Here is a 57,671-nt window from a genome sequence, read left to right as displayed (position 1 = left end):
GACTTCTCTTCCTGTTGGTGTTGTTACGCTTGCTGAACGTTTTGGAGGGAATAATATTAGTTTAGACGATTTTGAAAACATGAAAGGTTATGTGCGAGGGTTATTAAATAATTTTTCAGATCGTCATAAATTAGGAGAATTAGCGCAAGGATCGAAGTTTCATCTTTTGGGAACTTCCGGTACGGTTACGACTTTAGCAGGGATGTATCTTAATTTAGAGCGTTATGATAGGAGGAAAGTGGATGGCATCTGGATGGATGATGCGGACATTACTCTTATGACAAAACGCTTATTGTCATGGGATATAGAAAAACGTGTCATAAATCCTTTTATTGGGCGAGAGAGAGCAGATTTAGTCTTAGCTGGTTGTGCAATTTTAGATGTTATTCGAGAAGTTTGGCCAAGTCAGCGTTTAAGAGTTGCTGATCGTGGATTAAGGGAAGGAATTTTGATAGAGCTAATGTTACGCGATGGTGTATGGTGTCGTCGTAGAAAGGGCAGAGATTTCAAGCGTTAGAGAATTAAATGTGGAGACAATGAATAACGATGAAAAAAACAACAAAAACCCCAACGGGTGGCTATGGAGGTTCAGGGTCACATGAATTATATCAGCGCGTAAAAAAGAAAGCAGGAACCATTAAAGCTTCGTCACGGCGATGGTTAGAGAGGCATTTGAATGATCCTTATGTTCATCAATCAAAAGTAGATGGTTATCGTTCGCGCGCGGCTTATAAACTCATTGAAATTAATGAGCGTTATAAGTTTCTCAAAAAAGGCCAAAAGGTTATTGATCTAGGGGCAGCTCCGGGGGGGTGGTGTCAGGTAGCTGAGCGCATAGTAGGGTCAAGTGATGAAAAGCCTAATGTCGTTGGTATTGATTATTTGCATGTTGATCCATTGCCTAGAGTGGCGATGTTAGAAATGGATTTTTTACATGCAGATGCACCGCAGAAATTAATCGAAACTTTAGGGACAAAACCGGATGTGGTTCTTTCTGATATGGCAGCACCAACAACAGGTCATCGTCAGACGGATCATTTAAGAACGATTTATTTATGTGAAGTTGCGGCTGATTTTGCTCTTTCGGTTCTCAAGTCTGGAGGACATTTTTTAGCAAAGGCTTTTCAAGGAGGAGCAGAAAACACGCTTCTCGCAATATTAAAACAGCATTTTAAAAAAGTTTATCATGTAAAACCACCCGCAAGCCGATCAGAATCAGTGGAGCTTTATCTTCTAGCGCTTGAATTTAAGGGAAAAACAAAAATACAAGAGTAGCGTCTTCTTTTAAGAAGGCTTAACTTATTTAAATGGGATGATTTTTTCTCAAAGAGTTATCAGCGATAGTGACTGTTTTTCTGTTATCAATGGTGAAAAACTGGTAAAATTAATGTATTGCCTATAGAGGTAGAAAGATTGATTCCTCAGTGAGTGCTTCCAATGAAATTTCTTGATCAAGCTAAAGTTTATATTCGTTCTGGGAATGGAGGTTCTGGAGCAGTATCATTTCGCCGTGAAAAATTCATAGAATTTGGGGGACCTGATGGAGGGAATGGAGGACGGGGTGGTGATGTTTGGGCTCTTGTTGTTGATGGGCTTAACACGCTGATTGATTATCGCTACCAACAACATTTTAAAGCAAAAACAGGAGGCCATGGCAAAGGGCGTAATATGACCGGCGAGAAGGGTGATGATATAATCCTTAAAGTTCCGGTTGGGACACAAATTTTTGAAGAAGATAATACAACGTTAATTTGTGATTTAACACAAGTTGGACAGTGCTATCGCCTTGCAAAAGGAGGGAATGGCGGTTTTGGTAATCTCCACTTTACAACATCGACAAATCGGGCGCCACGTCGTGCAAATCCAGGGCTGGCTGGAGAAGAGCGTGCAATATGGCTTCGTTTGAAGTTAATTGCTGATGCAGGGCTTGTTGGTTTACCCAATGCCGGAAAATCAACTTTTTTGGCTTCTGTAACGGCTGCAAAACCAAAAATTGCAGATTATCCTTTTACCACACTTCATCCTCATCTTGGTGTTGTACGTATTGATGGTCGTGAATTTGTTTTGGCTGATATTCCGGGGTTGATTGAAGGAGCCCATGAAGGGGTGGGAATTGGAGACCGTTTTTTAGGACATGTGGAACGTTGTCGTGTACTCCTTCATTTGATTTCTGCTCAAGAAGAAGATGTTGCAAAAGCATATCAAATTGTGCGTCATGAATTTGAGGCATATGGAAATAATCTAAGTGATAAGACTGAAATTGTCGCTTTAAGCCAGATAGATACTCTCACGATTGAAGAGCGTAAAACAAAACAGGAAGCTTTGCAAAGAGTAACAGCTCAACCTGTTATGATGTTTTCGGCGGTTAGTCGCGAAGGTTTAGAAAGTGTGCTGCGTGCTGGTGCACATATTATTGAAATGTCACGCAAAGAAGAGATGGGTGGGGATAGCAGGATTGATTGAGATGGCTGTTGGATTGCAAAAACTCACACATTATAAACGTATCGTGGTTAAGATTGGATCTGCACTTTTGGTTGATCCTCAGACGGGGTTACGGGTTGAATGGCTTAAAAGCTTGATCCATGATGTTGTTGAGTTGCACAAAGGTGGCGTAGAGATATTATTGGTGTCTTCAGGCGCTATTGCTTTAGGAAGGACATTGCTACAGCTTCCTAGGGGAGCTTTGAAATTGGAAGAAAGTCAAGCTTGTGCTGCTTTGGGACAAATTGAATTAGCGAAAACTTATGGTGATGCGCTTGCACAACATGGACTCAAAACAGGTCAAATTTTGCTCACTTTATTTGATACGGAGGAGCGAAGGCGTTATCTCAATGCGCGTGCGACGATTAATGTGCTTTTACGTTTTGGAGCAGTACCTGTTATTAATGAGAATGATACTGTTGCGACCAATGAAATTCGTTATGGTGATAATGATCGTTTAGCTGCACGTGTGGCAACAATGATGGGGGCAGATCTTTTAATACTTTTATCTGATATTGATGGTCTTTATACAAAGTCTCCCCATTGCGATCCGACGGCTGAATTTATTCCTTTTGTGGCGTCCATTACGCATGATATCGAAAAAATGGCAGATGTTGCTGCTTCAGAGTTTTCACGGGGCGGAATGAAGACCAAGCTTGATGCTGGAAAGATAGCAAACGCTGCCGGAACAGCGATGATTATTACTTCGGGCAAGCGTATGAATCCTCTTGCAGCGATTGATAAAGGTGAACGCAAGAGTTTTTTTGCGGCTGGTGAGAAATCTGTTAGTGCTTGGAAAACATGGATTTCTGGTCATTTAGATCCGTCTGGTATTTTGACGATTGATCAAGGAGCCATTAAGGCTCTTGAAGCAGGAAAATCATTATTAGCAGCAGGGGTTATTGCTGTTGAGGGAAATTTCCATCGTGGGGATACAGTTGCAATTGTTGATACAAATGGGGTTGAGATTGCGCGTGGACTTGTAAGCTATGGAAAAGAAGAAGCTGTACGCATTATAGGGCGTAAAAGCGAAGAAATAGAATCGATTCTTGGGTATGAGGTACGCTCTGCTATGGTGCATCGTAATGATATGATTTTACGCTGCTTGACCAATTCTGTTTAAAAAAGTTATTTTTGTTTTATTGTTTGGGTAGAGTGAATGATACGATGACTTTAGAAGAACAAATGAAAGAGATGGGGCAAAAAGCACGCTATGCCGCTGCAGTATTGGCTGTTGCTTCTTCTGAGCAAAAGAACAATGCGTTGGAAATGATCGCTTTAAGCCTAGAGGCTCACTCAGATAAAATTTTACGGGCGAATTGTCTGGATTTAGAGAAGGCTGCTCAGAATAATTTGAAAGCTGCAATAGTTGATCGGCTCAAATTAGATGAATTGCGTTTGGGTGCAATGATAGACAGTGTTCGTCAAGTTGCTTGTTTATCTGATCCTGTTGGGCAGGTCATGAGTGCGTGGACACGCCCCAATGGGCTTCATATAAGTCGTGTAAGGACACCTCTTGGTGTAATTGGCATTATTTATGAAAGTCGCCCAAATGTTACAGTTGATGCGAGTGCTTTATGCTTAAAAGCGGGCAATGCCGCGATTTTGCGTGGTGGTTCGGATAGTTTTCATTCTTCACATGCTCTTCATTGTGCGTTGGTGCAGGGTTTAAAGCACTCTGGTTTACCTGAAGATGCGATTCAAATGATTGAAACGACAGATCGCGCTGCCGTTGGGGAAATGCTCAAAGGATTGGATGGAGCGATTGATGTGATCGTGCCACGTGGTGGAAAGAGGCTTGTTGAGCGCGTTCAGTCTGATGCACGTGTTCCAATTTTTGCCCATTTAGAGGGGCTTTGTCATATTTATATTGATAAATCAGCGGATTTGGATATGGCGCGCAATATTGTTTTAAATGCGAAGTTGCGTCGGATAGGGATATGTGGTGCTGTTGAAACAGTACTCATTGACAACAAGGCATTAAAAAAATTTCTTCCTGTTTTGACTGCTTTACAGGAGAAGGGGTGTGAAATCCGTGCCACAGAAGATATTGCGTTTCTTCTGCCAGATGTAAAGTTAGCCTCTGAAGAAGATTGGTCACATGAATATCTTGATGCTATTCTTTCTGTTAAAACGGTTGAAGGAGTTGAAGGAGCCATTTCTCATATTAAGCGTTATTCATCAGGACATACGGAATCGATTATTGCTGAGGATAGGGAAGTGGTGAAGAAATTTTTTAATCATTTGGATTCAGCTATTTTATTGCACAATGCGTCCACACAATTTGCTGATGGAGGTGAATTTGGTTTTGGGATGGAAATTGGTATTGCAACGGGAAAAATGCATGCACGTGGTCCCATAGGTGTTGAACAACTGACATCATTTCAATATCATGTTAAAGGAAATGGACAGGTTAGAGCTTGAAAAATCCATTTTTTCCATGGAAAAATCGTATGCCACATGTTGAGAGATCCAATGTTGTGGGTCTTTTTGGTGGTTCCTTTAATCCACCGCATGCGGGGCATCTTCTTGTTGCCAAAATTGCTATTCGGCGTTTGCTTCTGGATCAGTTATGGTGGATGGTCACTCCAGGGAATCCTTTAAAGGATTATACACAGTTACCTTCTTTAGAGGAGAGAATGCGATTAAGTTTTAAGCTTATTGATCATCCGAAAATTCGCTTAACAGGTTTTGAGCAGGCTATAGGAAGCAAAGTATCAATCGATACGATTTTTCATATTCTTACCCATTACAGTGGCGTAAATTTTGTATGGATTATAGGGGCAGATAGTTTTACAATCATTCATCATTGGTATCGATGGCGTGATATTGTCTCTATGCTTCCTGTTGCAATTATTGATCGCCCTTTAGGCAATAAGTCAGCCCTCTCTTCTCCTATGGCACACATTTATCGTCAGTTTCGTTTGGATGAAAGAGAAAGTGAGCGATTGCCTTTTATAAAACCACCCGTTTGGACTTATTTGCATGGACCTTTATCTTTTCAATCTTCGACAAACCTTCGTTTGAAGAAGAATGATTTTTCTTGAACAATTTATAAGATTCTGCTTCTCTTTAGAGAAGTTTTTTTTACATTCTACAACAATAAGAAAGGAATATTGATCTGAAAAACGTTGTACAAAACCACTCTTACGATATTATGCCCTTAAAAGAAAAAAAAGTTTTTTCTGTTAAGGAGAGTCTTGAAATTATTCTCAAGAGTTTAGAAGATACAAAAGCAGAAGATATTATTGCGGTTGATATTCAAGGGAAGTCATCTTTAGCTGATTATATGGTTATAGCTTCGGCAAATTCGCAGCGTCATGTATCTTCTGTTGCCGATCATTTGTTACGCACTTGGAAAGACAGTGGACAGAGCCTTGCCCGTGTAGAAGGGCTTTCTGGAGGCGATTGGGTGTTGATTGATACGGGGGATATTATCATTCACCTTTTTCGTCCGGAAATTCGTCTTTTTTATAATTTAGAAAAAATGTGGATGGCTCCAGATTTAAACAATACAACATCGATACTCTTCGGAGATCATTAAAATGCAAATTTCTATTTTTGCGGTTGGTCGTATGAAAAGTGGGGCGGAGCAAAAATTGGTTCAGCATTATTTGGATCGTTTTTCTAAAAGTTCCGGAGCTGTAGGATTTCATTTTAAAAAGTTACAGGAAATACAAGAAAGTCGTTCTCAAACAGCATGCCAACGTATGGAGGAAGAGGGAAGGAGACTTATTGAATTTTTACCTGAAAAATGTCGATTAATTGTGCTTGATGAGCGTGGAGAGTCGATTTCTTCAGCTGCTTTTGCTGAAAAATTAGGGTGTTATCGTGATGAAGGCATTCGAGATGTCATTATTGCTTTAGGGGGACCTGATGGGCATGATGAAAAGATAAGGAATCGTGCTGATTTTCTTTTATCTTTCGGTTTTATGACGTGGCCTCATCAAATTGCACGTATTCTTCTTACAGAACAACTTTATCGTGCTGTAACAATTGCAAATCATCATCCATATCATCGTTTTTAAATATTTTTGTTCAATTTTTAGCACTTATTTATATATTTATTAATATAGTTTTAGCCGACACCATTTAAAGCATCTCTCGTATATATGATGAGGTGTGATGGTTTTTTCAAATGAAAAGGCTTCTTCATAGAAAGATGCGATATTTATATGGGGAATGCGTGATATTTGTCATTTTGCTCTTGAGTATATTTTTTTGTTTTTCTGTATCGCATGCAGAAGATACAGTGAGGAGTATAGAAGTACATAAAGAATTAGGAGAAATTCGCCAAAATATTTCACTTTCGCGTGAGCGTGTTGTTGTTCTTACGCGTCAAGTTGAGCATTTAAAAAAAGATCAACGTGTTTTGAGTGAAGCGCTCATAAAAGCTGCTCAAGAAGAACGTAAAATTGCAGATGATATTGCTGAAAGGGAAGAAAAGCTTAAAAAAATGATAGAAAAGCGGTTACAAGTCTATCAAAGTTTAAAAAGCCGTCGTGCTGAATTTGCGGAAGTTCTTGCAATTTTAGAACGTATGGGATTAAATCCACCTCCAGCTCTTATGATACAACCAAAGGATGTGTTGGCTTCTATGCGCAGTTCTGTTTTATTAGGGACTGTCATTCCTCAGATGCAAGAGAAAACACGAGATTTAAAAGAGAAACTCCAAGAATTGACCAATTTAAGCAATTCCATTACTACAGAATATAAGACGTTAAAGACAAAACTACAAAGTCAAGCAGAGGAGCGAAAACGTCTAGAGCTTTTATTAGACAAAAAAAACAAACTACAAAAAAAATCAGAAAAAGAACTTATAGAACAGCAACGAAAAAATATTGCTTTTGCTAAAAAAGCTCAGTCTTTGGAAGAATTGATTTTAGAGCTTGAGCGTCAGTCAAAACTTAGCTCTGATTCATCAATACAGATACGGAAAAGTTTACAATTGTTAGAGCAATCCAATTTTGAAAGCCAAAAAGGTTCTTTACTTTTTCCTGTTTCTGGAAAAAGAATTCGATATTCTCATAAGAATTCGCAGATTACGCGTTTTGGTGAGACGATAGAAACAGAGTCAGGGGCTGTTGTTATATCGCCTGCAGATGCTCTTGTTGCTTTTGCTGGGCCATTTCGTTCTTACGGACAGTTAATTATTCTCAATGTTGGAAATGGTTATCATATCATTCTTACCGGAATGTCGAAAATTAATGTAAAACAGGGGCAGTTTGTTCTTTCAGGCGAGCCCCTAGGTATGATGGGGATGCAATTTATTGCAAATAGTGTTGCATTGGATATAGGAAAAGCTGCTCCAATGCTTTACATTGAGTTTAGAAAGCAGGGAAAGCCTGTAAATCCAATCCCTTGGTGGCAGACTGAAAAAATGAGAAGGAGCCAAAATGATTCGTAAAGTTATTCTTTTGGTCGCTGGGGTATTGCTCGGCGCCTGTTCAATGATTATGGTGCAGTCTGTTGCTGCGAATAATGAAGATAACGCATATAAAAAGTTGGCCATATTTGGCGATGTTTTTGAGCGTGTGCGTAAGCAATACGTCACAGTTCCAGATGATAAAAAGCTTATTGAAAATGCTATCAATGGCATGCTCACATCACTGGATCCCCATTCATCTTATTTGAATGCTGAAGAAGCTAAAGATATGCGCGATTCTACGAAAGGAGAATTCGGAGGTCTCGGTATTGAGGTCACTATGGAAAAAAACTTAATTAAAGTTGTTTCACCGATGGATGATACCCCCGCTTCAAAAGCAGGCATTCTAGCAGGAGATCTTATTTCAAAAATTGACGATGTACAAACGAATGGACAAACATTGAATGAAGCTGTTAATAAGATGCGAGGGGCTCCTGGAACGCCAATTACTTTGACAATTATTCGTTCTGGCGTTGATAAGCCATTTGAAATTAAGATTATTCGTGACATTATCAAGGTAAAAGCGGTGAAATATCGCGTTGAGGGTGACATTGGATATTTAAGAGTTATCCAGTTTTCTGAGCAGACATTGAATAATCTTCTGGCAGCAATTAAAGATATCCAATCTAAAATTCCTGAAGGGAAATTAAAAGGTTACGTCCTTGATTTGCGGCTTAATCCGGGTGGACTTTTAGATCAAGCTGTTAATGTTTCGAGTGTTTTTCTCAATAAAGGTGAGATTGTGTCGACTCGTGGACGCCAAAAGAGCGATGTGACGAGATTTGATGCTAAGTCTGGGGATGTTACTAATGGAAAACCACTCATTGTTCTTATCAATGGTGGTTCGGCAAGTGCTTCTGAAATTGTTGCAGGTGCACTACAAGATCATCGTCGTGCAACAATTTTAGGGACACAGTCTTTTGGTAAAGGATCTGTCCAAACGATTATTCCTTTGGGTGAAAATGGAGCTTTACGTTTAACAACAGCACTGTATTACACGCCATCTGGCACTTCTATTCAAGGAACAGGGATCACACCTGATATTATTGTAGAGCAACCACTTCCTGAAAAATATAAGGGTTATGATGTAAAAATTGGTGAGTCTGCATTAAAAGGGCATATCAAAGGGAAACGAGAAAGCAATAAAGGATCTGGTTCAGCTGCTTTTGTTCCGAAAGATCCTAAGGATGATATTCAATTGAATGAGGCTTATAAACTGTTACGGGGTGAGATGGCAAATGCAGCATTTCCACCAGATTCCAATAAGGATATATTAAAGTGAGAAATGATATCTATAGCTTACGCTTTTGAGGAATATAAATGGATGCAGATGTTAACTTAAAGACTCTTCCTTATCGCAAATGTGTTGGAATTGTTGTCTTTAATCATGAGGGTAAAGTTTGGGTTGGGCGTCGTTTAATGGCGTCAGCTCATGCAGATATTGATAGATCTCATCGTTGGCAACTTCCTCAAGGAGGAATTGATGAAGATGAAAAGCCATTAGATGCAGCATATCGAGAACTTTATGAAGAAACAGGTATTCGATCTATAAAGTTGATTAAAGAAGCACAAAATTGGTTCCATTATGATTTTCCACAAGAACTTGTTGCGTGCACATTAAGCAATAAATATCGTGGGCAAACGCAAAAATGGTTTGCTTTCCAGTTTACGGGAGAGCTCTCTGAAATTGTGATTAATCCGCCACCAGATGGCAATAAAGCGGAATTCGATCAATGGAAATGGATTGATCTAGAAGCCCTTCCTTCGATTGCTGTTTCTTTTAAAAAGCATGTCTACATGAGAGTTGTCAAAGAATTTCGAGGTAGCCTTAGGTCATTATAAAAGCTATATGACTATAAGAAAGCTCTTTTTATGAAGATGCTTTATATGATGTATATTATTTATAGATGGTAAACATGTTTTTCTTTTATGTAAAGAACAGGAATATAAAAATGAAAAAGTTATTTAATTTACTGATAGTTTGTACTCTCTTGAGTATTTCATCTGTTGCATTTGCAACAAATTCAAAGCCTTCTGCAACGAAAGAGACAGCAGCGACATTGCCAAATGGAGCTTCTTCTTTGACTGAAACCTACGGCTTGTGGACCATTAATTGTGGGTTACAAGAAGGGAAAAAAGTTTGCTTTATGCACCGTCAAGAAGTGAATGAGCAGGGGCGTGTTGTTGTGGCTATGACCCTTATTCTCAATGCTGAGGGTGTCGTATCGGGTAATTTAACAGTTCCTTTTGGCATTTTGGTTTCTAAGCCTGTTCGTTTACAAGTTGATGAGGGAAAAGCTGTTATTGAAACCGGTATTCGGACTTGTGTACCAGCAGGTTGTATGGTTCCAGTCGTTTTTGATAAAAATCACGTAGCTGCTTTACGTTCTGGAAAACAATTAAAGTTAGCGATGACAATTGCTGCTGCAGGTGAACCACCTTTGAATGATTTGTTTGTTCAGCTAAATGGTTTTAGTAATGCTCTTAACCGTTTGACTGCTTTGCAGAAATAATTTTAAAAATAAAAGCGGCCTTTTAAGGCCGCCTTTAGTTTGTACGCATAGATTGATCATTAAAACGATGAGTTTTAAGATTAACGCTATAATTTTAGTGCTTTTAAAGTTTTCAGATTATTTTCTGTTTCTTCTATTTTTATTGCACTATTTTTAATTTTGATATTTGTTTTCTTGAGGTATCATCATTAAATAGAGAGTGAAGAATTTGGAATATTTAGTTTTTTATTCATGAGATTTTGGGATGTAAAACTATTATTCAATATATACAGATTCTTAAGGCTTTCTATACGCTTTTCTGTTTCCTTGATTGAAAGAGATACCGCATGGTTTATGCATTACTTCAAACGATTGATTTGATTTTTGAGATTTATATTTATATTTTAATCGCCAGTGTTATTTTTTCTTGGCTTTATGTCTTTAATATCATAAATTCGCGCAATCGCTTTGTTGTTTTAATAGGAAACTTTCTATACCGCCTTACAAATCCCGTTCTAAGCCCTATCCGGCAGATTTTACCGAATTTGGGAACAATTGATATTTCGCCTATTGTGGTATTCATTATTATTTATTTTATTCGTAATTTTATGTGGCGCGCTTACATAAATATGTATTTATAGAAATATGACTTAAGGTAAATACATGTTTTATCAAGTTGATAAAAATAACTTGATTTTGTTTGTATATCTCATTCCCAAATCATCTGTTGACAAAATAATAGGGATTGAATGTCGAGATAGTGAGAAACAATATCTTGTTATACGTCTTCGTGCTGTTCCTGAAGATGGAAAAGCAAATAAAGCCCTCATTAAATTTCTTGCGAAACAGTGGAAAATTCCATCTTCTTCTATTTCTCTAAAAAGCGGTGCAGTATCTCGCTACAAACAGCTTTACTTTTCAACACATTTAGAAGAGTTAAAGCAGATATGGCAATCCCTCAGAGATTGTATCTCGTAAAGAAATAAAGCCTATTAAAAAATAGGCTTTATTTTTAAAAGAGTCACACTTCTTTATTTTTATTGCGTTCAATAGCTTGTTTAATAAGTTCGCGAGCAAAATCTTTATTACGCCAACCTTCAATTTTGGCCCATTTTCCAGGTTCAAGATCTTTATAATGTTCAAAGAAATGCTCAATTTTCTTGAGTATAATTTCAGGAAGATCTGTATAGTCATGAATATTGATATAATGTTGCGTTAATTTTGGAGTAGGAACGGCAATGATTTTTTCGTCTTTACCACCATCATCTTCCATAATCAGAGCCCCGATGGGGAGCACATTGATAACACAGCCAGGAAGGAGAGGACGGGTATTACAGATAAGAACATCAATGGGATCACCATCCTCTGAAAGTGTATGGGGAACAAAACCGTAGTTTCCAGGATAAACCATTGAGGTATGAAGAAAACGGTCAACAAACAATGCTCCTGATTTTTTGTCCATTTCATATTTTATTGGTTGACCACCAAGAGAGACTTCTACGATAACATTGACATCTTCTGGTGGATTTTTACCAACAGGAATTTCTTTAATATTCATGTAAATATCCTTTCCGGAGTGTGAGGAAATAAGGTCTTATAAAACCTTTAATCGAAGAGATTATAAGATTAACTTGAAATTGAGGCACGTGTTTTTTTCAAAACGTTTACGTTCATTGGGATCAAGATAAAGTTTGCGAAGACGAATATTTTTAGGGGTAACCTCCACAAGTTCATCATCTTGTATCCACGATAGGGCACGTTCTAATGTCATTTTAATAGGGGGTGTTAACTTTACGGCTTCATCTTTTCCAGAAGCACGCATATTGGTGAGTTTTTTTCCTTTTAACACATTGACTTCTAAGTCGTTATCGCGTGAGTGGATGCCAATAATCATACCTTGATAGACTTTTACACCTGCATCAATGATCATAGGTCCACGATCTTCAAGATTAAAAAGAGCATAAGCGACAGATTCACCGGTGTCATTTGAAATCATAACACCATTAACACGACCAGCAATGTCCCCTTTATAAGGTTCATAAGCATGGAAAAGGCGATTCATAATAGCTGTACCACGGGTATCAGTTAAAAGTTCAGATTGATAACCAATGAGTCCTCGGGTTGGCGCGTAAAAAACAAGGCGAACACGATTACCTCCAGAAGGGTGTAATTCCACCATTTCACCTTTACGTTCAGACATTTTTTGTACAACAGTACCGGAATATTCTTCATCAACATCGATAACAACTTCTTCTATTGGCTCAAGAATTATTCCATTTTCATCTTTTTGCATAACAACACGTGGACGTGAAACACTAAGTTCAAATCCTTCTCGACGCATATTTTCAATGAGAACTGCAAGTTGTAATTCTCCTCGTCCTGAAACGTAGAAAGAATCCTTATCAGCTGATTCTTCAATTTTAAGAGCGACATTACCTTCTGCTTCTTTTAACAAACGGTCACGGATGACACGGCTTGTTACTTTATCTCCTTCCGTTCCTGCAAGGGGACTATCATTGACAAGAAAACTTATCGTAACAGTAGGAGGATCAATTGGTTGAGCAGTCAAGGGGTCATTGACAGCTGGGTCACAAAAAGTATCCGCAACGGTACCTTTTTGTAGACCTGCGATCGCAACAATATCACCAGCGCTTCCTTCTTCAATAGGTTGCCGTTCTAGCCCACGAAATGCTAAAATTTTTGAAATACGTCCAGTTTCTAAAAGTTTTCCATCTTGACCAAGAACCTTGACATTTTGATTGGGTTTTAAAGAGCCGGAATGAATACGACCTGTAATAATTCGTCCCAAAAACGGATCTGCTTCAAGAATAGTTCCAATCATGCGGAATGGTCCCTCTGCGACACTAGGAGAAGGGACATGCCGCGTTACAAGATCAAATAAAGGCCCCAATCCTTGATCTTTTGGTCCCTCTGGGGCTTCAGCCATCCAGCCATCACGTCCTGATCCGTAAAGAATGGGAAAATCAAGCTGTTCGTCGGTTGCATCAAGAGCGGCAAAAAGGTCAAAAACTTCATTAATGACTTCATCAACGCGTGCATCAGGTCGGTCAATTTTATTGATAGCAACAATAGGGCGCAATCCTACTTTCAATGCTTTGCCAACGACAAATTTTGTTTGTGGCATTGGTCCTTCAGCAGCATCAACAAGTACGATGGCGCCGTCAACCATGTTTAGAATACGTTCAACTTCTCCACCAAAATCGGCATGACCTGGTGTATCAACAATATTAATTCGGGTATCTTTCCAAACAACAGATGTTACTTTTGCTAGAATTGTAATTCCACGTTCTTTTTCAATATCATTTGAATCCATCATACGTTCGCTTGTACGTTGATTATCACGGAAGTTTCCTGATTGCTTGAGAAGTCCGTCTACAAGCGTTGTTTTCCCATGATCAACGTGGGCAATGATGGCAATGTTACGCAATTGCATAAATTTTCTTCTTTTCGTTTAATGAAATTTCATTTGAGGCAAAGCCTTTACATTCTTTGCCAGACTGTTAAAAAACCTTTTACATGTTTTTTTATAATTTTGGAAGATGGAGGCCATATTTTTATGGCAAAACGATTCATATAAGTCTTTACTGCTCTATGAAGTCTCAATTGCTGGAGTTTCGTAAAAGGACTTTATAGGATGTGTGTATTTTATTCTTGAGTCAAGAATTATCCATAAATCACCGTCAATAGGATCTTTATCAATATGACACAAAGAATTTATGAGAACGACCTTTAAAAAATAAATAAATGTAAAGCTAGCTGTGTCATATTTGTTGTTTTGCAAAGAGATTGGTAAAAATCCAAGAATATCTTTCAATCTATTGACAACTTTATGACATTTTTCCAATAAAGTTTTTGCTTCTTCTGGAGTTTGTTAATCAACATCCAGATTGAATGCTGCTGCATATTTGCAATAAATATTGAGACGATTCAGAATTTTATAAGAAGTTCTAACTTTTGTATGCCAGTTTAGAAAAAGAGTTATTGTCTGTTTGATTTATTTATGAAACGGAAATACAGATGATTTATAAAGGATATGAAGGTATTAAAAGAAAGTTTTTCTCTTTGCTCTTATTTTTAATTTACATTTATGACTTCAAAAGCATCTCAAAAAATACAGTTTAAACCATTGAGATTGTTGTATTGCCTACACTTTTGATTGCACACTTAATATCTTTTTTTAAAGAAAAATACCGCTTAATATTACACACATTTCATGATAGGGGCAATGAATGATATAATATACATGGATGGTATACTATCAACGCCTTTGTGAAGCGTATAAAGCCTATTAATCACCCGCCATTATTGTTCTTTCTTAGCTGGTTAATATTGCGATAGTTTTTGTATTTGAGAGAGGACATAAGAAGTATTTTACTCCTTTCTTGAATAACCTCCTATCCACACACCCATCCCGCTTGTGATAGGCGAGAAGATGACTTTAATTGATACAATACGAAAAGATTTATGATGAGGTAATTTTACGATATTTGGAGCTATTATTCGATATTAAACGATGAATTATCATTATAAAGCAATATATTATCTATGAAGTGGTGCGATAACAAACAAATAATAGGGCTTGTTCTCTTATGGAAAGATCTTAAGTTTTATTACAAGATCTTTCCATAATACTATGTTTTTACTGCATATTTTTAAAGAATAGTTCCTGACAAAATGAGGGATGCTACAGAAAAATAGATTATAATGCCCATAACATCGACTAAAGTGGCCACAAAAGGAGCAGAAGCACTTGCTGGATCAAATTTTAAACCTTTAAGGATAAAAGGCAACATAGATCCAGAAAGAGAACCAAAGGTAACGATGCCAACTAAAGCTGCGCCTACTGTTGTCGAAATAGAAATCCAATGTTGTCCATAGTCATAGATACCGAGTTTTTGCCAAAGAGCGATGCGCGTAATGCCAATAATTCCGAGTAAGAGACCAAGGGATAGTCCTGTTGGAATTTCACGAATGATAACTTTCCACCAGTCTTTCAGCGTGAGTTCGCGTAAAGCCAATGCGCGGATAATAAGGGATGTTGCTTGTGAACCAGAATTCCCTCCTGAACTCATAATGAGAGGAATAAACAGTGTAAGAATAATCGCTTTTTCAAGTTCTGTTTCGAAATGTTGCATAGCGCTTGCGGTCAGCATTTCACCGACAAAGAGTAAAGCCAGCCAGCCGCCGCGTTTTTTCATCATTTCAGGAAACTTTATTTGCATATAGGGCTTATCAAGCGCTTCCATACCCCCAAATTTATAAGCATCTTCATTCATCTCATCGACCATAGTATCAAGCACATCATCAACGGTTACAATGCCAATGACATGATTATTTTCATCAACGACGGGTACAGAGAGAAGGTCATGGCGCTGGAAAAGGCGGGCAATATCTTCATGATGTGTTAAGGGCGATATTGTAATGGGCGAGTCATGGGTAGGGACATTAAGAATTTGTTCATCAGGTGAAGCAAGAATAAGGTTGCGCAGTGAAACAGCTTTGAGAAGAGTCCCTGTGTTAGGCTCAATCACATAGCTGGTATAAACTGTTTCACGTGTCCGCTCAACCTCACGAATGTGATCCAAAGTTTTTTGTATGGTCCAGTTTGAAGGAACCGCTATAAACTCTGTTGTCATTAGTGCCCCCGCTGTATGATCAGGATAACTGGTGAGTTTTTTAAGTTCAGCACGCGTTAAGGGTTTAAGCAAGGCATAAAGCCGTGTGCGGGTTTCTTTATCCATTTCTTGAAAGACGTCTGCAGCAGCATCTGCAGACATGCCATCAAGAATTTCAACAGCACGATTTATGGGCAGAAGTTCTAAAATAGCAGCAGGTTGCTCAAGCTCTGGTTTATCAAAAAGTTCGATAACATACTCAAGAGGCAGTAAACTAAGAATAGTTACACGTTCCATGATATCGAGGTCATTGATGATATCAATAGAGTCTGCAAAATGCTGACTTTTTAATTTTTCAGCAAGAGCTTCAGGAGAAAAATTTTTGAAGTCGAAGGTCGTTTTGATTTCAGTCATAATAAAGTACCTCCTGAAGAGTTGGAGAGTTATAAATCTAGATAAGATGATGAGATAAAAAATAAAAGTCTATGGAAGATTCTAACAAAACCTCCCCAACGATATTCCCAATTGTTAATATTTTAATTAAAGTCAAGGATAAATTATAAGTTATAAACAAGTTTCTGAAATCACTGAAAGCAACAATACAGCCTAACTTAGGGATAATATGAAGGCGTAAATATAAAAATCAGTTTTCATTTTTACCATCATTTCTTTAGTACAATTTTTGAAAGAATTACAGTCATATCTTGTAAAGAGTAGAGAATATGCCTTTCTTAAAATTGTTGTTTTTTACGTTCTTTATAGGTTTACGTCTCAAAAAAACAGAATAAACTTATGTTGCGAATTCATACGCTTGTTTTTCTCTTGAGACACGTACTATCCATTTCATAACGCTACGCGTAAATGGTCTAAAATCCATAGAAGATTATCATCTTTACGTTTAAATAAAAGGTGCAAACCCGTATCATTATACTATTTTTCAGCTCTCAATATTATGACAGCTTTTGTATTTTAAAAGTTCATAAGAAGCGTCTTTATCAATAGGCAATTTCATTTGTAATGGGTGAGCGAATAATCTTTATTGCTTCGATATAATATTGTTTAAAATGAAAGAATTCTACGATATGCAAGTTTTTCATTCGATATAAAAAAACAATAAATTATCATTATAAATCCAAGAGTTTGTTTGATAAGTATAGAAATTCTTATTTTTATTGATCGCATGAAGCTAAAGATATTCTTTATTTTTTATTCAATAGAGCTTTGAAAGGTAATTTTGAAACGCATGAAATAATCTTAGTATATTATCAATTTGTGTCGTAAAGATAATCATTACAGCTTAAATTTATAATGGAGACATAACGTATTATGACAAAAGCAGCAGTGCTGGACTGGAAGGGATTTTCAGGTCTTCCTGATTTTTCTTCTATAAGAGATGAAGATTTCAAACCCGCTTTTGAACAGGCACTTCAAGAAGCCGAAGAAGAATTAGAGGTGATTGCTATGGTGCAAGAGCCACCAACGCTTGAGAATTTTTTGCAACCTTTTGAGCTTTGTGGCAAAGCGCTTGATCGTGTCTGTTCAATATTTTTTCTGCGTACCAGTGCTCATACGAATGCGTTGATTCAACAGCTAGAACAAGAGTTCGTTGTAAAACTGTCCCGTTATTCTTCAAAAATGATGATGGATGCGCGGATATTTGCAAAAATAGATGCACTTTATCAACAGGCGCAGCAGGGCGTATTTGAGAGTGAAACGACACGCGTTCTTGAATTATGGTGGAAAAAGTTTGTTTGTTATGGTGCAAAACTAGACGATAAATCTCAGAAACGGCTTGTAAAAATTAATGAAAGACTTGCTTTTTTAAATGCTACTTTTGGGCAGAATGTCTTAAACGATGAAGCTGAATGGATTCTATTTTTAAAACAAACAGACTTATCTGGTTTACCGGAAGATCTTATTGCTTCAATGAAGGAAACTGCGTGCGAAAGAGGCAATGAAGAAGCCTATGCTTTAACACTAGCACGCTCGATTGTTGAACCTTTTTTAAAATTCTCTGATCGTCGTGATTTGCGTGAGGTTGCATTCCAAGCTTGGGCTAAACGTGGTGAAAATAATAACAAGAATGATAATCGAACCATTATTTTAGAGATTGTTTCGCTTCGAGATGAGAAAGCGAAATTATTGGGATATAAATCTTTCGCAGATTTGAAACTCGATAATACCATGGCTAAAAGTGTTGATTCCGTTATGGATTTGCTTATGCCTGTGTGGGAGCGTGCAAAAGCGAAGGCTTCTACTGAGCAAATTGAATTGCAAAATTTTGCTAACAATCAAGGAAGCAATGAATCTTTAGCTGCTTGGGATTGGCGTTATTATGCTGAAAAGTTCCGCACTGAAAAACTTTCTTTCGATAGTGCTGAAATTAAATATTATTTTCAACTTGATCGTATGATTAAAGCGGCTTTTGGGGTAGCAGAAAAACTCTTTGGCATTACCTTTGAAGAAAAAAATGCTGTTGCACTTTGGCATCCTGATGCACGTTTGTGGGAAGTAAAAAAATCTGATGGGAGTTTGCTTGGACATTTCATTGGTGATTATTTTGCACGTTTTTCAAAACGTTCTGGTGCATGGATGAGCCAATTGCAATCGCAGCATAAATTGGATGGCGGACAAAAACCGGTGATTTACAATATTTGTAATTTTGCTAAACCCTCTAAAGGAGAGGTTGCACTTTTATCACTTGATGATGCACGTACACTTTTCCATGAATTTGGGCATGCATTACATGGGTTGCTTTCTGATGTTACATGGCCTTCTGTAGCGGGAACATCTGTTTCACGTGATTTTGTTGAACTTCCCTCTCAGCTTTATGAACATTGGTTAACCGTACCAGAGATATTAAAATCTTATGCTATACATACAAAAACAGGCCATCCGATGCCACAAGAGTTGATCAATAAAGTTTTAGCTGCACAGACATTTAATGCGGGATTTTCTGCGGTTGAATTTATCTCATCAGCTTTAGTGGATATGGCTTTTCACCAAGGAGAAACAGTTACGGATCCAACAATTTTTGAACATAAAGAATTAGAAAAGTTGCAAATGCCTGATACAATTATTATGCGTCATCGTCCTCCCCATTTTATGCATGTGTTTGCAGCGGATGGTTATGCTGCTGGTTATTATTCTTATATGTGGTCAGAAGTCCTTGATGCTGATGCTTTTCAAGCGTTTGAAGAAACAGGAGATGCCTTTAATTCAGAACTTGCTGATCTTTTAAAGCGTTTTATTTATTCTGCTGGGGGAAGCCGCGATCCAGAGGAACTGTATAAAGCGTTTCGGGGACGGATGCCTTTACCAGAGGCAATGATTAATAAACGTGGCTTATAAAACTATAACGGTATGGTTAACACCATGCCGTTTTCATATTTTTCGGAAGAGGTCTTTGCGATTTATGCAGATCTTCTCTTCGTTATAGCTTTGTAACCAGAGTTTTTTATCTTAACTTAATGGAGGGCATCAGATTTTGTCCTTTAAAGAGACATTATGGGGAAGAAAAATTATCAGCTCGATCTTTTTGATGCCCATTGGGCGGAAACCGTGATTTTTTTATAAAACTTGATTTTCTTTGACCTAAAAGGTGGGTATTTTGTTGGGCCATATCATCGAGGCTCATCGGAGGTTGACGCATAATCTTACTTGGCTCTTGTTTCTCTGATTCTTGTATAAGTTTTTGAATCGCTTGATCTGTTGAGTATGGTTTGTCCTTAGAAAAGGCATGAAAATTTAAAATATTTTTCAATGGTTTTTCTAAATAAGAGATAAGTTTTTCCTTTCCTTCAGAAGTGAAATGAATGCCATTATTGGTGCGTAATTTGGCTATTTTTCCATGAATATCATAGCCTGAAAGAGAAAAGTTTCCTTCTTCATCAATAAAACCGTTCCAGATATCGAGAAAATATCCTCCCGCTATTTCTGTTTCTTGTTTGTAGAGCGCATTAAGAATTTTCATTTTTTGTGTCAAAATGTCATTTCCAAAAGAAGGCTGACCTATCCATATCCATGATTTTCCAGAAGCATGAAGATTTTCAGCGATTTCAATAATTCTTTGTTTGTAGATGCGTATCCATTCTGACTGATCTGTGTTAATTATGCTATAAGAGTCTGTGAAGGATTGATTATCATTTGCACCGATCATCATGATAATAACATCGGGGTTATTTTGATCAATAAGTTTAGAAATATTGCTTTGCCAAGAATAAGAATCTGTTCGCACGAGACCGGAAGCTGGCATTGTATTGTTCATGATCATGATATCGTTATTATCCGCAAAAAACTTTTTAAGTGCATCAGCAACAGCAGTAGCTGCAAAATCCCCTATGACAAGAATGCGCTTTGCATTCTCGTTTTTCAGCTTTTGTATGTTTTTTTGTATTACGATCTTTTTTTGCGGTTTGTCTATTTTTTGTTCTATAATTTGCGGCGATTGTTGTGTCTGTTTGTTTTGTTGTGACAACCATTTAAAGAAGTTGGTTGCGTGACTGGAGGATGGCTGTATTGTCACCGCAATAGAAAGTGAAAACAACAAGAATATTAAGTATATCAGACGAAAAAGAGACAAAACCTTAACTCTCTATTATTGTTTACGAAGGAGAAAAAGCACTTGAGATGATGGATATCCATTTGCTTTTAAACCGTGATGAAGCTGAAAAGCTTGAATTGCTTTGCGGGAGGCAGTCCCGATTTTTCCATCAACATTTCCTTTATAATAGCCCAGCGCACTTAAGCGAGATTGCAGTTCTTTGCGTTCTTGGAAGGTAAGGGGTTGAAAAGGTCTTGGCCAATCATGCACTAATCCAGAATGTCCAGCAATACGATCAGCAAGAAGGGAAACAGCCAAAGCATAACGATCTGCATTATTATAACGTTTTAGAACAAAGAAATTTTTTGTGACTAAGAATATAGGTCCTTTGGCTCCATCTGGATATTTTAATATTACTTGTTCAGCTAATGGAGGAAGAGGATGCCCATTGGCGTATTTTACACCTAATTTTTTCCATTGTTCAAAGGAATACCAGCCTTCGGGAAGATTTTTCCCCTGGGGAACTTTCACCTCTACTCCCCAGATAAGGTGAGGCTGCCAGCCATTTTTGTGGAGAAGATTAGCTGCAGTAGCCAGAGCATCTGGAACAGAGGTCCAGATATCACGCCGTCCATCTTTGTCCATATCAACGGCATAGGAGAGATAACTGCTTGGAATAAATTGGGTATGTCCCAATGCACCGGCCCAAGATCCAGTGAGTTGAGAGCGTTTAATTTCACCATTTTGTAGAATTTTCATAGCAGCAATCAGTTGTGTTTGTGCATATTTTGCACGTTTTTTATCAGCATAGGCTAGGGTTGCAAGCGAGCGAATGGTATCACGCATGACACCTTTATTGGCTAAAATTTTACCGTAATTGCTTTCCATTGACCAAATAGCAAGCAAAATATTGCGGTCAACACCAAAACGTTCTTCAATTTGAAGAAGCCATTTATTCCATTTTTTTGCTTGGCGCCGTCCTTCCACAATTGCGATATGATGGACACGATTATCGAAATAATTCCATGAGGGAGCAACAAATTCCGGTTGGTATAAGGCGCTTTTTAAAACTTCTGGATCAATGGCATTAACACCTTTAAAAGCCATATGAAACGTAGAGGGAGTAATATTGTGAGCAATAGCTGTTTTTTTAAATTCTTTAATCCAGTTTTGAAATCCGCTATCAGCATATGAAAAGGATGCAAAAAACATTAAAAAAACAGACAAAAGAATGGCAAAGCCAGTGATAAGCGTACTCCGATTTATTGACTTCTCTAAAAAAGAAAAAGTCTTCAATTCTGTTTTTTGCATTTTGAAATCCCCATTAATATTCAATTTATTAGATATACAATAACTTTATTTTGTATTTAGTTTAATTGATAATATGATCAAGAAGAGGAAAAAACTGCAACAAATAACTTGTTTAATCCCTTCAATAAATGCTCATATTCTCTTTTACATTTTTGATTGCCTATTATAAGGTAATCAAAATAATAAGATATCTTTTTACCATTTCGTAAAAACATGTGATAAATAAAAAAATGGTATGAATTCATTGAGGAGGGTGGGGTTGCGTAAAATCCGGAAAGCAGTATTCCCCGTAGCTGGTCTTGGTACGCGTTTTCTTCCTGCAACAAAAACGATTCCTAAAGAAATGCTAACAGTTGTTGATAAGCCTGTTATTCAATATGTTGTGGATGAGGCACGGGAGGCCGGTATTGAGCATTTTATTTTTGTGACTGGACGCAACAAAGCAGTTATTGAGGATTATTTTGATGCGCAAGTTGAATTATATACCACACTTGCTGAATGTGGAAAAGAAGAAGACCTTGCACTTTTATACCGTTTACAGCCGTTGCCAGGGACAACTTCTTTCACACGGCAACAGCAACCTTTAGGGTTAGGGCATGCGCTTTGGTGCGCGCGTGAATTAGTTGCAGGCGAACCTTTTGCTTTGTTATTACCTGATATGTTAATACAAGCGAAAAAGGGGTGTCTTTCTGAAATGATGAGCCTTTATGAAAGAACGGGTGGCGGAAATATTATAGCAGTTCAGGAATGCGATCCTAGAGAAACTTATAAATATGGTATTGTAGGGAAAGGCAAACAGATCGCCAATGGTTTTAAAATCACAAAAATGGTTGAAAAACCAGCGCAAGGGACGGCACCATCAAATTTGTACATCAATGGACGTTATATTTTGCAGCCAGAAATTTTTAATATTCTTTCTACTCAAGAACGAGGAGTAGGAAATGAAATTCAATTAACAGATGCTATGATACGGCTTTCAAACGAACAGGATTTTTGGGGATTACAATTAGAAGGGCGCACTTTTGATTGCGGTTCTAAAGCTGGTTTTATTGAAGCTAACGTTGCATTTTCTTTGGCACGCGCTGATATGCACAGCCACATTTCTGCCTCATTGAAAAATTTACTAGAAACTATTAAAGTTAAGAAATAATGTAGATCTCTCATTTAATTTTATTGATCGAATTTGATTATGATAATATCGTCTCCTCATATGGCTTTGCAAGGTGCTGTTGCATCGGCGCTTAAAACACTTGCCAGTGAAAAGCAAGGGCTTGAAGTTCTTGAAGCCGCCCTTCTTGGAAGTCTTTCATCTTCTTTTGATGCGGCTGTTCAAACCATTAGAAATGCCCGCGGACATGTGGTCATTACGGGTCTTGGGAAAAGTGGTCATATAGGGACAAAAATTGCAGCAACCTTAGCTTCAACTGGAACGCTTGCTTTTTTTGTTCACGCTGCAGAAGCCAATCATGGTGATCTTGGTATGATTGGATCTGATGATGTTATTCTTGCTTTATCATGGTCTGGTGAAACGCAAGAGTTAAGTGGCATTATGAGTTATGCTGCACGTTTTCGTATTCCCCTTATTGCAATGACATCAAGTGAACACTCTGTGTTGGGACGACAAGCTGATATTGTTCTCTTATTACCAAGAGTAGAAGAGGCTTGCCCCCATGGTTTAGCTCCTACAACTTCAACAATTATGCAATTGGCAATGGGAGATGCATTAGCGGTTTCTCTTTTAGAAATGCGTGGTTTTACCGCAACCGATTTCAAACTATATCATCCTGGTGGTTCTCTTGGTGCAAGCCTTAAATACGTGTGTGATATTATGCATGAGGGGGATCGTATTCCTTTGGTTATGCAGGGAACAGCTATGACTGAAGCTATGAATGTTTTGGTAGAAAAACATTTTGGTTGTGTTGGTGTTATCAACCCAAAAGGTGAACTCATTGGAATTGTGACCGATGGTGATCTTGCACGGAACATTCATTTTAATTTATCAAAATTTAATGTTGATGAGGTAATGACCAAGGCTCCTAAAGTTGTAAAGCCAAATACACTTGTTGGTGCAGCGATGGCTTTTATTAATGATCATCATATTGGTGCATTTTTCGTGGTTGAAGATAAAAAACCGATAGGAATTGTTCATTTCCATGATCTTTTGCGTATCGGTGCTGCTTAGATTAAAGTTTTTTATCAGATAAAATATTATTTTAGGCTAAGATAGATTGATGATATAAAGTCACAACTTCATTGTGAAAGGACTTTTTTCTAATTATCATGTTTAGAAAATTCTACAAAGAGAGAGATTATATTAGTCTCTTTGCGCATTTTAGAGAGGATTTTCTATCAGGAGGAGAAAGGGTCACCTCCTGGTTGATGTATGTGCCCCCTCTGTTCTTAATGAGGAAAAGCTTCACTTTTATCTTGTTGAGGATTTCCGCTTAAGGAAAAACTGTGCTCCTGTATTTGAGGTGCAAAGAAGTTGTGTGGCGTCATATGACATTGTGCAATTGACTCTAGAAATTGTTCCACGGAGAATAGAACGTATTTCAATTTCTATATTTTGGGCATTGAGATAATTATATACCCCTTCTGATAATTTTTCTTCTGTATCTGCTGCACGCGTTTCAAAAACACCATTGTGGAAAGAAGAAATAATACCATTTTCATCAACCCATTTTCCATCAATTCCAGTTGATATATTGGGGCTATAATATTGCGAAAAGCTACAGGCACTTAATAGCAAAGCGGTGATTGTAAGACATAAAATATGATAGGTATGTTTCATTTATTTCACTCTAATTTAGATTATTTTGCTCTCTATTTCCTATAAAATTATTAAATTATGCCATGAGTCAATATGAAAAATTTGATGAAAATCAATGAAAAAGCAAAAAAATAGAAAAAAATGCCTTAATGTTGTATTTAATTAACAGCTTGATGAAATGTGCAAGTGAAACACAAGAGGTGAAATATTTCTTATGGTTTACAACAATTTTTACATTAAGCCGCTGAATAGTCTCATGAGTAATCTCAAAGGAGATTATTGACATTATGGTTGGTCCCATTCTTGTTGCGAGTGAAGATTATGGAAGACGTATAGAGCTTTCTGCTATGCTCCGAGGTTTTGGTTACCGTGTCATTGAAGCAGAAAATGGCCTCCGTACAATTGATCTTTTACACAGGCGTAAAAACATTGTGCTTGCACTCCTTGATGTTGTTATGAGTGATTTGAGTGTAAGCGATTTGATTAAAATGATTAGAGTTGCTGGTGTTTCTGTTCCTATTGTTGTGATAGCACAACAAGAGAATCAAGATTTACTCCAGAAAGCTTTAACAGCTGGAGCTATTGATTATTGGATTCATCCAGTAACATTATTACGTGTAAGAGTTACTTTGGATATTCTTGCTCTTATTTCTGCTTTGGAGCATGAGGTTCGAGATATTCGGCGAAAAAAAGAGAATCATTTACGGTTTTCGGACCTTTGCATAAAAAGTAGAGCTATGCAGATTGTTTTAGAGCAATCGAGAACAGCAGCAACGACTCCACAGAATCTTTTGATAGAGGGTGAAGTTGGAACAGGTCGTGAGACCTTAGCACGTATTATTCATCATGAAGGTTTATTCTCTGAGGGCGTTTTTATTCGCTTTCAATGTACAGCGATTGTTGATCCAGAAGAAGAAAATCAGCATTGGTTTAAAGAATTTCTCCCATTGGTTTCTTCGCTTGAAAAAGGGACACTTTGCCTTTGTGATATTGATCGACTTGAGCCGATACAGCAAAAACGGTTTGCTCATTATCTTAAAGAAAGGGAAAGGGATACAAAAGGAGAACTTTTCCCTTTTCGGATCATTGCTATTTCAACATCGCGTTTAAAAGACTTGGTTAAAGAAAACTTTTTTTTGGATAGTTTGTTTGAACAATTTTCTCATTTGTCTATTAACGTTCCTGCTTTAAGAGAATTAAGGGATGACTTTCCCGAGATCACACAACGTTTGATTGATCGCATCATAACAGAAACAGGGCGATCTCATGTCCATGGTTTAGCGGGTTCAGCTCTTTCATTGCTTATGCAGTATGATTGGCCTGGCAATCGGAATGAACTTGAAAATTTTCTATTTCGTGCGATTTTACTCAGTGAGGGACCGTTATTAACTGTTCGAGATTTTCCGCAATTAATGGGAAATTCATTAATGAATGTTCCCAATATCATTGAGGGTAATATGCAAGAAGATAATGAACAAGAATCGATACAGTTTTTGAATACTGATGGGCATGTGCGTACTTTTGCAGAGATGGAACATGATATTATCGAAAAAGCGGTTAAACATTATAAGGGACATATGAGTGAGATTGCGCGCCGCCTTCATATTGGTCGCTCTACACTTTATCGAAAAATGGAAGAATTGAGAACCATAAGAAATCAAGAACGAAAGTAAAATTCATAACAAATCTCTTTTGATGAAAAGCATGATTTTCAAAAAAGGAGAAGGTTTTTTGATAAAATGAGTGGGGGCATTTAAAAGAAAATAAGCATTTATTATAAACTTTATCTATTAAGGATGATTTTATAGACTTAAATCAAGTATAATTTTTGTTGGACTATTTTATAGTTTGTTTCATTTTGTACAATTTTCATTAAATTTACATTTTTTAAAGCTTTTAAATATTACAGCTAAAATTTTTGCGTCATGGATATTAAGTTTATACTCTTTTAAGCAAGAAGTGGCATTCTATTTGATACATAGTTAAGATAAAATGACGCGTATTGTGGTTCGTATCATGGTTGATGCGATAGTTTTAAAATAGAAAGTTTATCCTTTTTGACTTTTTTACAGATTGTTATTGGTTGTATTCTCTTTTTTTTTATTGCCTCTATGTTGGCAATCTACACCTATGGGCGTTTTGTGAAAAGTGCTAGGGGAGAATCTTCTTATGCATTGCCTATTCAGAAGGATGAAACCAAGTTTGATCGTATCGTTAGTCAATTGGCTGAGGAAGAAAATGGATTGGGGGTTAATAAAGATGCCCTTTCTCTCATCATAAGCAATTTGGATGCGTTTTGTGTTCGTGCAATAGGTGCGGCAGAGGCAGGGCGTAGCCTTGATCTGATGTATTATATTTGGGATGATGATTTAACTGGTCGTCTATTATTAAGTGAAATAGTTGAGGCAGCTGATCGAGGCGTTCGGGTACGGCTTCTTTTGGATGATATTAACGCTCAGGCACGTGATCCAGCTTATATTGCGCTCGATAAACACCCTCATATTGAGGTGAGAATGTTTAATCCAGGGCGATCGCGTAAAGGTGGTTTACGCCGTGGTTTAGAAATTATATTACGGGCAATTACTGTAACACGGAGAATGCATAATAAAGCTTTTATTGTTGATGGCAGGGTTGCTTTTGTAGGAGGACGTAATCTTGCAGATTCTTATTTTGATGCTGCTGAAGAATCTCATTTTCGAGATTTAGATTTGATGTTAATCGGTCCCTCTGTTAAAAAGGTAGAAAGTATTTTTGATGATTTTTGGAATAGTGCTGTTGTTTTGCCAATTCATACTTTGGTTATTCCGAAAAGCGCAAGCGATCTTAACTATTGGAAGGATAAATTACGAAAGTTTCGGGGTTCCAAAGTTGCAAAGGTTTATTTAGATTATGTCAAAGAGCACATTAACTTTGATTTTTTTATCCAGACAGGAAAGCGGTTATTTTTAGCTGATAAAGTTATTGTTCTTTCTGATCCTCCAGAAAAAGCATTGCGTAAAAAAGCAAGCAATTGGCTTATGAAGGCACTCTCAAAGGTTATTGTAAATGCCCAAAAAACAGTTCAGATTACATCACCTTATTTTGTTCCAGGTAAGGTTGGTACACAGAATTTTAGTAATTTGGTTTCAAAAGGTGTTGATGTCAAAATTCTTACGAATTCTTTGGCTGCGACCGATGTAGCATTAGTGCATGGTGGTTATGTACAGTATCGTAAGGCGCTGTTAAAAAGTGGTGTTAAGCTTTATGAATTAAAAGCAGAAGGTAACCCCCATGGGTTACGATTGTTTCGATCGAGTAAGGCAAGTTTACATGCCAAAGCTTTTTTAGTTGATCGTAAAACAGCTTTTATTGGATCTTTAAACTTTGATCCCAGATCAGCAGCACTCAATACAGAAATGGGCATTCTTTTTGAATGTGCCCCCATTACAGCAAGGCTAGATTTGTTGTTTTGTGAAGAAACGACGGGAGAGATGAGCTATCATCTTCGTCTTGGTGAGAATAATCGTATTTATTGGGATTTTATTGAAAATGAAAAAAAATATAGCATTGATTATGAGCCAGAAAGCAATTTTTGGCGTCGCGCATTTGCAAAAATAATAAGTTGGTTACCGATTGAATCACAATTGTAAATTTTTATAAATCATAAAAAAATATTTATTTTTCTTTTCATTTTGTTTTTAGCATGGCATAATTTTTTGCCAATCTAGCATGTATGGAACCGCAGTTGTGTTTTAAAGCTTCTTGCGGTGTTTTTATTATAAGAGGAATTTTGCTATGGCGAAGATTGTTGAAACGGGGACAGGGGCATTAGCTCTGACTTTTGATGATGTACTTTTACAGCCCGGACATTCTCTTGTTATGCCTAGTCAAGTAGATCTTAGGACGCGCATTGCCGCTGATATTAAGCTCAATTTGCCATTACTTTCTGCAGCCATGGATACGGTCACAGAATCGCGTTTAGCAATTGCCATGGCTCAAGCTGGTGGTCTTGGGGTTATTCATCGTAATATGTCTCCTGCTGAGCAGGCAGAAGAAGTCCGCCAAGTAAAAAAGTTTGAATCTGGTATGGTTGTTAATCCAGTCACAATTGGCCCCAATGCAACACTTGAAGAAGCGAAAGCTTTGATGCGCTTTCATAGCATTTCAGGTATTCCGGTTGTTGAAAATAGTGTTAAAGGTGAGACTGCTGGACGGCTTGTTGGCATTTTGACCAATAGAGATGTCCGTTTTGCATCGGATCCAAAACAGAAAATTTATGAATTAATGACACATGAGAATTTGATCACAGTGCGTGAAAATGTTCAACTCAGTGAAGCAAAATATCTTTTACATTACCACCGTATTGAAAAATTATTGGTTGTGGATGAACAAAATCGTTGTGTCGGCCTGATAACAGTTAAGGATATTGAAAAAGCAAAATTAAATCCAAATGCGGCTAAAGATTCTCAAGGGCGCTTGCGTGTCGGAGCGGCAAGTAGTGTTGGGAATAATGGGATTGAACGTGCTGAACGCCTTATTGATGCAGGTGTTGATGTGTTGGTCATTGATACAGCGCATGGACATTCTCAGCGTGTGCTAGAAACTGTTGAACAGATTAAAAAGATGGCTTCCTCTCCAGCTGTTATTGCTGGGAATGTTGCGACTGCTGAAGCAACGCAAGCATTGATTGACAGTGGTGCAGATGCAGTAAAAGTTGGTATTGGCCCTGGTTCTATTTGTACAACGCGTATTGTTGCTGGTGTTGGTGTTCCTCAACTTGCAGCTATTATGAATGCTGCAGAAGTTGCTGAAAAAGCAGACATTCCCCTCATTGCAGATGGTGGGATCAAAGCGTCGGGTGATTTTGCTAAAGCTTTAGCGGGTGGGGCTTGTGCAGCGATGATTGGTTCTCTTTTAGCGGGGACAGAAGAAAGTCCTGGGGAAGTTTATCTTTATCAAGGTCGATCTTTTAAAGCCTATCGCGGTATGGGATCTGTTGGTGCTATGGCACGAGGATCAGCAGATCGCTATTTTCAAGATGACGTGCGTGATGAATTGAAGTTGGTTCCTGAAGGTGTAGAGGGTCAAGTGGCCTATAAAGGTCCTATAGCATCAGTTCTCCATCAGCTTGCTGGTGGACTGCGTGCTTCGATGGGTTATGTTGGGGCAAAAGATCTTGTAGAGTTTCGTAAAAAAGCAACGTTTGTTCGTATTACCAATGCAGGACTCCATGAAAGCCATACGCATGATGTTTCTATTACACGGGAGAGCCCAAACTATCGGGGTCCAGTTTGAAAGCATAAGAGCTTAACGTCGTATTGCATAGATGTAAAATCTTCCGGAAACAAGGAAGAGAGATGGTTCTTTTTTCTGGTTTTGATTTGGTGTAATAATTCAAAAAAGGAAAGAATTAGAGGCTAAAACTCTAATTCTTTCTGTTAGGACTATGTGAAGTAAATTATATAAAGTTAGAATTAACTTTTTGTTGTTTTGCGTCCCATCTTTGACGCACGTTGGCGAGTGTTTGCCTGATCACCTTGGACGGATTTCTTTCCATTGTTTGAGGGCATTGTATTATGACGGCTTTTAGATGAAGTCATTTTTCCATTATTATAAGTCATTATTTTCTCCTTTTAAATTATCTGGCAGGTGCCAGTATAGTAAAAACGGTCATGCTAAATCGTGGTTCCAAGCATTTTCTAAAAAGTTAATTTTTTCTTAAAAATCAGATGGGTTTGTCTCATCTTATTAGAAGCTTTTTCTCTTTTTTCAGATGGATAACATTTTCAAGATGGAAGATATCCGATTTTTCCTGTTGCTTAGATAAGTCAAGAAAAGTTTATTTCACGCAATAATTAAAGAGTTTATTTTTTCGTAATGTATGGGGGAAAGAAGTTCTTTATGGATGGCAGCGTATCTTTTAGCATAAGAAGATTTGATGTATTTTAGAAGAATATAAAGCTAATGGGTAGAAAATGAAAGGGAAAATCTAGATACATTAAATTCGATCTTATAAAGAAGTATGCCCAGATCATTTTATAAAGAGAATGTCAATTTTTGAGAGTTTTGAAGAGGTTTAAATAATATTATTTTTTTATAAAGGTTTAAAATTTCATTATTTTAATGGGAGAAATGAATGCGATTAGGTGGGCGTTTGCAAGCAGCAATAGATGTTCTCAAAGAGATAGAAACGAGGTATCGCCCCGCAGGAGAAGCTTTAAAGGACTGGGGACTTTCTCATCGTTTTGCTGGAGCAGGTGATCGTGCAGTCATTGGTACAATTGTTTATGATGTTTTAAGACGACGATATTCTTTACAGTGGCGTATGGAGAGTGATGATATTCGGGATATTGTTTTTGCGACTTTATTAGATACTGGAAAAATGACGCTGGAGCAAATTGACAATGCGTTAGAAGGAGATCGGTTTGCACCGCAGTTATTAAAGGCTAAACAGCGCAAATCGTGGCAAAAGCAGCAATTAGTGGATGCTCCAGACTATATTCGTGGTGATATTCCTCAATGGTGTCAAGCACATCTTTGTCCTTTATTTGGTGATAATTGGATCGTGGAAGCTGCTGCGTTAGCAACGCGTCCTTCTTTAGATCTACGGGTAAATAGCTTAAAGGCAACACCAGAAAAGGTGTTAAAAGAGTTAGCAAAAACCAAACTTCAATCTTTGCCATGGTTTCGGCAAGCCTTAAGAGTTGCTCCGATTGAAAAATTTGATCGCCATCCCAATGTTCAAGTGGAACCAGCTTTTCAAAAAGGGCACTTTGAAATACAGGATTTAGGGTCTCAAATTGTTGCTCACCTTGTGGAAGCGCAAGCAAGTATGCAAGTATTAGATTATTGTGCAGGTGCTGGGGGCAAAACATTAGCTTTAGCTTCTAATATGAACAATCGTGGGCAAATTTATGCTTATGATTCCGATAAAGGGCGTCTAGCGCCTATTTTTGATCGTCTTCGACGCGCTGGTGTTCGTAATGTACAAATACGAGCACAAAAAGAAGAATTGAAGTCCTTAATAGGCCAGATGGATAGAGTTCTGTTAGATGCACCCTGTAGTGGAACAGGAACATGGCGTCGTCGTCCAGATGCGAAATGGCGTTTAACATTAGAGCAGGTAAAACAACGCCAAACAGAACAGAGGGCTATTTTAAATGAAGCGATAGATTATCTTAAGCCAAATGGGCGCTTAGTCTATATTACCTGTTCTCTTTTTGCAGATGAAAATGAGGAACAAATCTCCCATTTCCTTCAACAACATTCTCATTTTTATCCAATAGATATGTCGGCACTTTGGCAGAAGCATTTTAGTTTTTCTCCTGACCAGCCAGTCTTTTCAAATTATGGACTCACTTTATCGCCTGCAACAACACAAACAGATGGTTTCTTTTTATCCGTATTACAAAAAAAACATTGATCCATATTTTTGCATTTTTTATCATAAATTTTACGAGAATAATCTTTTTCTTAAGAAAACAGGCTTGTGAAAAGAGAAAGATTAAATCATAACTCTCATGAGTTCTCTTTTACAATTGTTGATTGGTTTTTTATGAGCATATCACATCCAGACACTGTTCTTATTATTGACTTTGGTTCACAAGTTACACAACTTATTGCACGACGGGTGCGCGCAATGGGGGTATACTGTGAAATTATTCCTTTTCAATTGGCTTTAGAAGTTGTACGCCGCATAAATCCTAAAGCTATTATTTTATCAGGAAGTCCTTATTCCGTTATTGATGAAGGGTCGCCGCGTGCTCCAATGGAAATTTTTGAGGCCGGTATTCCAATTCTTGGTATTTGTTATGGGGAACAAGTTATGTGTGTTCAGCTTGGAGGAAAGGTTGAAGCTGGATATGAGCGTGAATTTGGTCGTGCTTTTTTGGAAATCCAAGAGGAGAGTGCTCTTTTTGATGGCGTGTGGGAAAAAGGTTCTTGCTATCAAGTATGGATGAGTCACGGTGACCGTGTAGCCGCTTTACCAGAAGGTTTTCGTGTCATAGGAACCTCAAAAGGAGCTCCCTATGCGGCTATTGCTGATGAGAAAAGACATTTTTATGCGGTACAGTTTCACCCTGAAGTAATCCATACATCGGATGGTACAAAACTTTTGCAAAATTTTATTCATAAGATCTCTGAAATTAAAGGCAATTGGTCAATGGCTTCTTATCGTGAGCAGGCGATTGCGACAATACGACAACAAGTTGGGAAAAGTCATGTGATTTGTGGTCTTTCAGGGGGAGTGGATTCATCTGTTGTAGCGGTGCTCCTTCATGAAGCTATCGGAGACCAATTGACATGCATTTTGGTCGATCATGGATTAATGCGTAAAAATGAGGCTCAGGAAGTTCTTACATTATTCCGCGATCACTATAATATAGAGCTTATTCACGTTGATGCTGCCGATATATTTCTTAATGCTTTAGAAGGTGAGACAGATCCAGAAAAAAAGCGCAAAACGATAGGTCGCCTTTTTATTGAAGTTTTTGAAGAAGAAACTAAAAAAATAGGAGGTGCAGAGTTTTTGGCGCAAGGAACACTTTATCCAGATGTTATTGAGAGTGTTTCTGCTATTGGTGAAACGTTAACCATTAAAAGTCATCATAATGTAGGGGGGCTACCAGAACAGATGAATATGAAGCTAGTAGAACCGTTGCGTGAGCTCTTTAAGGATGAGGTTCGCTCGTTGGCACGAGAGTTAGGGTTACCCGAGCCGTTTATTGGTCGTCATCCTTTTCCAGGTCCCGGTCTTGCAATTCGGTGTCCAGGGGCTGTAACTCGTGAAAAATTAGAAATTTTACGTGAGGCAGATGCTATCTATCTTGAGGAAATCCGAAAAGCCGGTCTTTATGATGAAATTTGGCAAGCTTTTGCTATCCTTCTGCCTGTCCAGACTGTTGGAGTGATGGGGGATGGTCGCACGTATGAATTTGTTTGTGCACTTCGTGCTGTCACATCTGTCGATGGAATGACCGCTGATTTTTATCCCTATGATATGGCATTTTTAAGTAAGACAGCATCACGCATTATTAATGAAGTTAGAGGGATTAATCGTGTTGTTTATGATGTAACCTCAAAACCTCCTGGTACCATTGAATGGGAATAATTGAAATGCAGGATAAGTTTTTTAAGAATAAAATATGATTGAAAGTTTGATATTTAGAAAAATGTAAAAAATCTTAAAAAATAATTGTGCACGTTTATAGGATATAAGTCTTTATTTGAAAATTTGTACGCTAATATCATTGAGAGCCAATGTCCTTTAAACTATTGTCGTTTAAAATTGAGAAGTGTGAAATTTTTCATGTCTGAGAAAAAAATTGTTGCACACCGTGGTGGAGCACATCTTTATCCTGAAAATACCTTTTCGGCATTTAGTAACGCTATAACGTTAGGTGTTGATGAAGTTGAATGTGACGTTCATTTGCTAAAAAGCGGTGAAGTGGTTGTTTTTCACGATTTCCGTTTAGACCAATTGGTGGGAAAAAAGGGATATATTTACGATATTGATAATGAAACACGCAAACAACTCTGCGTGAAAGGAAGCCAAGAAGCACCGCCTTTGCTAGAAGAGGTGCTTGATCTTTTAGCACCAACCAATGTTGGCTTGCATCTTGAAATCAAAACATGTGGTGAAGTGGAGCGTGAAACAATCTTATCTCAAAAAGCACTTGCACTCATAAAAAGTCGAAATTTATCAGAACGGGTTTCTGCCATTAGTTTTGATCCTTTGAGTCTTCGCCCTTTTATTGAAGCAGGAATACCATCTGGTCCATGTGTTGATAATTTTGAAGGTGATATGTATCGTCATTTTTCTGAATGGAAACAATTGGGTTATTCTGATTTAAGTTTAAATGGTTCCATTGCCTCACAGGACTTTATTGAAGCAGCTCTTGAAGCTGGTTTTACTGTAGGGGTATGGACAATCAATGGAAAAGCTCGGTTATCACATTGGCTTAATATGCCTGTACATTATATTACGACAGATCAACCTGATCTTGCATTGCAATTGCGTGCACAAAGGTAAAAAATATACTTCTATAAAATTCATATACCTTTATAAAGCCCAGCATAATGAAAAAAAGCAGGAAGTGTTTTCTTTTATGTGACAATAATACATTGATTTTAATGATAACTCAATACTTTCTACATGGAGTGAGGGCATTTAATATCAAGAGATTTTCTCACTTCAAATTTTTTACAATGAATCAACCAAAATTATTCTCTTGCATATTACAAATGGGATTGGTGTGTGAATAAAAAGCTATTGAGAAAAAATAAAATATTTATTTAAGTTTTCTTAAAAGCAAGGCTTTATTGAAGTATTAGCTGCATCATAGGATGATGCTGTTTTGCATGAGGCACGTATTTCCATTGCAGGGAAGGAGACTATTAAGTGCTTCAAAATGATTTTCTTAATTTTAAAAAAATCTATTTGTTTCTTCGTTAAATTCAGTCGCAACATCATGTTAAGATTATAAGCTGGAGATTATAATATAAATAACAAAAGAATAAACAATTCTTTTTTTTAAAAAAGGTAAATTCAGATATTATAAAAGTCATTCAATGACATTAATGATCTATATCTTTTTACTTATTCCCTTACTTATTTAAGTCATCTCACTTTAACAAACGCGTATCTTGTTAATGTATAAGAAAGCTTATAGAAGAAAACGTATAAATCTAAACAAATTCATTTGATCTTTTGGTGGTTCCTGTTTAAATGAGAAAGTATATTCTGAAATAAAACTGTTGTAGCATGTTTATGTGTAATACTATAAATCCAGGGGTAGTTTGTATTCCATCACTTCAGAAAGGGTGAACCATGAGTCGTTTTTATCTTTTCGTAGCGGCCACGGTTGCTATCATAATGTTTGCAGCAGGAATAACAGTGAGTTTTGCGCAGACAAAAATCAGCTTTTGGCATTCTATGAGTGGTGAATTAGGGAAGCAAACTGAAAATCTTATTAAAGATTTTAATGCAAGTCAATCTGAGTATAAAGTTGTGCCTTCATTTCGCGGCGAGTATGAAGAGGGGTTGATCGCACTCATTGCAGCGTTTCGTGGAAAGAAACAGCCTGTGCTTGCCCAAATTTATGATGTTGGTACTGGCACTATGATGGCAGCAAAAGGTGCGATCTATCCATTTTATCAACTTATGGCGGATACGAAACAAGAATTTGATCCTACAGATTATTTTCCTGCTATTAGCGGCTATTACTCCGATGCACAGGGGCATATAATCTCTATGCCATTCAATATTTCAACACCCATCCTTTATTACAACAAAGATATCTTTAAAAAAGCAGGGCTTGATCCAGAACAGCCCCCTAAAACATGGCAAGATATAGAAGACTTTTCTAAAAAAATTCTTGAAACTAAAGCGGCTACGTGTGGTTTTACAATGGCTTATGCAGCTCAATGGATTGGTATAGAAAACTTTTCAGCGTTGCATAATGTTCCTTTTGGAACGCAGGAAAATGGCTTTAAGGGGCTTGATTCAGAACTTACATTTAATGGACCTTTACAAGTGCGTATGTGGACAGATCTAAAAAGGTGGTCTGATCAAGGTATTTTCCGCTATGGTGGTCCTGCAGGCGCATTAGATTCAACACCAATGTTTATGGCACAAAACTGTGCAATTTTTATGCAATCTTCAGGATCACATGCTGGAATTGCTTCTGAAGCTCAGTTTAATGTAGGCGTTGGTATGCTACCCTACTATAAGGATGTAGAAGGAGCACCGCAAAATTCAGTTATTGGGGGAGCTTCTATTTGGGCATTTAAGGGGCATACCCCAAAGGAATATGCTGGAGCAGCTGCTTTTCTTAAGTTTCTTTCAAAAACAGAAAATCAAACAAAATGGCACCAAGGAACAGGTTATCTTCCAACCACGAAAGCAACTTATGAATTGAGCAAAAAACAACATTTCTATGAAAAAACGCCAGGGGCTGATATCGCGATCAAACAAATTAACCTTAATCCACCGACAGTTAACTCGAAAGGAATAAGATTTGGTAATTTACCACAACTCCGTACCATTCTGGATCAGGAGTTGGAAGCTGTTCTTAGTGGTTCAAAAACACCGAAAGATGCTTTAGATGAGTCCGTTAAACGTGGGAATAAACTCTTGCGTGAATTTGAAAAATCTAATCATTAATTTCGTTTTTTTGTTAAACATTAAAGACTCAACAAAAACAGTTGAGTCCTTTTTGTTTATCTTTTTAAAGCCTCTACATTTAAAGAACCCTGCGAATGCAAGAAAAACATGCATATTTTAAAAATAGTCTCCTTTCTTACGGACTGCTTTTTCCTCAGCTTCTTGTAACTTTTTTATTTTTCTTTTGGCCTGTTGCTCAAGCCATAAAATCTTCCTTTGAACGGGAAGATCCTTTTAGCTTTACAACAACCTTTATTGGTTTTGAAAATTACCTAACTGTTCTTTCTGATACTACTTATCTGCAATCACTTCTTACAACTGCAGTATTTTCCATTTCAGTGACTGTTGCTTCAATGACAATATCACTTCTTTTGGCTGTCTGTGTTGACCGTGTTATCTGTGCAAAAAAAGCTTATACAATGCTTTTGCTCTGGCCCTATGCCGTTGCTCCAGTATTGGCAGGTATATTATGGTTGTTTACCTTTCATCCTACCATAGGGATTATCCCTTTTCTTCTCGAAAAAATAGGGGTGTTATGGAATTATCGTATTAATAGTACTCAAGCGATGATTCTTATTGTCATTGCGGCTAGCTGGAAACAAATTTCTTACAATTTTCTCTTTTTTCTTACGGCTCTTCAATCTGTTCCACATTCTCAAATAGAAGCAGCAGCCATTGATGGTGCCGGTCCCTTTAAACGATTTTGGACTGTGGTCTTTCCGCAAATTTCACCAACGACATTTTTCCTTCTTATCGTCAATATCAATTATGTTATGTTTGATACTTTTGGGATTATTGATAACACAACTTCTGGAGGCCCTGCGCGTGCAACGAGCACTCTTGTCTATAAAGTATATGACGATGGCTTTAGAAATCAAATAATCGGTACATCAGCAGCACAATCAACAATATTGATGTTGATGGTTATTGTCGTAACGTTTATCCAATTTCGCTGGATTGAACGTCGTGTACAATATTAGGAAATAAATTATGGTTGAAAATCGCCCTTTTTTGAAATTTCTAACACATATCACTCTCATTGTTGGCATTATCATTATTTGCTTTCCAGTTTATGTTGCTATCATTGCATCAACCCATAGTTCAGCAGCATTTAATGCGGGAACACTGCCTCTTTTACCTGGGGGATATGCTCTGGAAAATTATAAAACAATCTTTGGCGATGGCCTTGCACAGCGCGGACTCCCTAATCTCTGGCTACTCTTAATGAATTCACTCATTATGGCTCTAGGCATTAGCATTGGAAAAATTATTATTTCACTTTTGTCTGCTTATGCAATTGTTTATATGCGCTTTCCCTTCCGAAAAACTGCTTTTATTCTTATTTTTGTTACATTAATGCTTCCTGTTGAAGTTCGTATTCTTCCAACCTATGAGGTTGTTGCAAAATTAGGGATGATCGACACTTATAGTGGAATGATTATTCCACTTATTGCATCCGCAACCGCTACATTTTTATTTCGCCAGTTTTTTTTGACTGTTCCTGATGAACTCTTAGAGGCAGCACGTGTTGATGGTGCAGGACCATTTAAGTTTTTTAAGGATATTCTTCTTCCTCTTAGTAAAAGTAATATAGCTGCTTTATTTATCATTATGTTCATTTATGGATGGATACAATATCTCTGGCCTCTTATCATCACAACGGATAAAAATCATCAAACGATCCTTATTATTTTAAAACAGCTTATTGTCGAATCACTACAACATGATCCTCAATGGAATATTCTCATGGCAGTATCGGTCGTTGCCATGGTACCGCCTGTTCTTGTTGTTATCTTCATGCAGCGGCTTTTTATTAAAGGCCTTATTGAAACGGAGAAGTAATTGTGGCCATAATCCAGTTATCAAATATAAAAAAACGGTATGACAACGGCATTCTGGTCATTGATGACTTAAATTTAACTGTTGCTGATAAAGAACTACTTGTTCTTGTTGGTCCTTCAGGATGCGGAAAATCAACCTTGTTACGTATTATTGCAGGACTTGAACAAGTCACCTCAGGTGAACTGTGTATTGATAACGAACGTATCAATGATCGTGAACCAGCTGATCGTGATATTGCTATGGTTTTTCAAAATTATGCCCTTTATCCCCATATGACAGTTCGCGGAAACCTAGAATATGGCCTTAAAAATCGAAAAACACCTAAAGAAGAAATAAAAAAACGCATCGCACATGCTGCAAAGCTTTTGGAGATAGAACCATTTCTTGATCGTAAACCACGACAATTATCAGGAGGACAACGCCAGCGTGTTGCAATGGGACGTGTGATTGTACGTCAACCCCGTGTTTTTCTCTTTGATGAACCTCTTTCAAATCTTGATGCAAAATTACGGGCGCAAATGTGTATTGAGATAAAAACGCTACAGCGTTCATTAGGAACAACCAGCCTCTATGTTACCCATGATCAACTAGAAGCCATGACATTAGCCGATAGAATAGTCGTTTTGAATAAAGGAGCTATCGAGCAAATTGGAACACCAATGGAAATTTACGATACTCCAGCAACCACATTTGTTGCCGACTTTATTGGTTCTCCTCCTATGAATTTTCTTGATCGTCATATCCTAGAACAACATTTAGGGCATTCATTTTCTTATAGCGAAGAAACGGATCTTTTAGCTTTCAGACCTGAAATGATCTTATTGGGTGAACACCCAGATAAAGGACCTGTTTTTCACACACAAATTGAGCTTATCAAGCCGATTGGAACAGGTTGCCATGTCTTAACACGTTGGAATAATATCATTTTTACGATTGAAATAAAAGAACGCTTGACACACAATTATGGTCAAAAACTAAGTTTCACGGTCGCTCATCAAGATTTTCATACCTTTAACAAAAACACTGGAAAGCGCACAAGGAATAAATAGATATTAATTGATGTGATAAGACTTTCTTTTATGCTGCATCATGATAATGTTATGTTTTGGCTCTTTCGATTACATTCACAAAAACATAATGTAACTGATGATATTGAAAAAATTAAAAATTTTTATAATGATCCATTGTCACATGTCCCGAGAATGTCAAAACACTCATATGAATAAATTTTATTTTTTTACGGGCTGTAAGAAGAATATTATTTTCGAATAATAAAGTTTTTTTCATTGTAGGTAATAACTATTTATAAACCATGGTTCCTCACATTTTGAAGTAAGATTTACTTATAAAAACAACATGTTATGATTTTTCCTAAAGAGATAATTTATATGTTTTATAAAGAATGAATAAGAAAAATAAAAAGAGAAAATTATTCACAAATGGTGGCACCAAGTACCTCACATCTTGGCTTTGATCGGTGATATAAAAAGTCCATTTATCCATAAAAACAGGACGGAGTTCTGAATAGCTTGTACAAGAATAGGTACGTTTCTCTTAACGGCAATTGATTGATTTAATAATGATAATTCACTGTTTTGAGTGTTAAGTGAAAATTCCGAATACCGTAAGGTTTTCTCATTCCAAATCTGTTCTATGTTGAATCAATCAAAATCATTCGTTTGCTGCTATAAGCGGGGAGAGCCATGTGGATAAAAAACTATTAATAAAGGACTTTAAATACTCCTTATGAACGATATCAAGTGTTGAGAATTATCGCAAAAGAAACGTTGGAAAATAAAATAATAATGCTCGTGGTTTGGGCAGCATGAGGTAATAACTCCACTTATGATTTTATCTATCTGAGCATCTATAGGATGTAAATTTTTTCTGTAAAATTAACTTTATTTCATATCATTGTTATCAATGATGGATATTGGGTATCATGGATAACGTAATCATAGGCCTATGATGATATAAACTTTTTTCTTCTATAAAAAGATTTTTTTAATGTTTTGTGATGGCATCAATAATGGTATTCACATTATGCTCCATCATATCGAGATAAGTTGCAGCGGGGCCATTTTCGTTTGACAATGCATCAGAATAAAGGATTCCACCAATTTTTAAACCCGTTTCTTTTGAAATTTGTTTTATGAGACGAGGATTAGAGATATTTTCAATGAACAATGCAGCTGCTTTATTCGCTTTAATTTGTTTGATAAGTTTAGCAACCTCAGCTGCGGTTGCTTCAGCTTCTGTTGAAGCGCTTTGAGGGGCAAGGATAGTGAAGCCATATTCTTTAGCAAAATAGCCAAAAGCGTCATGGGATGTGATAATGATACGTTTATCTTTAGGGATAGTGGCAATTTTTGTTTTTAGGGTATCTTGTACTGTTTTAAGCTTTTTGATGTAAATTTCGGCATTTTTATTGTAGTGCGTACAAGATTGTGGATCAATTTTACAAAAAGCAGCTGCGATATTCTTCACATAGATTTCGACATTGGGAATTGTTTGCCAAGCGTGTGGATCAATAACGCTGTGATGGTGGTGATGGGCACCATGTTCTTGATTTTTCATTTCGAGGGGAGGAATGTTAGCACTAACCTTGACAAGAAGTGCTTTTGTACCACTTGCTGTAATGAGGCGGTCAATGAACCCCTCTAAATGAAGTCCATTGATAAAAATAATCTGAGCATTTCTAAGAGCTTGAGCGTCAAGGGGGGTAGGTTCATAAGTGTGGGTATTCGCATTGGGTCCTACAAAAGTGGTCATAGAGATATTGTTGCCTCCTACATTTTTTACGAGATCTGCAAGAATAGAAAAGCTTGCAACAACTTTTATTTTATTGTGTGCAGAAGCAGAAAAGGGAGAAAGGGCAAATAATAAAGCACTCAGCAGAACAAATTTTTGAGTAAATTTAAGCATCGTTTTTTCTTTAAAGTGAGGAAGTATAAAAAAGATGGGGAAACCATGTTACAATAAAACCGCGTGGACTTATGAGGCAGGAAATAAGGTAAATAAATCCTGCGGCAATGATGATAGCAGGGCCAGAGGGAAGTGAGAGATGAAAAGAAAGCAAAAGACCACATATGCTAGAAATGATTCCAAAAAGAGTGGAAAGCACGCAAATAGGGCCTAGCCGTGAAAACCAAAAACGAGCTGTAATCGCTGGAATCATCATAATGCCAACAGACAGTAATGTTCCTAGTGATTGAAAGCCCCCAACTAGATTCAACACCACAAGTCCAAGCAATGAAATATGAATATATTTACTCAATGGAGAGAGTGATTTAAAAAAGAGGGGGTCAAAGCTTTCTAAGACGAGCGCACGCCAGAAGATAAACAGGCAGCAGAGTGTGATGAGCATTATGGTAGTGATCAACCAAAGAGCCTTTGTATCAATTGCAAGAACCGATCCAAATAAGAGATGAAGCAGTTCAATGGTTGAATCTTTCAGTGAGATAATAATGACACCTGCTGCGAGTGCAATAAGATAAAAGACGGTCATGGATGCATCTTCTTTCTGAAAACTATTTCGTGAAATTAAAACGGTTGCTAAAGCAACAATAATGCCAGCGAAAATACCACCAAGTGTCATAGATATGAGGGAGAAGCCGCAAATGAGAAAAGAAGTTGCAACACCAGGAAGAATGGCATGAGAGATAGCATCTCCTGTCAAACTCATTCCACGGAGCACCAAAAACACACCAACAGGACAGGCGCTAATAGAGAGGAGAATAGAGCCGATAAGGGCATTTTGCATAAAGTGGAAATCAACAAAGGGAGCAAGAAAAAATGCATACACGTCTTATAACCTAAGAAAGAGAGAATCATTAATAGGAAGGAGCTGATTTGGTGCACTAATACATAAAGAGTTGGCGGTGAGAGGGGGAATAACATGGTGAATGGTGTTGTCGAGAAACTTTGTTGTTTCTCCATAAAGGGCGTTTTGTTGATTAATTTGAATCATGTGAGGAAAAAATTCTTGCACGACGAGAGGGTCATGGAGTGCCGTGAGAACTGTGCGTCCTTGTTGTTGCCAGGATGTGATTAGTGCAAGAAGGTCTTTTTGAGTATTGCGATCGATACCATTGAAAGGTTCGTCAAGCAAGATAATATCGGCATCTTGTACAATGATACGTGCAAAAAGGGCGCGTTGTAATTGTCCGCCTGATAATGTTTCAAGCGAACGGTCGGAAAGTTCTGTGAGTCCAACCATTTCAAGTGCGTTCTGGATCTTAGAATCATAAGGGCGCTGATTTTTCCACAATCCACAAAAGGACCATAGTCCTGTTTTTACAAGTGTTTTCACATCAATGGGAAATGTTTGATCTATATTACATTGCTGAGAAAGATAAGCAATGCGGCTTTTTTGGGGTTTTGTAATTTTTCCCTTAAGAGGTTTAATCAAGCCGGCAATGGCTTTTAGCAATGTTGATTTTCCAGCACCGTTATCACCCGTGACTGCGACTAATGAACCTGCTTCTAACTTTGCTGAAAAGCCCTTGATCGCTATTCTATTCCCATAGCCTAATGTTGTCTTTTTAAAATGCAGATCCATAACTTATACCATCTTTTCTTAATTATTTTAATAACTATGTAATAATATAACGTTTGTCAATAAAATGTATTATTACATAATTTTGAGTACTGAATATTTTAGTGGGAAGATCGTGGAAAATTCAAAATAATGGTCGAATTCTCCTTGACGAAAGAGAGAGAGTATATACTATATATAGTATCAAAATGATTGGTGATTCTAAATAAGCACAAGAGAGGGTGTTAGTGTGTTTCGTTTGGTATCTAAGTTATTTCCAATGTTATCGTAAAAGTTTGTTAAGCAAGGGTATAACGATATTCTTGCTAAACTGTATCTTTTAAAAGGATTTCCTTTCGTTTTTGTAATTCATTTTTGCCGTAAAAGAGTAAAACAAGAACTTTTGAAAACGGTGGTTTAGAACGTTAGTTTTTTAGACAGCAGGAGAGAATTGTTTGCCAAGCAAAAGATTGTTTTATAACTGGGGGATCCCATTTAAGTTATAGAATAATTGTTTATTCTCATCATAGTCTTTGAAGTTATTTGATGAGGGGTTTTGTTATGTTCAGGGAGCTGTGTGTTCTTTGAAAATGATCACACCTTTTACGTACAATTTCTGTTGTTTGTTATTTTTGAGTACTTATAAAAAGGATTAGATTAACTTTTTTAGGGTTGATTGTTTTGGATTATGAAAGTTGAAGAAAATGTCGATCACTATTTATAGCAAACCATTTTGTGTCCAATGTGATGCCACACGCCGCGCTTTTGATGCAAAAGGCATTCATTATCGTGTTGTTGATATTTCCTGTGATGAGCAAGCATACAGTTTTGTCCAATCTCTGGGGTATCGTCAGGTTCCTGTCGTCGTTTGTGGTGAGAATCATTGGTCTGGTTTTAGACCAGATATGATTAGTGGTCTTTGTGCTTAATGGGGCTTATTGTTTATTATTCGAGTGCAACAGGTAATACAGAGCATTTTGTCTCGCAGCTTAGTCAACGACTCTTCAAAATTGATAAAAGAAAACCTTCTGCACTAGTTGGTGAACCGTATGTACTGGTTGTACCTACGTATGCAGATGGAGAAGGAAGAGGGGCGGTGCCGAAAGCCGTTATTCATTTTCTTAATGAAGTTGAAAATCGCGAGTTAATTCGTGGTGTTATTGGTGGTGGGAATCGTAATTTTGGTCGCTATTATAATTTAGCCAGTAAGATCATTGCTGAAAAATGTTGTATCCCTTGCCTTTATCGTTTTGAGCTTCGTGGAACTGATGAGGACGTTATTTGTGTAAAAAAGGGATTGGAGAGATTTTGGAAACAATTGGTATAAAACAGTCGCAGAAGTCCGATCAGATTACTGATTATCATGCGCTGAATGCAATGCTTAATCTTTATGATGAAAATGGTCATATCCAATTTGATATGGATCGACTTGCTGCAAGGCAATATTTTCTTCAACATGTTAATCAAAATACAGTTTTTTTTCATAACTTGAAGGAAAAAATAGATTACTTAATAGAAGAAGGTTATTATGAAAAAGCTTTATTTGAGCTTTATGATTTTTCTTTTATTAAAAAACTTTTTAAACGCGCTTACGCATTTAAATTTCGTTTTCCTACCTTTTTAGGCGCATTTAAATACTACACCAGCTATACGCTAAAGACTTTCGATGGGAAGCGTTATCTTGAACGTTATGAAGATCGTGTTTGTCTTGTGGCTTTATATTTGGCACAAGGGAATAACGCTCTTGCTGAAAGTTTTTTGGACGAGATTATTACGGGGCGTTTTCAACCAGCAACGCCAACATTTTTAAATGCTGGGAAAAAACAACGTGGTGAATTGGTTTCGTGTTTTTTGCTCCGTGTTGAAGATAATATGGAATCGATAGGTCGTGCCGTTAATTCGGCTTTACAGCTTTCAAAACGCGGTGGAGGTGTGGCACTTTGTTTGACCAATTTGCGGGAGGCTGGAGCACCAATTAAGCAAATAGAAAATCAATCATCCGGTGTTTTACCGGTGATGAAACTTTTGGAAGATTCTTTTTCTTATGCCAATCAGCTTGGGGCGCGACAGGGGGCTGGAGCTGTTTATTTGCATGCACATCATTTAGATATTATGAAGTTTTTGGATACAAAGCGTGAAAATGCTGATGAAAAAGTTAGAATCAAAACGCTTTCGCTTGGTGTAGTTATTCCTGATATTACTTTTGAGCTTGCACGGAATAATGAGGACATGTATCTCTTCTCATCTTATGATATTGAGCGTGTGACAGGCAAACCCTTTAGCGACATTTCTTTAACGGAACATTATCGCTCTTTTGTTGATAATGCAAAGATTCGTAAGAAGAAAATAAGTGCACGTGTTTTTTTTCAAACTTTAGCGGAAATTCAATTTGAGTCAGGTTATCCCTATATTTTATTTGAGGACACTGCTAACCGTGCTAATCCAATCGCTGGACGTATAAGTATGAGCAATTTATGTTCAGAAATTTTACAGGTCAGCGAGGCTAGTGAATTAGAGATAGATTTAACTTATCGCACTGTTGGAAGTGATATATCTTGTAATCTTGGTTCAATGAATATTGCCAAAGCAATTGAAAGTCCTGATTTCGGACAGACCGTGGAATCTGCTGTTCGCGCTCTTACGGCTGTTTCGGATATGAGCAATATTGCTTGCGTGCCTTCCATTGCAAAAGGCAATGCTGAAAGTCATGCGATTGGTTTGGGACAAATGAATTTGCATGGGTTTTTAGCGCGTGAACAGATCTATTATGGATCTCCAGAAGCGATTGATTTTACCAATATCTATTTTTATATTGTGACATATCATGCCATACGTGCTTCCAATTTAATTGCACGTGAACGTCAAAAAATGTTTGCTGGATTCGAAAAATCAGCTTATGCAGATGGACGTTTTTTCGAAAAATATATTGAAAAAGAATGGAAACCGCAATTTGCGCTTGTACAAGAGCTTTTTGCACGGAATAATATTGTTATTCCAGATCAAAAGGATTGGCAGGAACTTAAGAAACACGTTATTGAGTATGGACTTTATAACCGCAATCTGCAAGCCGTTCCCCCTACAGGGTCTATTTCCTATATTAATCATGCCACTTCTTCTATTCATCCCATTGCTTCAAAAATTGAAATTCGTAAAGAGGGAAAAATTGGGCGCGTTTATTATCCCGCGCCTTATATGGATAATACGAATTTAAATTTTTACCAAGATGCTTATGAGGTTGGTCCTGAAAAAATTATAGATACCTATGCTGCTGCGACACAGCATGTCGATCAAGGTCTTTCATTAACACTATTTTTTCCTGATACCGCGACCACACGTGATATTAACCGCGCACAAATTTATGCTTGGAAAAAGGGTATAAAGAGTATTTATTATATACGGTTGCGGCAAGTCGCACTGAGTGGAACAGAAGTCGATGGCTGTGTTTCGTGCAGTCTATAGGAGGTCATCATATGACAAAGATTACAACCAAAAATCCTGTTGTGTCTGCTGTTAACTGGAATAGATTACATGATGAGAAAGATCTTGAAGTATGGAATCGTTTAACTGGAAATTTTTGGTTGCCTGAGAAGGTTCCACTTTCCAATGATATTCCCTCATGGTCAAGTTTGACAGAAGAAGAACGCAAGCTAACAATTCGTGTTTTTACAGGATTAACGCTTCTAGATACCATTCAAAATACTGTGGGTGCCATTTCATTGCTTGCTGATGCGATAACAGAGCATGAGGAAGCAGTCTTGACGAATATTGCGTTTATGGAAGCGGTTCATGCACGTTCTTATTCCTCTATTTTTTCAACCCTCTGCTCGACGGTAGAAGTTGATGATGCATTTAGATGGTCAGAAGAAAATAGTCATTTGCAGAAAAAGTCTAGATTAGTACTTGAGCGTTATGAAGCAAATAATCCACTCAAGAAAAAAATTGCTTCGACTTTGCTGGAAAGCTTTTTATTTTATTCTGGTTTTTATTTGCCCATGTATTGGGCCAGTCGCGCTAAGTTGACCAATACAGCAGATCTCATTCGGCTTATCATTCGTGATGAAGCGGTCCATGGTTATTATATTGGCTATAAATTTCAATTGGGCTATGCAAAGCTTGATGAAGCCAAAAGACAAGAAATTAAAGATTTTGCTTTTAACTTGCTCTTTGACCTTTATAACATTGAGTGCAAATATACTGAAGATCTTTATGATACCCTTGGATTGACGGAAGATGTGAAAATTTTTCTCCATTATAATGCCAACAAGGCTTTAATGAATTTAGGGTTTGAAGCTCTTTTCCCTCCTGAGGTTTGTCGTGTTAATCCTGCTATTTTGGCAGCTTTATCACCAAACTCTGATGAGAATCATGACTTTTTTTCAGGGGCTGGCTCTTCTTATGTCATTGGCAAGGCGGTTGCGACTACGGATGATGATTGGGAATTTTAATGCTTGCGTGCAAACAGAAGTGCGCGGGGTATCCCACTCAGATCTTTGCGCATTTTTAAACATTGAAAACCATTTTTTTCAAACAAATCGCAGACCTTTTTTTCTTGAGAATAACCGATTTCAACAGCAACATAACTATTTTCTTTTAAATAGTCAGCTGCTTCATGGGCGAGCTTTCGATAAAAATCAAGCCCATCTTCCCCTCCGATAAGGGCACGCAATGGATCATATAAACGTACTTCTTTTGCAAGTTTTTTGATATCTTTTGCGGGAATATAGGGTGGATTAGAAACAATGAAATCAAAGTAACCTGTGACAGAATTAAACCAATCGCTAAGGAGAGGTGTGAAGCGATTGATAACTCCCCCCGTCTCTGCATTTTTTGTCGCTGTTTTAAGGGCATCTTCAGAAATATCGACCGCCACTGCGTGGGATATAGGAATTTGTTTAAGGAGTGCAATGGCAAGAGCGCCACTGCCTGTTCCCATATCAAGCAGCGTTATTTTTTCTGAATTTTCGACCTGTTTTTTAAGGAAGGGAAGAACAAGCTCGATGAGCGTTTCTGTATCAGGTCGTGGTTCTAACGTCTCTTGAGAAAGAGCGAAAGATATGCCATAAAACTCTCTCATCCCTATAATACGGTAGACCGGTTCACCAGCAACACGTCGTTGTATGAGCTGTTCTAATTGTTCAATTTGTTCAAAAGAAAGGCATATATCTGGTCGGAGAATTCTATCAGAGGAATTTGTACCTGTTACCCATTCGACCAGTATTTTTGCCTCAAGCTTAGCTTCAGAAATTCCTTTTATGCGCAATTTTTCTTGAGTTTGTTGGATGACACTGTTAAGAGAGTATTTGTTCATCCATTATTATCCATTTCCATCAGAAGTGAGGTTTGGTGATCAGAGATGAGTGCATGAATAATTTCATTAAGATCGCCTTCTAGGATGCGATCAAGTTTATACAAAGTGAGATTAATACGGTGATCCGTGACACGTCCTTGTGGAAAATTATAGGTACGAATACGCTCTGAGCGGTCACCAGAGCCAACTTGATTTTTACGAGAGGTTGAACGCTCATTTTCCGCTTTTTGTCGTTCAATATCGAACAAGCGCGCACGCAAAATTTGCAGTGCTCGCGCGCGGTTTTGGTGTTGTGATTTTTCTGCTTGTACAACCATAATTCCTGTTGGAATATGGGTGATACGAACAGCTGAGTCCGTTGTATTGACATGCTGCCCACCTGCGCCGGAGGCACGCATGGTATCGATGCGAATATCCTCTGGTCGAATTTCAATATCAATTTCTTCAGCCTCTGGAAGAACTGCAACTGTAGCAGCAGATGTATGAATACGCCCACCGGTTTCTGTCTCAGGAATACGTTGTACACGATGAACGCCTGATTCAAATTTTAATTTAGCAAAGACACCCTTTCCAGAAATGCTCGCAATAATTTCTTTATATCCGCCAACTTCTCCCTCATTAAGTGAAACAACTTCTACTTTCCAGTTATGAGAAGCGGCATAACGTTCATACATGCGGAAGAGATCACCAGCAAAGAGTGCAGCCTCTAATCCACCTGTTCCTGCTCGAATTTCCACAATAGCACTTTTTTCATCAGCAACATCTTTAGGTAAAAGAAGAATCTGGAGTTCTTTTTCAAGTGGTTGCATTTTCTGGTATAATAACGGGAGTTCTTCTTGAGCAAGATGTCGCATCTCTGCATCTGTTTGCTTATCGTTGATAATCGTTTCTAGCTCTGTGATCTCTTCGTAAAGCGCATTTAATGTCCGTATAGAGGCAACAATTGGCTGTAGCTCTGAATATTCAGAAGCTAATTTTACATATGTTTCAGCATCTGGATTTTGAGCCATTTGGCTCTCAATTATTTCAAAGCGCTTTTTAAGCTGTCTCATACGATCTTTTGGCAAAGAAACCATGATAATATTGACCTAAGTTGTTATAATATTTTTTTATGATGCAAACAATTGATTGCCTTATAGCATCAGCTAAAATGGGGTAATAAAGCAGAAAAACTTACTTGCCAATGAAAACTATAATTTTTTCAATTAAACTTATAGAAAACCTCGTTTTCATAAAGCATTTTTTGATGACATATACGAGATCAGCTACTTAAGAGTTGTTTTTTTTCCATAAATTTCAAGGCGATGATGAATGATATCATAACCAAGGGATTTTGCAATTTCCTCTTGCAATTTTTCAATAACATCAGAATGAAATTCGATAACTTGCCCTGTTTCTATATCAATGAGATGATCATGGTGTTGCCCATCTGCTTGCTCAAAACGAGAGGGGCCACCACTAAAGCTATGGCGATGAATTGTTCCGTTTCCTTCTAATATTTTCATTGTTCTATAAACAGTCGAGAGCGAAATACTCGAATCTATTTGGTGAGCCCGCTGAAAAATTTCAAATGCATTCGGATGGTCTTTTGTTTCAGTCAAAATATCAAGAATAACACGTCGTTGGCGCGTTACTCTTAAACCAGCTGCACGCAATTCTTGCTCATAGTTTCGCTTTTTATTCATCTTCATTGTTTGCTTTTCAAACAAAAGCTCCATGACAATGTTTATATTTTTTCTCTGAACCACAAGGACAACGCTCATTGCGTCCAACTTTTCCCCATGTGGTTACATCGTTAGGATCACGGTCTTGTGGGTTAACAAACCTATTTTCTTGTGTTCGTGCCCATAAGGGTGGACCATTTTCTTGATTTTGATCATTAAAGACAGAAGAATCGGCATCAGTTTGCTCAGGCATGGTCGGTTCAGTAGGTTGTTGAATAATTTCAAAGCGCATAAGTTTAGAAGTGACAATTCGGCGCAAATTGCTCAACATACTTTGAAAGAGTTCAAAAGATTCTGTTTTATACTCATTGAGTGGATCTCGCTGCGCATAACCACGAAAACCAACAACAGAACGTAAATGATCTAAACTTATCAGATGTTCACGCCATAACGTGTCAATGGTTTCGAGTAATACTGCTTTGTGAAAATAAGCCATAACCTCTGGAGAGTAGCGTTCAGTACGCTCATTTTCAAGTTTTGTAACAGCATCTAAAATACGCTCTAAAATTTGTTCTTCGGCAATTCCATCTTCTTTGGCCCATTCTTCCACAGGAAGTTCAAGATTAAAGAGTTGTTGAAGTTCTTCTTCGAGAGCTTTTACATCCCATTTTTCAGAATATGTCCCAGAGGGAATATAAGTTTCTACAAGATCTTCCACGACTTCATTGCGCATTTCATCGATCATTTCTGATAAATCATCTGCCTTCATGATCTCCATACGCTGTTCAAAAATAACCTTGCGTTGATCATTCATGACATCGTCATATTTTAGCAGATTTTTACGAATTTCAAAGTTGCGTGCTTCGACCTTTTTTTGTGCTTTTTCAAGAGCTTTATTAATCCATGGATGGATAATAGCTTCATTTTCTTTCAATCCAAGTTTTTGCAGCATGCTATCCATACGGTTGGAACCGAAGATACGCATAAGATCATCTTGAAGAGAAAGAAAGAATTTTGAGCGACCAGGATCGCCTTGGCGACCAGAACGTCCACGAAGCTGATTATCAATACGACGACTTTCATGGCGTTCAGTCGCGATAACATAAAGCCCTCCAGCTGCTAAAGCTTCTTCTTTAAGTTTTTTGACATCTTTTTTGATTTCTTCAATTTTAGCTGTCCGCTCTGGTCCTTCGGGGGTATCCTGTAATTCTTGTTTGATACGCATTTCAACATTACCACCAAGCTGTATATCCGTACCACGTCCTGCCATGTTGGTTGCGATGGTAAGAGCGCCAGGAACGCCTGCTTGCGCAATGATGTATGCTTCCTGCTCGTGATAGCGAGCATTCAAGACTCTAAAATCGGTAATGCCCTCTTTTCGCAAACGCTCTGCCAATTGTTCTGACTTTTCAATAGAGGTTGTTCCAACAAGAATAGGTTGTTTTTTTTCGTGCGCTTGACGGATATTATGCACAATCGCCCGATATTTCTCTTCTGCTGTTCGGTAAATCTCATCATCTTCGTCAAGACGTTGTACTGGTAAATTGGTAGGGACTTCGATAACGTCAAGACCATAAATATTTCTGAATTCTTCGGCTTCTGTTGTTGCCGTTCCAGTCATTCCAGATAGTTTTCTATACATGCGGAAATAATTTTGGAAAGTGATGGAAGCAAGTGTCTGATTTTCTGGTTGAATAGCAACGTGTTCTTTAGCTTCTAACGCTTGATGAAGTCCCTCAGAATAACGTCGTCCAGGCATCATACGCCCTGTAAATTCATCAATGATCACAATTTCATCATTGCGAACAATGTAATCTTTATCGCGAACAAATAGTTTATGGGCTTTTAGAGCATTATTAACATGATGAACGATAGCGACATTTTCTATGTCATAAAGACTTTCACTTTTAAGATACCCAGCTTGTTCGAGCATTTTTTCAATTTTTTCAGTACCAATTTCGGTAAAGGTTGTTGTTTTTTGTTTTTCGTCTATTTCATAGTCTTCTGAAGTTAAAGCAGGAATAAATGTGTCAATAAGGTTATAAAAGTCAGTACGATCTTCTAGAGGACCAGAAATAATAAGGGGGGTACGTGCTTCATCAATGAGGATAGAATCTACTTCATCGACAATTGCGTAATAATGTCCTCGTTGAACCATTTGACTATGATCGAAAGCCATATTATCACGCAAATAATCAAAACCTAGTTCATTATTTGTCGCGTAGGTGATGTCACATGCATAGGCTGCTCTACGGGCATCGCTATCAAGATCATGAAGAATCACACCCGTTGTAAGTCCTAGAAAACTAAAAATTTTGCCCATTGTTTCGGCATCACGACTGGCGAGATAATCGTTTACCGTTACAACATGAACGCCTTTACCTTCCAATGCATTGAGATAAATTGGTAGAGTTGCCATTAATGTTTTACCTTCACCGGTACGCATTTCAGCAATCCCACAGTCGTGAAGGACCATTCCACCAATAAGTTGTACATCAAAAGGACGTATATCATAAACACGTTTTGCAGCTTCACGAACCGTCGCGAACGCTTCTGGTAAGAGTAAATCAACACTTTCACCTTCACTAAGACGTTTACGAAACTCGTTAGTTTTTTGGCAAAGCTGCTCATCGCTTAATTTTACGAATTGTTCTTCTAAAGTATTAATTTGTGTAACTTTTTGGCGGAGTGCTTTGAGACGTCTCTCATGAGCTGAACCAAAAAATTTATGGGCAAAAACACCTAAACTGACCATCTCTGGCCCTTTCTTTTAATTGTTATCACTCTTGTTGGGAAATTCATATGCTCTCCCCATATTCTACATTTTCTTTAAGTTTTTTGATATCACGAAATGCAGATGGTACCATTATACTTGCCGGTGTGCAATTTTTCACTTTAATTGTAAAGTAGAGATAAGAGGCTAAGGGCGCTATGTCAACTTTAGGTACGTTATTTAACGGATACAATACAAAGGTATTTAAGATACAATATGTCATTTTTCTCTATTATCACGTTTTTCATTTGCCTTAGATAGGGTTGAAAAAACTGAGATAAAAGGGAAATTTTATACTTTTTTAAATAAATTGCTAATTTATTTCTCTATGTTTAAAGATTAAAGTGCTATGGTAAATAAAATTGGAATCTTGAACCTGCCTTGCATTTTTAAGGAGTATATTTATGAAATTTAACTTTATCACGCTGTTTTTAGCATCAACTTTATTGGCAAGTACAAGTTTAGGGGTGAGGGCCCAAGAAGGTTTGAATTCATCGTTGAATGATTTAAAGACTTTGGAGAAAGCTTCCGAAAAAGCCGTTTCTCCTTCTCATGTTATGGCTGTTATTGATGGGAAGAATATTACAGCAGGCCAATTGGATGAGTTAGCGCTTGAAATAAACCCTAATTTAGCACGTTTTCCTGATGAACAACGCCGTGTAATGGTCTTAAAAGCTTATTTGGATATGCAGGCACTTGCAAAAGCAGCAAGAAGCAAAGGTCTTGATAAGACAGAAGCTTACGATAAACGTATGGCAGTTATGCGTGACAATGTGCTTCAACAGCTTTATTTTAAACAGACGATTGTGGACAAAATCTCGGATACTGATTTGGAAGCTCTTTATAAGCAAGAAATTGCTGCTTTACCTAAAGAGGATGAAGTTAAAGCCCGTCATATTTTGGTCAAGACCAGAAAAGAAGCAGAAGCTATCATTAAGAATTTAAACAAAGGCGAAAATTTTGAAGAGATTGCAAAGAAAAATTCAACAGATGGTTCCGCTGCTGTCGGGGGTGATCTTGGTTATTTTAGCCATGGTCAAATGGTAAAGCCTTTTGAAGATGCAGCATTTGGTTTGAAAGTTGGCGAATACACCAAACAACCCGTTGAAAGTCCTTTTGGTTGGCATATTATTAAATTAGAAGATCGTCGTGTAAAACAACCTCCTGCATTTGATGATGTTAAAGAGATGTTGCGTACACAGTTGATCAAAAAGCGTTATCAAGAACTAATTGTTGATTTGCGTAGCAAGATAGATGTGAAATATCCTGATCCTAATGTTACAAAAGCCATGGAATCCCTTAATCAAAATGGGACGATGCTCCCTGATGAGACATCTGATGAAGAAGATACGGAATAACGAGAAAAAATAAGTAGATAGCCTCTTTAATAGAGAATTTGCTAGGTTCATTTTTTTCAAAAAAAACTAGCAGTTTTCTATAAGAGGTTATTTATATACAATTATTTTATTTGTTTTTATAGAAAGCATATTGTGGTTTTAAAAATATCTCCTTTGACGCCCAAAAACATCCAGGAGCTTTCTCCATTATCTGGTGTACGGATAGCGACAGCTAAAGCTGGGATTAAATATAAAGATCGTACAGATCTCCTTTTTATTGTGTTCGATAAACCAGTGAGTGTGGCAGGTGTTTTTACACGTTCAAAATGTCCATCTGCCCCTGTAGAGCATTGTCGTATATCGCTTCCCCATGGGGTTGCAAGAGGTGTTGTTGTAAATTCTGGAAATGCAAATGCTTTTACAGGAAGCAAAGGAAAGAATACAACCAATGAAATCATCTGTGCAGCAGCAAACACTTTAAAGGTTAAAGAAAATGAAATTTTTATAGCTTCTACGGGCGTTATTGGCGAGCCAATGGATGCATCGGGTATTGTAAATCTTTTACCAAGTATAGCTAAGACAGCAGAAGAGGGAAATTGGTTGGAAGCTGCAAAAGCCATAATGACAACCGACACATTTCCAAAACTTGCTACACGGACTTTTGATTGTGGGGGGGAGAATGTTACCATTCATGGAATTGCAAAAGGTGCTGGTATGATTGCACCCGATATGGCGACAATGCTCTCGTTTGTGGTCAGTGATGCGACTATTTCTTCGGATATACTTCAATCCATGTTATCAGAGGCGGTTCAAGGKTCTTTYAATTCGATTACTGTTGATAGTGATACCTCAACTTCAGATACGCTTATGTTGTTTGCGACAGGAAAAGAACATTTTCCATGCCTTACAAGTCAATCTGATCCACGATATGGTGTTTTTGTAAAACAATTGAGTGCACTTCTGCATGAACTTGCACTCCAAGTTGTCTGTGATGGTGAAGGTGCACGTCATTTAATTGAGGTTAATGTGAGTGGTGCTACAACAAACGATGCGGCAAAAACGATTGCTTTATCAATTGCAAATTCACCACTTGTAAAAACGGCTATTGCCGGTGAAGATGCAAATTGGGGGCGAGTCGTTATGGCGGTTGGGAAGGCCGGTGTTGAAGTTGATCGCGATCTGTTGACGATTTGGTTTGGTGAACATCGTGTTGCAGTAAATGGCGAACGAGATCCTGCATATTGTGAAGAGACAATAGGTTCTTATATGCAAGGTAAATACATTACAATTCGTGTTGATATCGGTTTGGGTAAGAGTACCGCGACGGTTTGGACTTGCGACTTAACAAAAGAGTACGTTATGATCAATAGCGATTACAGAAGTTAACGGATACACTCTCTATAGGAAATAGGTCAGCCTATTATTTTTTTAAAGAGAATGAAATATGTGAATTCTTTTTTAAGCTAAAGGAATATAATTAAAGAGACAGTTATATTCTCATTGGAGAGTAATATGGGTATAAAAAGTCCCCTTCTTCTTGTTGTAGCCTGCGCACTGTTAGATAAAAATAATCGTGTTTTGCTTACCAAGCGGCCTGAAGGAAAATCGCTGGCTGGTTTATGGGAGTTTCCCGGTGGAAAGGTTGAGCAAGGTGAAATCCCAGAAATCTCATTGATTCGTGAACTAGAAGAAGAGCTTGGTGTGTATGTTCAAGCAAATAATTTACACCCTTTAACGTTTGCGAGCCATAGCTATACAACATTTCACCTCTTAATGCCGTTGTATCTTTGTGACCATTATGAGGGATTTGCGCAAGGACGAGAAGGGCAAAATTTAGAATGGGTTTTTATGAATGATCTTGATAAATATCCTATGCCTGATGCTGATAAACCATTGGTTAAGGTATTAAAAAATCATCTTCTTTAATGTGTATAAGAAGGAAAAATTGTTTAAATATAAATAGTTATTTATAATTTTATATTAAATGAACAAGCACAGTTCTGTAAAATTTTCCTATTTAACATTCATTCCATGCTCAATCAATCAAAACCACGTCTTTTGCTCTTTCCAAGCGGAGAGAGCTATTGTGGTAAAACGATTTAAGAAAGATATGCACTTCGTGCTGAAAGAATGCTCTCTAATAGCTAAGGGGTTATTGCAACATTGAGAATTGACAAAATTTATAACGGTGGCTTTGCACGTTTCATAAGCATAAAATGGTGAAAGATAATGGATTTATGCTTTTTATGCGCATTGTTGTGAGTTGGGTTTGGGGCACTTAAGAGATATCATGAGCATTTATTTCATGAGATATTGATAATAGGAAAAATTTCAAAAGATTCTCTAAAATAAAATGCTTTGAGTTTGTTATGAGAGATTATTTTACATAACCAATAATTTAAGCGCCCTCATAATACATTTAGTATAATAATATATTATTTTATAATCATAAATTGTCCTTTTTTCTCTTGATGTTCTAAGATTTTTCAATCAAAAAAGTTTCAATAACGTAAAAAGAATGGTGTGTAATTTGAAAAACAATTTTAAAATAAATAAAATATACTGCTAATGAACGATTAAATATAAAAAAACATTCAATGAATGATTTTTTATAGGGGGTGTATTAAGTTTTTTGAATCGGACGGCGTTTTGCGATGGGATATCGTTGATATTTTTCAGCAATACGTGTAATGACTTCTTCAAGTGGCTCGATTATAACATCCATAGAGAAGCCATTTGCATGGATGATATTTTCATGATCAACCATAATGGCAGCATGACCTTGCCAAAAAATCAAATCACCTCTTTGAAGTTTATCACAATCTGAGAGTTGATGTCCTATAGTTTCCCGCTGCATATAAGTATCGCGTAAAACCCTTTGACCGGTCATCATCATAGAAAGTTGGATGATTCCTGAGCAATCAAGTCCAAAGCCACTGGTTCCACCCCAAAGGTAAGGCGTCTGGATAAACATTTCAGCAACGGCAACATAATCTTTATAGTCATGCTCAATGGGGCTAAGGTGATTGCTAATGATTGCTTTCCCGTCTTCAAGTATAGAATACATGGTTTTACGGATTTCAACTTCATCAACAACACTTACTTTACTTCCCATGGATAGAGGATATTCCATTGGTCCACGCAAATCAGCTTGAAAATATTGAAAAGTTCGTGGTACTGAAACGACATGTGTTTGTTTGACAGTTGATGTACAAAGCACTGTTGTATCAATATAGCCAACATAATTATCTTTGAGGGATTGCCCCCACGACATTGTTTCTCCGTGTTCAAAGATAAGAAGCTCTTCTCCCAATAAACACTCTGTTTGTCTTTCACTTTTTTTATTATTTTCTTTAAAAAGTCCAGTGACAGGTACATTAACACGTCTTTTTTCACCTTGCACAAAG

49 protein-coding genes (2 of these 49 cut by a window edge) are annotated in these 57,671 nt (G+C 37.5%); 34 read left to right on the top strand and 15 right to left on the bottom strand.

All coding sequences use genetic code 11. The annotated features are described in order from the left end of the window. From HWX04_RS01755 to HWX04_RS01690, 14 genes are all read left to right on the top strand, one after another. Positions 1 to 517, top strand: partial view of a Ppx/GppA phosphatase family protein gene (locus HWX04_RS01755; protein WP_175868527.1) — the final stretch only. It extends 797 nt beyond the left edge of the window; 517 of the gene's 1,314 nt are visible here — the last part of the coding sequence; the start codon falls outside the window, past its left edge; it ends in the stop codon at positions 515 to 517. Between the two features lie 29 nt (positions 518 to 546). Next, positions 547 to 1,275, top strand: a complete 729-nt coding sequence (locus HWX04_RS01750) for an RlmE family RNA methyltransferase (protein WP_175868526.1) — start codon at positions 547 to 549, stop codon at positions 1,273 to 1,275. A gap of 162 nt (positions 1,276 to 1,437) precedes the next feature. Further along, positions 1,438 to 2,463, top strand: a complete 1,026-nt coding sequence (obgE, locus tag HWX04_RS01745; protein ID WP_175868525.1) for a GTPase ObgE — start codon at positions 1,438 to 1,440, stop codon at positions 2,461 to 2,463. Position 2,464: 1 nt separating this feature from the next. Beyond that, entirely contained in the window at positions 2,465 to 3,604 is a 1,140-nt protein-coding gene (proB, locus tag HWX04_RS01740) for a glutamate 5-kinase (RefSeq protein ID WP_175868535.1), read from the top strand. A 44-nt stretch (positions 3,605 to 3,648) separates the two neighbouring features. Beyond that, positions 3,649 to 4,905, top strand: coding sequence for a glutamate-5-semialdehyde dehydrogenase (locus HWX04_RS01735; protein WP_175868534.1), 1,257 nt, complete (start codon positions 3,649 to 3,651; stop codon positions 4,903 to 4,905). A gap of 29 nt (positions 4,906 to 4,934) precedes the next feature. Beyond that, positions 4,935 to 5,528 (top strand): nicotinate-nucleotide adenylyltransferase, encoded by a 594-nt coding sequence (locus HWX04_RS01730; protein WP_175868524.1) that lies wholly within the window; start codon positions 4,935 to 4,937, stop codon positions 5,526 to 5,528. A gap of 110 nt (positions 5,529 to 5,638) precedes the next feature. Continuing rightward, positions 5,639 to 6,025: a ribosome silencing factor gene (gene rsfS / locus HWX04_RS01725; protein WP_175868523.1), complete on the top strand. Its 387-nt coding sequence runs from the start codon at positions 5,639 to 5,641 to the stop codon at positions 6,023 to 6,025. Between the two features lies 1 nt (position 6,026). After that, positions 6,027 to 6,509 carry a 23S rRNA (pseudouridine(1915)-N(3))-methyltransferase RlmH gene (gene rlmH / locus HWX04_RS01720; RefSeq protein ID WP_175868522.1) on the top strand — a complete coding sequence of 161 codons (483 nt, stop codon included), beginning with the start codon at positions 6,027 to 6,029 and terminating at the stop codon, positions 6,507 to 6,509. A 134-nt stretch (positions 6,510 to 6,643) separates the two neighbouring features. Further along, positions 6,644 to 7,888: a murein hydrolase activator EnvC family protein gene (locus HWX04_RS01715; protein WP_175868521.1), complete on the top strand. Its 1,245-nt coding sequence runs from the start codon at positions 6,644 to 6,646 to the stop codon at positions 7,886 to 7,888. Next, positions 7,878 to 9,188, top strand: a complete 1,311-nt coding sequence (locus HWX04_RS01710) for a S41 family peptidase (protein WP_175868520.1) — start codon at positions 7,878 to 7,880, stop codon at positions 9,186 to 9,188. Before HWX04_RS01715 ends, HWX04_RS01710 begins: the two co-directional genes overlap by 11 nt. Positions 9,189 to 9,226: 38 nt before the next feature. Further along, on the top strand, positions 9,227 to 9,748 hold the full coding sequence (locus HWX04_RS01705) for an RNA pyrophosphohydrolase (RefSeq protein WP_175868519.1): 522 nt from the start codon (positions 9,227 to 9,229) through the stop codon (positions 9,746 to 9,748). A 110-nt stretch (positions 9,749 to 9,858) separates the two neighbouring features. Further along, positions 9,859 to 10,419, top strand: coding sequence for an invasion associated locus B family protein (locus HWX04_RS01700; RefSeq protein WP_175868518.1), 561 nt, complete (start codon positions 9,859 to 9,861; stop codon positions 10,417 to 10,419). Between the two features lie 326 nt (positions 10,420 to 10,745). After that, positions 10,746 to 11,039 (top strand): YggT family protein, encoded by a 294-nt coding sequence (locus HWX04_RS01695; RefSeq protein ID WP_175868517.1) that lies wholly within the window; start codon positions 10,746 to 10,748, stop codon positions 11,037 to 11,039. Between the two features lie 22 nt (positions 11,040 to 11,061). Beyond that, the gene (locus tag HWX04_RS01690; RefSeq protein WP_175868516.1) at positions 11,062 to 11,376 is read left to right on the top strand and encodes a DUF167 domain-containing protein; all 315 of its coding nucleotides are present in this window, start codon (positions 11,062 to 11,064) and stop codon (positions 11,374 to 11,376) included. Between the two features lie 43 nt (positions 11,377 to 11,419). Here HWX04_RS01690 and ppa read toward each other — a convergent pair whose 3' ends face one another. The 3 genes from ppa to mgtE all read right to left on the bottom strand — a co-directional run bounded on the left by ppa (position 11,420) and on the right by mgtE (position 16,448). Next, positions 11,420 to 11,956 carry an inorganic diphosphatase gene (gene ppa, locus HWX04_RS01685; protein WP_175868515.1) on the bottom strand — a complete coding sequence of 179 codons (537 nt, stop codon included), beginning with the start codon at positions 11,954 to 11,956 and terminating at the stop codon, positions 11,420 to 11,422. 60 nt (positions 11,957 to 12,016) lie between these two features. Next, positions 12,017 to 13,852, bottom strand: coding sequence for a translational GTPase TypA (typA, locus tag HWX04_RS01680; RefSeq protein WP_175868514.1), 1,836 nt, complete (start codon positions 13,850 to 13,852; stop codon positions 12,017 to 12,019). 1,219 nt (positions 13,853 to 15,071) lie between these two features. Then, positions 15,072 to 16,448, bottom strand: coding sequence for a magnesium transporter (gene mgtE / locus HWX04_RS01675; RefSeq protein ID WP_175868513.1), 1,377 nt, complete (start codon positions 16,446 to 16,448; stop codon positions 15,072 to 15,074). A gap of 912 nt (positions 16,449 to 17,360) precedes the next feature. On the opposite strand from mgtE, the gene HWX04_RS01670 reads away from it, so the two are divergent. Next, the gene (locus tag HWX04_RS01670; protein WP_175868512.1) at positions 17,361 to 19,385 is read left to right on the top strand and encodes a M3 family metallopeptidase; all 2,025 of its coding nucleotides are present in this window, start codon (positions 17,361 to 17,363) and stop codon (positions 19,383 to 19,385) included. A gap of 154 nt (positions 19,386 to 19,539) precedes the next feature. Here HWX04_RS01670 and HWX04_RS01665 read toward each other — a convergent pair whose 3' ends face one another. Next, positions 19,540 to 20,616 (bottom strand): SGNH/GDSL hydrolase family protein, encoded by a 1,077-nt coding sequence (locus HWX04_RS01665; RefSeq protein ID WP_175868511.1) that lies wholly within the window; start codon positions 20,614 to 20,616, stop codon positions 19,540 to 19,542. A 15-nt stretch (positions 20,617 to 20,631) separates the two neighbouring features. Beyond that, positions 20,632 to 21,888, bottom strand: coding sequence for a lytic murein transglycosylase (locus HWX04_RS01660; RefSeq protein ID WP_175868510.1), 1,257 nt, complete (start codon positions 21,886 to 21,888; stop codon positions 20,632 to 20,634). 259 nt (positions 21,889 to 22,147) lie between these two features. Between HWX04_RS01660 and HWX04_RS01655 the strand changes: the two genes are divergently transcribed. Both HWX04_RS01655 and HWX04_RS01650 read left to right on the top strand, forming a co-directional pair. Then, positions 22,148 to 23,038, top strand: a complete 891-nt coding sequence (locus HWX04_RS01655; RefSeq protein ID WP_175868509.1) for a UTP--glucose-1-phosphate uridylyltransferase — start codon at positions 22,148 to 22,150, stop codon at positions 23,036 to 23,038. A gap of 39 nt (positions 23,039 to 23,077) precedes the next feature. Further along, the gene (locus tag HWX04_RS01650) at positions 23,078 to 24,070 is read left to right on the top strand and encodes a KpsF/GutQ family sugar-phosphate isomerase (RefSeq protein WP_175868508.1); all 993 of its coding nucleotides are present in this window, start codon (positions 23,078 to 23,080) and stop codon (positions 24,068 to 24,070) included. Positions 24,071 to 24,310: 240 nt separating this feature from the next. On the opposite strand, the gene omp10 is transcribed toward HWX04_RS01650, so the two are convergent. After that, positions 24,311 to 24,679: an outer membrane lipoprotein Omp10 gene (gene omp10 / locus HWX04_RS01645; RefSeq protein ID WP_175868507.1), complete on the bottom strand. Its 369-nt coding sequence runs from the start codon at positions 24,677 to 24,679 to the stop codon at positions 24,311 to 24,313. Positions 24,680 to 24,945: 266 nt separating this feature from the next. Here omp10 and HWX04_RS01640 point away from each other — a divergent pair, with 266 nt between their 5' ends. The 3 genes from HWX04_RS01640 to guaB all read left to right on the top strand — a co-directional run bounded on the left by HWX04_RS01640 (position 24,946) and on the right by guaB (position 29,932). Beyond that, on the top strand, positions 24,946 to 26,331 hold the full coding sequence (locus HWX04_RS01640; protein WP_175868506.1) for a sigma-54-dependent transcriptional regulator: 1,386 nt from the start codon (positions 24,946 to 24,948) through the stop codon (positions 26,329 to 26,331). A gap of 384 nt (positions 26,332 to 26,715) precedes the next feature. Next, the gene (locus tag HWX04_RS01635; RefSeq protein WP_175868505.1) at positions 26,716 to 28,287 is read left to right on the top strand and encodes a phospholipase D family protein; all 1,572 of its coding nucleotides are present in this window, start codon (positions 26,716 to 26,718) and stop codon (positions 28,285 to 28,287) included. A gap of 145 nt (positions 28,288 to 28,432) precedes the next feature. Next, on the top strand, positions 28,433 to 29,932 hold the full coding sequence (guaB, locus tag HWX04_RS01630) for an IMP dehydrogenase (RefSeq protein WP_175868504.1): 1,500 nt from the start codon (positions 28,433 to 28,435) through the stop codon (positions 29,930 to 29,932). Between the two features lie 179 nt (positions 29,933 to 30,111). Here guaB and HWX04_RS01625 read toward each other — a convergent pair whose 3' ends face one another. Next, positions 30,112 to 30,258 (bottom strand): hypothetical protein, encoded by a 147-nt coding sequence (locus tag HWX04_RS01625; protein WP_175868503.1) that lies wholly within the window; start codon positions 30,256 to 30,258, stop codon positions 30,112 to 30,114. A 515-nt stretch (positions 30,259 to 30,773) separates the two neighbouring features. Between HWX04_RS01625 and HWX04_RS01620 the strand changes: the two genes are divergently transcribed. The 7 genes from HWX04_RS01620 to HWX04_RS01590 all read left to right on the top strand — a co-directional run bounded on the left by HWX04_RS01620 (position 30,774) and on the right by HWX04_RS01590 (position 39,694). Then, the gene (locus HWX04_RS01620; protein ID WP_175868502.1) at positions 30,774 to 32,060 is read left to right on the top strand and encodes an RsmB/NOP family class I SAM-dependent RNA methyltransferase; all 1,287 of its coding nucleotides are present in this window, start codon (positions 30,774 to 30,776) and stop codon (positions 32,058 to 32,060) included. Between the two features lie 132 nt (positions 32,061 to 32,192). Continuing rightward, positions 32,193 to 33,749 (top strand): glutamine-hydrolyzing GMP synthase, encoded by a 1,557-nt coding sequence (guaA, locus tag HWX04_RS01615; protein ID WP_175868501.1) that lies wholly within the window; start codon positions 32,193 to 32,195, stop codon positions 33,747 to 33,749. Positions 33,750 to 33,947: 198 nt separating this feature from the next. Continuing rightward, positions 33,948 to 34,670 (top strand): glycerophosphodiester phosphodiesterase, encoded by a 723-nt coding sequence (locus tag HWX04_RS01610; RefSeq protein WP_175868500.1) that lies wholly within the window; start codon positions 33,948 to 33,950, stop codon positions 34,668 to 34,670. A gap of 798 nt (positions 34,671 to 35,468) precedes the next feature. Continuing rightward, the gene (gene ugpB / locus HWX04_RS01605) at positions 35,469 to 36,803 is read left to right on the top strand and encodes a sn-glycerol-3-phosphate ABC transporter substrate-binding protein UgpB (RefSeq protein ID WP_175868499.1); all 1,335 of its coding nucleotides are present in this window, start codon (positions 35,469 to 35,471) and stop codon (positions 36,801 to 36,803) included. A gap of 95 nt (positions 36,804 to 36,898) precedes the next feature. Further along, positions 36,899 to 37,783: a sn-glycerol-3-phosphate ABC transporter permease UgpA gene (ugpA, locus tag HWX04_RS01600; RefSeq protein WP_175868498.1), complete on the top strand. Its 885-nt coding sequence runs from the start codon at positions 36,899 to 36,901 to the stop codon at positions 37,781 to 37,783. A gap of 10 nt (positions 37,784 to 37,793) precedes the next feature. Continuing rightward, positions 37,794 to 38,645 (top strand): sn-glycerol-3-phosphate ABC transporter permease UgpE, encoded by an 852-nt coding sequence (ugpE, locus tag HWX04_RS01595; protein WP_175868497.1) that lies wholly within the window; start codon positions 37,794 to 37,796, stop codon positions 38,643 to 38,645. Between the two features lie 2 nt (positions 38,646 to 38,647). Beyond that, positions 38,648 to 39,694: a sn-glycerol-3-phosphate import ATP-binding protein UgpC gene (locus HWX04_RS01590; protein WP_175868496.1), complete on the top strand. Its 1,047-nt coding sequence runs from the start codon at positions 38,648 to 38,650 to the stop codon at positions 39,692 to 39,694. A 955-nt stretch (positions 39,695 to 40,649) separates the two neighbouring features. On the opposite strand, the gene HWX04_RS01585 is transcribed toward HWX04_RS01590, so the two are convergent. The 3 genes from HWX04_RS01585 to HWX04_RS01575 are packed head-to-tail and all read right to left on the bottom strand — an operon-like array spanning position 40,650 to position 43,206. Further along, positions 40,650 to 41,570: a metal ABC transporter solute-binding protein, Zn/Mn family gene (locus tag HWX04_RS01585; protein ID WP_175868495.1), complete on the bottom strand. Its 921-nt coding sequence runs from the start codon at positions 41,568 to 41,570 to the stop codon at positions 40,650 to 40,652. A gap of 10 nt (positions 41,571 to 41,580) precedes the next feature. Beyond that, positions 41,581 to 42,450 carry a metal ABC transporter permease gene (locus tag HWX04_RS01580; RefSeq protein WP_175868494.1) on the bottom strand — a complete coding sequence of 290 codons (870 nt, stop codon included), beginning with the start codon at positions 42,448 to 42,450 and terminating at the stop codon, positions 41,581 to 41,583. 3 nt (positions 42,451 to 42,453) lie between these two features. Beyond that, positions 42,454 to 43,206: an ABC transporter ATP-binding protein gene (locus HWX04_RS01575; RefSeq protein ID WP_175868493.1), complete on the bottom strand. Its 753-nt coding sequence runs from the start codon at positions 43,204 to 43,206 to the stop codon at positions 42,454 to 42,456. A gap of 680 nt (positions 43,207 to 43,886) precedes the next feature. Here HWX04_RS01575 and nrdH point away from each other — a divergent pair. Genes nrdH through nrdF form a run of 4 tightly spaced genes read left to right on the top strand, consistent with a single transcriptional unit; the run spans position 43,887 to position 47,627 of the window. Next, the gene (gene nrdH, locus HWX04_RS01570) at positions 43,887 to 44,111 is read left to right on the top strand and encodes a glutaredoxin-like protein NrdH (RefSeq protein WP_175868492.1); all 225 of its coding nucleotides are present in this window, start codon (positions 43,887 to 43,889) and stop codon (positions 44,109 to 44,111) included. Beyond that, positions 44,111 to 44,509: a class Ib ribonucleoside-diphosphate reductase assembly flavoprotein NrdI gene (gene nrdI / locus HWX04_RS01565; RefSeq protein WP_175868491.1), complete on the top strand. Its 399-nt coding sequence runs from the start codon at positions 44,111 to 44,113 to the stop codon at positions 44,507 to 44,509. Before nrdH ends, nrdI begins: the two co-directional genes overlap by 1 nt. Continuing rightward, positions 44,491 to 46,641: a class 1b ribonucleoside-diphosphate reductase subunit alpha gene (gene nrdE, locus HWX04_RS01560; RefSeq protein ID WP_175868533.1), complete on the top strand. Its 2,151-nt coding sequence runs from the start codon at positions 44,491 to 44,493 to the stop codon at positions 46,639 to 46,641. The genes nrdI and nrdE overlap by 19 nt, the downstream gene beginning before the upstream one ends. Positions 46,642 to 46,652: 11 nt before the next feature. After that, positions 46,653 to 47,627: a class 1b ribonucleoside-diphosphate reductase subunit beta gene (gene nrdF / locus HWX04_RS01555; protein ID WP_175868490.1), complete on the top strand. Its 975-nt coding sequence runs from the start codon at positions 46,653 to 46,655 to the stop codon at positions 47,625 to 47,627. Here nrdF and prmC read toward each other — a convergent pair. The 4 genes from prmC to secA all read right to left on the bottom strand — a co-directional run bounded on the left by prmC (position 47,624) and on the right by secA (position 52,909). Next, a complete protein-coding gene (gene prmC / locus HWX04_RS01550; RefSeq protein ID WP_175868489.1) occupies positions 47,624 to 48,490 on the bottom strand; it encodes a peptide chain release factor N(5)-glutamine methyltransferase in 867 nt (288 codons plus the stop codon). The genes nrdF and prmC overlap by 4 nt on opposite strands. After that, complete coding sequence (prfA, locus tag HWX04_RS01545) at positions 48,487 to 49,566, bottom strand: peptide chain release factor 1 (RefSeq protein WP_175868488.1); 1,080 nt, start codon at positions 49,564 to 49,566, stop codon at positions 48,487 to 48,489. The genes prmC and prfA overlap by 4 nt, the downstream gene beginning before the upstream one ends. 189 nt (positions 49,567 to 49,755) lie before the next feature. After that, positions 49,756 to 50,253, bottom strand: a complete 498-nt coding sequence (locus tag HWX04_RS01540) for a Fur family transcriptional regulator (protein ID WP_175868487.1) — start codon at positions 50,251 to 50,253, stop codon at positions 49,756 to 49,758. Continuing rightward, entirely contained in the window at positions 50,192 to 52,909 is a 2,718-nt protein-coding gene (secA, locus tag HWX04_RS01535; RefSeq protein ID WP_175868486.1) for a preprotein translocase subunit SecA, read from the bottom strand. The genes HWX04_RS01540 and secA overlap by 62 nt, the downstream gene beginning before the upstream one ends. A 422-nt stretch (positions 52,910 to 53,331) precedes the next feature. Here secA and HWX04_RS01530 point away from each other — a divergent pair, with 422 nt between their 5' ends. The 3 genes from HWX04_RS01530 (at position 53,332) to mutT (ending at position 56,190) form a co-directional block, all read left to right on the top strand. Continuing rightward, on the top strand, positions 53,332 to 54,285 hold the full coding sequence (locus tag HWX04_RS01530) for a peptidylprolyl isomerase (RefSeq protein WP_175868485.1): 954 nt from the start codon (positions 53,332 to 53,334) through the stop codon (positions 54,283 to 54,285). Between the two features lie 132 nt (positions 54,286 to 54,417). Then, positions 54,418 to 55,650: a bifunctional glutamate N-acetyltransferase/amino-acid acetyltransferase ArgJ gene (gene argJ / locus HWX04_RS01525; protein WP_175868484.1), complete on the top strand. Its 1,233-nt coding sequence runs from the start codon at positions 54,418 to 54,420 to the stop codon at positions 55,648 to 55,650. Between the two features lie 126 nt (positions 55,651 to 55,776). Next, the gene (gene mutT, locus HWX04_RS01520) at positions 55,777 to 56,190 is read left to right on the top strand and encodes an 8-oxo-dGTP diphosphatase MutT (RefSeq protein ID WP_175868483.1); all 414 of its coding nucleotides are present in this window, start codon (positions 55,777 to 55,779) and stop codon (positions 56,188 to 56,190) included. 697 nt (positions 56,191 to 56,887) lie between these two features. Here mutT and HWX04_RS01515 read toward each other — a convergent pair. After that, positions 56,888 to 57,671, bottom strand: the 3' portion of a protein-coding gene (locus HWX04_RS01515; protein WP_175868482.1) for a C40 family peptidase. 83 nt of this gene lie beyond the right edge of the window; only the last 784 of its 867 coding nucleotides appear in the window; the start codon falls outside the window, past its right edge; the stop codon is at positions 56,888 to 56,890.

Source organism: Bartonella gabonensis (assembly GCF_903679515.1).
In the GTDB taxonomy this organism is placed as follows: domain Bacteria; phylum Pseudomonadota; class Alphaproteobacteria; order Rhizobiales; family Rhizobiaceae; genus Bartonella; species Bartonella gabonensis.
Note: the sequence above shows the minus strand (reverse complement) of the source record. Positions and strands in the feature narration are given on the sequence as shown.

Bases quoted from the DNA above. Each gene is read 5' to 3' on its own strand.
- HWX04_RS01705 (WP_175868519.1), top strand. From the start codon at position 9,227: ATGGATGCAGATGTTAACTTAAAGACTCTTCCTTATCGCAAATGTGTT.
- ugpB (WP_175868499.1), top strand. From the start codon at position 35,469: ATGAGTCGTTTTTATCTTTTCGTAGCGGCCACGGTTGCTATCATAATG.
- mgtE (WP_175868513.1), bottom strand. From the start codon at position 16,448: ATGACTGAAATCAAAACGACCTTCGACTTCAAAAATTTTTCTCCTGAA.
- rsfS (WP_175868523.1), top strand. From the start codon at position 5,639: ATGCCCTTAAAAGAAAAAAAAGTTTTTTCTGTTAAGGAGAGTCTTGAA.
- HWX04_RS01695 (WP_175868517.1), top strand. From the start codon at position 10,746: ATGGTTTATGCATTACTTCAAACGATTGATTTGATTTTTGAGATTTAT.
- HWX04_RS01750 (WP_175868526.1), top strand. From the start codon at position 547: ATGAAAAAAACAACAAAAACCCCAACGGGTGGCTATGGAGGTTCAGGG.
- HWX04_RS01540 (WP_175868487.1), bottom strand. From the start codon at position 50,253: ATGAGCGTTGTCCTTGTGGTTCAGAGAAAAAATATAAACATTGTCATG.
- HWX04_RS01710 (WP_175868520.1), top strand. From the start codon at position 7,878: ATGATTCGTAAAGTTATTCTTTTGGTCGCTGGGGTATTGCTCGGCGCC.
- HWX04_RS01640 (WP_175868506.1), top strand. From the start codon at position 24,946: ATGGTTGGTCCCATTCTTGTTGCGAGTGAAGATTATGGAAGACGTATA.
- HWX04_RS01625 (WP_175868503.1), bottom strand. From the start codon at position 30,258: ATGACTTATAATAATGGAAAAATGACTTCATCTAAAAGCCGTCATAAT.
- HWX04_RS01610 (WP_175868500.1), top strand. From the start codon at position 33,948: ATGTCTGAGAAAAAAATTGTTGCACACCGTGGTGGAGCACATCTTTAT.
- HWX04_RS01575 (WP_175868493.1), bottom strand. From the start codon at position 43,206: ATGGATCTGCATTTTAAAAAGACAACATTAGGCTATGGGAATAGAATA.
- HWX04_RS01585 (WP_175868495.1), bottom strand. From the start codon at position 41,570: ATGCTTAAATTTACTCAAAAATTTGTTCTGCTGAGTGCTTTATTATTT.
- typA (WP_175868514.1), bottom strand. From the start codon at position 13,852: ATGCAATTGCGTAACATTGCCATCATTGCCCACGTTGATCATGGGAAA.
- proB (WP_175868535.1), top strand. From the start codon at position 2,465: ATGGCTGTTGGATTGCAAAAACTCACACATTATAAACGTATCGTGGTT.
- guaB (WP_175868504.1), top strand. From the start codon at position 28,433: ATGGCGAAGATTGTTGAAACGGGGACAGGGGCATTAGCTCTGACTTTT.
- secA (WP_175868486.1), bottom strand. From the start codon at position 52,909: ATGGTCAGTTTAGGTGTTTTTGCCCATAAATTTTTTGGTTCAGCTCAT.
- prfA (WP_175868488.1), bottom strand. From the start codon at position 49,566: ATGGTTTCTTTGCCAAAAGATCGTATGAGACAGCTTAAAAAGCGCTTT.
- HWX04_RS01620 (WP_175868502.1), top strand. From the start codon at position 30,774: ATGCGATTAGGTGGGCGTTTGCAAGCAGCAATAGATGTTCTCAAAGAG.
- guaA (WP_175868501.1), top strand. From the start codon at position 32,193: ATGAGCATATCACATCCAGACACTGTTCTTATTATTGACTTTGGTTCA.
- prmC (WP_175868489.1), bottom strand. From the start codon at position 48,490: ATGAACAAATACTCTCTTAACAGTGTCATCCAACAAACTCAAGAAAAA.
- HWX04_RS01650 (WP_175868508.1), top strand. From the start codon at position 23,078: ATGATAATATCGTCTCCTCATATGGCTTTGCAAGGTGCTGTTGCATCG.
- HWX04_RS01660 (WP_175868510.1), bottom strand. From the start codon at position 21,888: ATGCAAAAAACAGAATTGAAGACTTTTTCTTTTTTAGAGAAGTCAATA.
- nrdF (WP_175868490.1), top strand. From the start codon at position 46,653: ATGACAAAGATTACAACCAAAAATCCTGTTGTGTCTGCTGTTAACTGG.
- nrdH (WP_175868492.1), top strand. From the start codon at position 43,887: ATGTCGATCACTATTTATAGCAAACCATTTTGTGTCCAATGTGATGCC.
- rlmH (WP_175868522.1), top strand. From the start codon at position 6,027: ATGCAAATTTCTATTTTTGCGGTTGGTCGTATGAAAAGTGGGGCGGAG.
- HWX04_RS01730 (WP_175868524.1), top strand. From the start codon at position 4,935: ATGCCACATGTTGAGAGATCCAATGTTGTGGGTCTTTTTGGTGGTTCC.
- ppa (WP_175868515.1), bottom strand. From the start codon at position 11,956: ATGAATATTAAAGAAATTCCTGTTGGTAAAAATCCACCAGAAGATGTC.
- obgE (WP_175868525.1), top strand. From the start codon at position 1,438: ATGAAATTTCTTGATCAAGCTAAAGTTTATATTCGTTCTGGGAATGGA.
- ugpA (WP_175868498.1), top strand. From the start codon at position 36,899: ATGCAAGAAAAACATGCATATTTTAAAAATAGTCTCCTTTCTTACGGA.
- ugpE (WP_175868497.1), top strand. From the start codon at position 37,794: ATGGTTGAAAATCGCCCTTTTTTGAAATTTCTAACACATATCACTCTC.
- omp10 (WP_175868507.1), bottom strand. From the start codon at position 24,679: ATGAAACATACCTATCATATTTTATGTCTTACAATCACCGCTTTGCTA.
- HWX04_RS01690 (WP_175868516.1), top strand. From the start codon at position 11,062: ATGTTTTATCAAGTTGATAAAAATAACTTGATTTTGTTTGTATATCTC.
- HWX04_RS01735 (WP_175868534.1), top strand. From the start codon at position 3,649: ATGACTTTAGAAGAACAAATGAAAGAGATGGGGCAAAAAGCACGCTAT.
- mutT (WP_175868483.1), top strand. From the start codon at position 55,777: ATGGGTATAAAAAGTCCCCTTCTTCTTGTTGTAGCCTGCGCACTGTTA.
- HWX04_RS01700 (WP_175868518.1), top strand. From the start codon at position 9,859: ATGAAAAAGTTATTTAATTTACTGATAGTTTGTACTCTCTTGAGTATT.
- HWX04_RS01670 (WP_175868512.1), top strand. From the start codon at position 17,361: ATGACAAAAGCAGCAGTGCTGGACTGGAAGGGATTTTCAGGTCTTCCT.
- HWX04_RS01530 (WP_175868485.1), top strand. From the start codon at position 53,332: ATGAAATTTAACTTTATCACGCTGTTTTTAGCATCAACTTTATTGGCA.
- nrdI (WP_175868491.1), top strand. From the start codon at position 44,111: ATGGGGCTTATTGTTTATTATTCGAGTGCAACAGGTAATACAGAGCAT.
- HWX04_RS01715 (WP_175868521.1), top strand. From the start codon at position 6,644: ATGCGATATTTATATGGGGAATGCGTGATATTTGTCATTTTGCTCTTG.